Source organism: Marinilactibacillus kalidii (assembly GCF_017599325.1).
GTDB classification, from domain to species: Bacteria; Bacillota; Bacilli; order Lactobacillales; family Carnobacteriaceae_A; genus Marinilactibacillus; species Marinilactibacillus kalidii.
Genome location: NZ_JAGFVM010000030.1, coordinates 1 through 57,671, shown reverse-complemented (window position 1 = coordinate 57,671; position 57,671 = coordinate 1). Strand labels below are relative to the sequence as shown.

Below are 57,671 nucleotides of genomic sequence, written 5' to 3'. Positions count from 1 at the left end.
AGCCAATATTATTCAAGATATATTTAATGTCATTAAATTTCATTATTCAATTGAAATAGAAGAAAATTCAATTAATTATAATCGCTTTGTAACCCACCTAAGATATTTTTTACAAAGAATCACAAAAAAAGAACGGTACGATTCTGGTGAAACCCAGCTTTTTGATCAAGTAAGAACAAAGTATGAGGTAGCTTATGCTTGTGTACTGAAGATTAATGCTTACCTAATCAAAAAATTGGACACCGAAATGACAAGCGAAGAGCAATTATATTTCATTTTGCATATTAATCGTTTAACAGATAGAGAAAATCAAATTCGATCAAACTAAAGGATTGTAACTGTATTGGCAGGCAACACCTGAATTGATCTACACTAAAATTTTGTATTTTTGTGTAGTCTTTTAGGTGTTTTTTTGTACTTAAAATTTGGAGGAATGAAAATGGATAACAAACAACTAGCTAAACAAATTATTACGAAGGTGGGAGGACCTGATAATGTCACCAACCTAACGCACTGCATAACACGGTTGAGGTTTAACCTGAGAAATGTAGCGTTAGCAGATACGGAATCAATCAAAGAAATGGATGGCGTTGTGGGGGCTGTATATAAAGGTGGGCAATATCAGGTCATTATTGGACCGCATGTTCAAAAAGTTTATGAAGAAGCCATTGTGTTAGTCGGTGGAGAAAAAGAGTCTGATCAGCCTGACTCGGAAGAGAAAACCAAAGGTATTGCATTATTTTTTGATACCATAGCCGGCATCTTCACGCCTATTGTAGGGGCACTAGCAGGTTCAGGTATGGTTAAAGCGATCTTGGCCTTAACGACTGCATTGGGATGGTTATCAACTGAATCTCAAACATATAATATATTAAATATTATGGGAGATTCCGTATTTTACTTTTTACCATTTTTGATTGCTACTACCGCTGCTAAGAAATTCAAAACAAGCCAATTTTTAGCATTAGTTTTTGCAGGGATTCTCTTGCATCCCGAATTGACTGCAATGAGAACTGAAGGAGTAGAAGCAGCTTTCTTAGGAATTCCAATCAGGTTAGCGACTTATTCTTCTTCTGTTATTCCAATCATCTTGATTGTTTTGCTACAGTCTTATATCGAGAAGTTTGCTAAAAAATATACACCAGATGTTGTAAAAGTTTTTGTAGTACCGATGGTTACAATATTAATTGTAGCGCCAATTGGATTGATCGTCTTAGGACCTTTGGGTTCTATTGTTGGCGAATATCTAGCAGTCTTCTTCACATTTTTAGAAAATGAAGCGAGTTTTGTGGTTCCATTACTAGTAGGTGGGTTAGCGCCTTTCTTAGTTATGACAGGTATGCATTACAGTATCGGGGCTGCTCAAGCTGTTCAAAGATCTATAACAGGTTATGGTAGTATCTTGACTCCTGGACTATTATCTGCGAATATGGCTCAAGGTGGTGCTGTAATGGCAGTTGCATTTAGAACGAAGAATAAAAAATTGAAATCTTTAGCAACATCTACTGGTATTTCATGTTTTATGGGTGTAACCGAGCCGGCCCTTTATGGTGTAACGTTACAGAATAAACGCATTCTGATTTCCACTATTATTGGAGGAGCTAGTGCTGGTTTATACGCAGGAATCGTCGGACTAAAAGCTTGGTCTTCTGGAACTTCAAATATTTTCTCTACACCAATCTACATGGGTGGCGATTCAATGTGGAATTTCTATCATGCGATTATAACAGTTGTGATTGGTTCTGTTGTAGGGTTTTTGGCTTGCCTCATTTTATATAAAGAAAACACAAAACAAGATACAGTTAACTTAGATAAAAAAAAACAAGAAAGACCAATCAATTCGAACAGTGATTCAGTATCATTGGGATCTAGCTTGAATGAAAAAAATGAAATCTATAGTCCTATTGAAGGTCAATTACTTCCTTTAAACAAAGTAGAAGATGATGCTTTCGCAACTGAGGCGATGGGTAAAGGAATCGCGATCATTCCGGAAAATGGGAAAGTGTATGCACCATTTGATGGTGAGGTTGCAATGATATTCAAGACAAAACATGCACTTGGGTTGAGAAGTCATTCTGGTTTAGAATTACTAATTCATATCGGTATAGATACAGTAAAACTTGAAGGTAAGTATTTTGTTGCTAAAGTGAAAGATGGAGATTCATTTGTTAGAGGTGATTTGTTAATGGTATTTGATAAAGAAGCGATAGCGAATGCTGGATTTGATTTAACGACACCCGTCATCGTAACCAATACCACTGATTATCTAGATGTCATTGATTCAGATGAAAGTGACGTAACAAATAATAATACAATTTTGACTGTAGTTAAATAAGGAGGAATACTTCATGAGTAAATTTCCAGAGAACTTTTTATGGGGTGGCGCGACGGCTGCTAATCAATTAGAAGGTGCTTATAATGAGGATGGTAAGGGGCTTTCTGTTCAAGATGTTTTACCTAAAGGGCTATTAGGTCCGATTACAGATGAACCTACGCCAGAAAATTTGAAATTAAATGGTATCGATCACTATCATAGATATGAAGAGGATATAAAGTTATTTGCTGAGATGGGATTCAAGGTATATAGAATGTCGATTGCTTGGACGAGAATTTTTCCAACAGGTGAAGAAAAAGAACCAAATGAACTGGGACTTGCTTTTTATGATAAAGTCTTCGATACGTGTAAAAAGTATGGGATCGAACCACTTGTAACATTGTCTCATTACGAACCGCCACTAAATTTATCGAAAAAATACGGCTCATGGTTAGACAGAAAAATGATTGGTTTTTTTGCAAAGTATGCAGAAGTAGTGATGAATCGCTTTAAAAATAAAGTAACTTATTGGATTACTTTTAATGAAATCAATGTCACAGTATTTTCACCATTATTAGGAGCGGGCATTCTAGAGCCAAAAGAATCTCTAACAATGAGTCAACGCTATCAGGCTGCGCATCATCAACTTGTTGCCAGTGGTTTAGTGACTAAGATGGCTAAAGAAATTAATCCTGATTTCAAAGTAGGCTGCATGGTAGCTTCACAACCTAGATATGCAATGACTTGTCACCCTGATGATATTCTTTATGCAATGGAACAACAACAAGAAACGACTTTCTTTGTACATGTTCATGCTACTGGTGAATATCCGTATTATACTAAACGTTTATTCAAGGAAGAAAATGTGGAAATTGATATTACAGATGAAGATAGAGACTATTTAAGTCATACAGTAGACTATATTAGTTTTAGTTATTACAATAGTCGCACGATGGCGAAAGATCCTTCGCCTTATGAAACAGCTGCTGGAAATGTCTATCGAGGATTGAAAAATCCATATTTGAGTTATAGTGACTGGAACTATCCAATAGATCCACAAGGGTTACGCTATATGCTGAATTTCTATTATGAACGTTATCAATTACCACTCTTTGTTGCAGAAAACGGCATGGGTTGTTACGATGAGCCTATAAAGAATACAGATGGAACACTTACGATTGAGGATGACTACAGAATCAAGTTCTATAATGATCATATCTTAGAGATCGAAAAAGCGATTGAAGATGGTGTTGATGTATTTGGATATACCGCTTGGGGTTGTATTGATTTAATCAGTGCAGCTTCAGCACAAGTAGAAAAAAGATATGGCATGATTTATGTCGATTTAAATCCGGATGGAAGTGGTAGTTTGGAAAGAACGCCAAAAAAATCTTTCTACTGGTATAAAAAGTTAATTGAAACGAATGGAGATTCTTTACAAAGTAATGAAACATAAAAACACAGAAAAAGCCGACAATACTGTCGGCTTTTTCTGTATCTAATTAACTGAATTGGATATAAAGACTAATATCGTAAGTTTCTGTTTTCTCAATTAAAGACTGTGTCTTTGAGTCGAACACTTTGTAAGGTCCACCAGTAATATAAGCAAAATTAGCTACGATAGTAGATTGCAGATAATTCAAAGTGTTCTTTGTATATTGATCTGGTAGTTTTCCTAAAAAGATATCCGTTACATATATATCTAAACGATCAGCTTTTCCAGGTACAAGTTTGACGTTTTGAGTGCAGTAACTTTCGTATTTATATACCCGTTTTTTATAAATCTCAAGTTGCTGATTACTTTTACCCGCATAATTCCGTTTTGTAGAATCATTTTCAATGATTTTAGAGACAATCGTGTCGATGATCTTTTGACTTGAAGTAATTTCCTTAGCAGTCAAATGAACTTTATATTCGATTGACAGAGGATTACTGTTTTTGTCTTTTAAAAGTGGAAAATCTTTTATTAGTTGCTGAGATTGGTTGGATTGGTTTTTCCAGAATTTTTTTATATTATTCACGAATCTCAAGTTTTATCCTCCTCTCAATCTAAATAAATGAAATTCATGACATTTAAGGAAATTTCCCCTTTAAATAACGTTCCATATTTAAATAATACCGAAAATGAGTGGTATCTTCAAGATTTAACCCTTGTGAGTAGTCGATTTATCGCATATTAAACATTGTCAAATGATTTTACAAAAAATCATACTTGCTGAATTTACTGATCATCATCTATACTAAAATAAACTGAAACCAAAAAAGGAGGCAAGAACGTGCTACGTTACTGGACTTACTTTGTGTTGCTTTTAACTTCTTGGGTGAGTGCTTCCACTTACGTCACAGATAATAAAATCGCGCTCTTCTACACGATATTATTCTTCACAGGCTACCATATCATTGCTATAGTCCCTATGAAAATAAAACAATTTTTATTCGTAGTGATGCTAAGTTTAGTTACCCTTATGTTTCACAGTTCGACGATCAACCCTTTTGTATGGCTCATCTACTTATTGCTAACAGTACAATTTCGAGAAATCTTCAAGCAACCAATAATCCTTTATGCATTAATACTGATTCACTATAGCCTGTATTTAAATCTGAACCATTCGGAAGTCTCACTAACATCTTGGGTCTATCAATGTCTATTAGTGGGCGTATCGTTGATTCTCATAGAACAATTCAGAAAAGACAGAGAACGGTTAAATCAAACAGAGACAACCTTATCAGCGATGAAACAAGACTACAACTTATTAAAACGAACTGTCCAGCAACAAGAAAGTACAATTCGACAAGAAGAACGAAACCAAATCGCAAGAGAACTACACGATGCTGTAGGCCATCGCTTAACAGCCTTACTAATGCAGCTAGAAGTGGCTAGAATACAGTCACAAGATGACGAAAATAAAGAAAGATTAGAAGGGTTTAAAAAACTTGCTCAATTAAGTCTGCAAGATACTAGAAAAGCAGTAAGTACGCTTCAATCGGATGAACAATCTGGCCTCCAAGCGGTCATTTACTTAATCAGAAAACTAGAATCCGAAAGTCATTTAAGATTATCGATTACCTTGAATGCAGGAGTACTAAATCAGCACTTAACGAATACACAATCGGTGGTCCTTTATAGAGCCCTACAAGAAGCATTGACTAATATGATGAAACATAGTCATACAAGACAAGCTAAGATCATCTTTGAAATAGTCGCTCAAAGGGAATTGAGATTTAAAATTTGTCATAAAATCAATAATGCCATTACGATAAAAGAAGGCTTTGGATTAAAGAACATGAGGGAAAGAATAGAAACAATCAATGGAAAGCTAGAATACGAAGTAAACAATGATTTATTTGAATTAACAGGTCAGTTCCCAGTGGAGGTCATTCATTATGATTGATATTTTGATAGCAGAAGACCAGACATTAGTCAGGCAAGGATTGAAATTCATGTTAGAAACAGCACCAGATTTTCGCGTTACTGGAGAGGCAGAGAACGGAAAGCAAGCCGTTGAACTTTGCGAGCGTAATCGATATGATTTAATTCTTTTAGATATTCGTATGCCGATAATGAACGGATTAGAAGCTGGAAAAATCATTAGAGAAAATAATCCAACTGTTGTAATTCTTATGTTGACGACATTCAACGATACGGAATACGCATTAGAAGCACTAAAAAATAAAGCCAATGGCTATCTCCTTAAAGATGGAGATGCAACGGAGTTGATCAAGTCAGTGAAAAGTGCGCTAAAAGGTGGACTGGCGCTTGAAGATCAAGTTGCGGCTAAAGTAGTCCCTTCCTTACTAGAACGTCAAGTCGCTGTCAAAGAAATAGATAGCCAGCTTACACCTCGAGAGATCGAAATTATGACCTTTATCGGAAAAGGGATGAACAATCATGAAATAGCGGAGAACTTGTTTTTGTCAGTGGGGACGATCAAAAATCATATTTCAACGATTTTGATGAAACTATCCTTGAGAGATCGAACGCAGATTGCTATCTATGCAATCAAACATCATTTAGTAGATGAATCAATGTGACTTAAGTCATGATGATTTGTGACTAGAGACAGTTATCCTACTGTCTCTTTTTTAATATACTATTGTCAAAGATAAAGGAGCGGATAAAAATGCTGGAAATGAGCCAATTGTCAAAAACGTTTAAAAAGCACAAAGCAGTAGATGAATTAAGTATGTATATTGAAAAAGGAGAGGCGGTCGGTTTACTCGGACCTAATGGTGCAGGAAAGTCGACGACGATTTCTATGATTTCGACTTTATTAAAGCCAAATAACGGTACGATCAGTTATAACGGAAAGGATATCTTAAAGGACGCTAGTGTTATTCGACCATTTCTAGGTATCGTACCCCAAGAAATTGCCTTATACTCAGAACTCTCTGCGTTCGATAATCTTCGCTTTTTTGGAAAAATTTATGGTCTTCACGGAAAAGAATTGGATCAAAAAATTGATAAAGTTCTTAAGCTAGTAGGATTGACCGAACGAAAAAACGATCCAATCAAAGATTATTCTGGTGGGATGAAAAGACGAATCAATATTGCAGTTGCACTTTTACACGATCCAGAGGTTTTGATAATGGATGAACCAACTGTTGGTATCGATCCTCAGTCTAGAAATTATATTTTAGATATGATCAATCAATTGAATGTTGAACATCAGATGACACTACTTTACACGAGCCACTATATGGATGAAGTTGAAAAATTGTGTGACCGCATCTATATCATGGATATGGGCAAAATCGTTGCTTCTGGTACAAATGAAGAACTGAAGAGTTTGTTGTCAAACGAAGAAACGATTGAAATAACTGTGAAGTCTATGGATCCATTATTTGAGAACAAACTGATCAAGCACCCGTCCATAAAACAATTGACGAAGGTAGAAAATGGATACAAACTGATTGCCTCTAAAAGTGATGCTTTATTGGTTGATATTTTTCATTTAGCCAGTGAGTTGGGTGTTGCTGTAACGGGCATGCAAATAAAAAAACCAACACTCGAAGATGTTTTCCTTCATCTAACAGGTAAAAGTTTAAGAGATTAGGAGGTATACAATGTTCAACTTGATTGGAAAAGATTTTTTGACTTTGAGCAAGAACAGAAGTGAATTGATCGAATTATTATTGACACCTTTTTTGTTGATCGCCATACTCGGCTTCGCTTTAGGGAATGTCACTGGACAAACAGCAACTACTCCAGAACAAACAACGGTCGGGTTAGTTGATCAATCTACTATTGCTAAAGATGAAGCAACAGTCATAAAAGAATTGATGGATGCTGGTCATACTCAAGTAGATGCCGAAAAAATCGTGGCTGAATTTGAGCAGATGGATCCTGTAAGACAAATGAAAGGTCTGTTCCAAGAAGCAGACATTGAACAACATTTCGCACTCCAAACTTTTGAATCAAAAGAAGACGCCGAACAGGCTCTGGAGGCAAATGATATTAGTGGCGTGATCGTCGTTTCGGAAATATTTAAATCAGATATCATAAGAGCGAATGTTTTACAAAACGCTACTAATGCAGAGATTGAAGTGATTACTCAAGATCCTAATCAAATAAAAGCGATAATCTTGACCAATATAATGGAAGGGTTTATTCAAGAGTACAATTTTCAAGCAACGATTGCGCCTATCGTTGGAGAAACGGTGATAGAGGATCAACGTCACTATGGAGAAGTCGTTCCACTGACGACTCAAGATCCAATCAATTCTTTTGAATATTATACATTAAGTATGGCTGTCTTTTTTGCATTAGGAATTAGCACGATTATTGCAAGTCGCAGTTTTAAAGAAAAAGAAAGCCATGTATTGGCTCGAATCATGTTATCGAAACGATCACCGATGCAATATCTTTTCAGCAAGCTAGTCTCAGGCATATTGATTACCATGATACAGCTAGGAATTTTATTTACGCTTTCTACTCTGATTTTTGGGACTTTTTCTGAGCGACCACTATCGTTTTGGGTCGGAATCGTTCTTGTTAGTTGTCTCTTTTCCATTTTGATTGGAAGTATGGGTAGCCTATTAACAGCTATTTCATTGAACACAAATGATGTAATGGTCGTTAGTTCATTTGGTTCTTCAACTGTCGTGCTCGCATTTTTAGGAGGAAGCTTTGTACCGTTGGAGCAGTATGCTAATTTCTTAAAAACACTAGGGGACTGGACACCAAACGGTGCGGCTTTGACTTCGTACCTACAATTTTTAATGGGCTTTGATATCGTGGATGTATTGCCTTTACTATTGAGAATGCTTGGATTGAGCGTGATTTTTATGATCATTGCCGTAATCGTATTTCCAAAATGGAGGTTAGATTAAATGTGGACCGTATTTTTAATGCAATGGAAAAGAGTAATAAACAAGCCAACATTAATTCTTTTATTATTAGGTATGACGATTTTGATGGTGAATGTAGTAGCTGGAACACAAGGAAATAGTGGCGTAACCGTTAATGTATACAGCGACGTATTAAATCAAGAAGACTTAGCGGAAAAAGTAACACAGCTGAACCAAAATGATACTATTCATTTTGTCGCAAAAGACGCTGAAAAAATCAGTGACGATATAAGATTAGATAAATATAGTTACGCGCTTTCCTTTGAAGAAGACAACTACCAATTGCTTGTTGGAAGAGAAACTGCAAATTTATCCCTGATCACTCAATATGTAAGCCGATTTTATAGTGAGAACAATCGCCTAAATGCTATTGGAGAAACAGGTCAGGCCATACCTTCGCAAATAAATGAACCAATTAAATTAACGACAAAGTCATTGGAAAACATAGGATCTGAGATTGTTGATCTATCTGTTGTTTTAGGACTAACCTTTTACTTTACGATATTCAGTATTCTATATCTTATGACAAATTTAGTTGAAGAAAAGAAAAACGGAATCTGGAATCGATTGATATTCTCACCGGTTTCTAAAACGAAAATTTATGTAGGACATTTACTTTTTTACTTCTCTATAGGTGTATTGCAAGTTTTGATCTCAATGGTCATTTTAATGAACATGTTGTCTCTAAACCTTGATATCAACTATGCGGTAGTCATAATGATTATTTTAGCCTTCCTTTTATCGATAGTGTCACTGGGCATCTTGTTGACAGCTCTGGTAAAAACGATTTCTAGTTTACAGGTTATCATTCCTATCGTCACAACTTCAATGGCAATGCTAGGAGGTGCCTTTTGGCCGCTTCAAGTTGTCGATAATCAGTTCTTAAGAAGTGTAGCGGAGTTCATGCCCATCAAACAAGCAATTTACGGAATCGTTGAATCATTTATCCAAAACAAATCATTCTTAGATTCCATGCAACCAGTTGGTATTCTTTTAATAATGAGTTTACTTTTCATGGGAATAGGCATCAATTTGATGGAAAGAGTAACAGAATCACCGATATAAAATAAAAAAACAAACGTTGACCACCCTGGTCATAAGTGCTATGATTCACTTATGACCAGGGTGGTCAATTTTTTCTATCGTTAATATGGGGTGTGCTTAATTGAAAGAAGTATTTGAGAAATTACCTGAAAAAAAGAAACTTAAAATTACCAATGCAGCTTTTAAAGAGTTTGATGAACAAGGTTATGAAAAAGCCTCGACCAATAAAATCGCTTCTGAGGCTGGCATTGGAAAAGGAACTTTATTTTATTACTTTGGCAACAAAAAGAGACTTTATGAATATCTATTGGATACGGCTTTTGATATTGCGGAAGAGCATTATCTTTCAAAGATAGATTACAATATCAGAGACTTTTTCGACCGGCTCGACTATGTGGGCAAATTGAAACAGAAAAGCCAATTAGAATTTCCCTATGCGTTGAACTTCTTAGCTAAAGTGATGCTGTTGACGGATACTGGTGAGTGGCAGGAAAATATTTTAGAAAAGCGCAATCGCGTAGAAGAAGCTTGGTCTCAAGTCTTGACGAAAAATATTGATTTGTCTAAATTTCGAGAAGATCTACCGCCTGACAAAGTACTCAATTTAATTCGGTGGGGACTTGAAGGCTATCGCTCAGAATTAGAAGCAACCTTTAAAAAGAATCCAGAATTATACCAATTAAGTGAAGAAGAGCTAAAACCTTATTACGAAGACTATGAAACTTATATTTCCTTATTAAAGAAGACTTATTATAAATAAAAATATGGAATGGAGCAGATCATCATGACTATTGTTAAGATTGAAGGTGTATCTAAATCATTTGGCAAAGCAGAAGCATTAAAAGCGGTTACCTTTAAAATGGAAAAAGGGGAGGTTTTAGGATTTATCGGCCCTAACGGAGCTGGTAAATCTACAACGATTCGTATATTGCTTGGGATGATCAAAGCGGATAGCGGTAGTGTAAGCATTTTTGGTAAAGACGTCTGGAGCGATGCTGTTGAAATTCATAAACAAGTGGCCTACGTACCAGGGGATGTTTCTCTCTGGCCGAATTTAACAGGTGGTGAAGTGATCGATTTATTTCTCAGTTTACGCGATCAAGCCGTTGACCATGAGAAAAAAGCAACCTTGATCGAAGCATTTGATTTTGATCCGACGAAGAAATGTAGAAGTTATTCAAAGGGGAATCGACAAAAGGTTGCATTGATCGCGGCATTCGCTGCAGAAGCGGATCTTTATATTTTTGATGAACCAACTTCTGGCTTAGATCCTTTGCAGGAAAAAGTATTTCAAAAACAAGTTGAACGCGTAAAAAAAGAAGGGGCTAGTGTCTTGCTTTCTAGTCATATACTGTCTGAAGTTGAGAAACTTTGTGATACGATTGCCATCATTCGAAATGGAGAGATTGTAGAAGCAGGACAACTACATCAGCTTAGATATTTAAAAAGATCTGAGATAAGTATCGAATCAACTGATCATTTAGCTTTCCTTGAAAAAAACGACTGGATTCATGGGTTCATTCATATGTCTGGCTCCAATCAATATAAATTTCAAATAAGTTCAAATAAGATGACGACTTTGATCGCTACTTTACAAGGGTTGAATATTCAGTCATTAGACAGCCAACCACAAAAACTAGAGGATTTATTCATGCGTCACTACGAGAAAGGGGTAGGTGAATCTTGAATGCCTTCAAACAAGTAGGTTTACTCTATCGATTTGGATTTAAAAAAGAATGGTTAAAGTTGAGTTTTTGGTTATTGGGTTGCTTAGGATTTGTATTTGTCGGTGTTTTTGCTTACACCACGATTTATGCTGCACCATCTGATCGTGAGGCGATGGCTGTTGCAATGTCCAATCCAGCAATGGAAGCCTTGTTCGGTAATATGATTGGTGCCAATGATTATACAGTGGGGGCAATGTATTCTCATACAATGACGATCATGACTTTATCCTTGGTTGCCATTAGTTCAATACTATTGATTATTAGAAACACGAGAGTAGAAGAAGAAAATGGTAGGATAGAACTGCTGCAAGCACTACCGGTTGGACGTTTAGCACACACAGCTTCTGCGGTAAGTCACTTACTCTCCTATACACTAGTCTTAGGCTGCTTATCTACTTTATTATTGATCGTATTTGGAGATGCCAGCATGAGCCTAGAGGGTGCCGTACTTTCGGGTTCACTTTATAGCATGAGTAGTTTGTTTTTTGGAAGTCTAGCTTTGTTGCTTGCTCAATTAACGAGCAGTAGTAGAAGCGCCACTGCAACAAGTTTTTCATTATTAGGTGTTTTCTATGTTTTGAGAATAATTGGTGACGCCAGTGCATCCTTTCTCACTTTTCTATCACCACTTGGTTTGTTGTATCATGCAGAAGCCTTTGTTACAAATCGCTGGTGGCCGGTAGTGATACTGCTGTTGATCTCGCTAGTATTGCTATATATCGCTTTTTATTTACAAACAAAGAGAGATCTCGGGTCGGGTCTATTACCAGCAAGAAGTGGAAACAATCATGCATCGTCGATTTTGCTTAACCCTTACGGTTTTGTCTTACGCTTGATGAAAACCCCTTTAATCATTTGGACTGTCAGCATGATGATCTTAGCTTTAACATATGGTTCGGTAATGGGAGATGTTGAATCGTTAATTGCAGGAAATGAAGTGATTGAACAAATCATCGTTGGAGAATCTACCAATAAAATTATTGCGGAATTCTTAACGATCATTATCGCTGTTCTTTCCATTGCAACAGTCATTCCAGCGGTTCAAGTTATGATTAAATTAGTTAGTGAAGAAAAGCAAGATAGGCTTCAGTATCAAATATCAGGAACTAGAAGTCGCGCGCATATATTAACTGTTTTTATGGCAGTTAGCATAGGCAGTCTGCTTGTGATACAAGTTGTTCAACTGGCAACATTCGCAATTGTAGCGGGTTCTGTTCAGGACTTTATTACGATCAAAGAGATTTTCTTGAGTGGAATCGTTTATTTACCTGCCATGAGTATATTTGTTGGTATAGCTGCTCTACTTTATGGGTGGAAACCAAAACTCATCTCAGTCATTTGGATGATATTATCTTATAACTTCTTCATACTTTATTTTGGTAATTTATTTGATATGCCTGAGTGGCTAAAATTTCTCTCGCCTTTTTATCTTACACCAGATTATTTAGGAGGAGAATCAGTTTTTCTGCCACTCATAATCATGGCCATTAGTGCTATCAGCTTTATAGTTATTGGTATAATCGGTTTCAAAAAAAGAGATCTCATGCAAGGATAAGTTAGTTTTATAATATTTTGAAGTGTCTTTCTTAAAGAAAAATACTACTTTTAAGTTGCATTCTTTTTTTAAGAGGGTCTAAATGGATGAGCTTCATGATTATGTAACTAAGCTGTTTAGTCAGATTCCTGAAACAATTGAATCTGAAAAGTATAAACAAAAAATTACTAAAGACATGGAAGAAAGATATGTTTCATTGATAGACATTGGTATACCAGAAAAAGAGACGATCAAGATCGTTAAGGGAGATTTTGGAAACTTCAAAAAGGATTTAAAAAAAGGAATCAGTGATTTTACTATGAAAGATGAGAAATATATGGAAAGGTTACCAAAGATTGTAGTATAAGCCACAAAATGTTTATCGTAATAAATAAACGTAAAGGGATCTAGGGGACACAACTTATAACATTTAAATCAAAAATCAGACAAGTAGTTCTAGGACTATAGTCTGATTTTTTTGTTTTTACTACATCTGATGTAGTAATTCAATTTAAACTTTGCTATACTAATTACAACGTCAGATGTAGTAATCGTTTGATTGAAGCGATACATAAAGGAGTTGGGTAAATGATCAGTAGTGATGTTAGTAGAGGATACAATGATTCATTTATCTTATCTATTTTAAGTGAAGGAGATTCTTATGGTTATGAAATCTCTAAACAAATAAGAGAACGAACAAATGGCGAGTATATAATGAAAGAAACGACCCTTTACTCAGCTTTTACTCGGCTAAAAACGAAAGGCTATATCACTTCTTATCCTGGTAGCGAAACGCAAGGAAGGAAGCGTACCTATTATAAAATAACGGCAGAAGGCAAAGGGTTGCTATTAGAAAAAGATCGTGAATGGCAATTGACGAAATCTGTGGTAGATAAATTTTTCGGAGGTGGGAAATAATGAATACAATTGAAGAGTACGTGAATAAGATGTTTAAAAATGTAGTAAAAACAGAAGAAACAGAGCAACTCAAAGTAGATATACTGGCCAATATGGAAGATCGATATACAGCCCTCATAGAAGAAGGTGCCTCAGATAATGAAGCCATTGGTACGGTAATCGTCGAGTTTGGAAATATTGATGAAGTACTAAACGAAATGGGATTAAATCATGAAGGGGCTCCTGAAGAAGAATTGGGAGATGTAATGGTCGTTGAAGTAGATGATGCGCACGAATATATTGAAGCAAGACGAAGAGCAGGTTTAGGCATTGGAATGGGTGTTCTATCTTGTTGTTTTGCATTATGTGGATTATTAGTAATGATGGCTATATTCTCTTTTGAAACTGCTGGTATATTTATGGGATTGATATGGATGTTTTCATTTGCTGTGATCGGTGTAGCATTCTTTGTTATTCAAGGGTATAAACTGGATCGTTATAAAAAGTATAATGAGCCTTTCGTATTGGTTCCAGAAGCGCGAAGATCCATTGAAGAACAAATGGAAAATTACAAAAAATCATTTATAATAAGTATTGTATTAGGAATTGCTTTCTGTGTATTTGCATTAATGCCTGTTTTATATGGTGCATTTCTCTACGACGATAAGTTAACTGTCTTTGGCAGCGGACTAATGTTTCTTATTGCAGGCATTGGCGTATTGCTTTTTATCTATTCTGGTATGATCTGGACTGGTTATCAAAACCTTTGTGATCACGGTAAAACGGTCGAACAAGTTCGTGTTGCTCAAGAAAAAAATCGCAAGAAGACAAAGATAAACCATATTATCGATAATATTTATTGGCCAATCATTCTAGTCATTTATTTCTTGTGGAGCTTCAACTACGGAACATGGGCTTATTCATGGATTATCTTTATTATCGGCTCAGTATTTGAAAGCATGATTAAATCCATTTTTGGAATTGAAGAAGATTAACTAATCAAATGAAAAAGTCTCCTGTCCATAGGAGACTTTTTTTATTTTTGTATGATGTGTCATTTACCGCTTTCAATTTTAAGTTGATTTAGAAACTAAAAAATGAAGAAAGGTATTTAAAAAATCGAAACGTATGTTAATAAAGTTATAGATTTGTTTCTTTAAAAATTGAAAATATTATCAATTCAATAACGATAGTTATATTACTTTTAATATATTAGCATAAGAAAGGCATTATAGTTGCTTCTTCTAAACGCTTCATTTATTGTTTAAGGTAGAAAAGGTTTGTGGATCAGTGTATTACATAAAATCTTTCAGCATAACCATTAAAGGGAGTAGTTCAAATGAATTCTAAACGATCGATTAAGTTACTAAAGCAAAGCTTAATTCTCGGAAGCACGGTCATTTTGTTGGCTGCTTGTGGAAACAGCAATGACACTTCTGATCAAGAATCTGCAGACGGCAGAACAACATTAGAATTTTGGTCATTCTGGGGATCAGGCGCTAGAAGAGAAACGATTGAAGAAATTATCGAAGAATACAATGCTTCTCAAGACGACGTAACTGTTGAACATGTTTATCAACCTTGGGGCGATATCTGGACTAAGTCATTAGCGGCTATTGCAGGGGGAAATGCACCCGATGTGATCGTACAAGATATCAATAGTGTAAAACAACGTGCTGAAGCGCAACAAGCAACAAACTTACAAGATTATTTAGATGAAGATGATATCTCCGGGGATTTTTATCCACAATTGTGGGATACGGTTCTTTATGAAGAAGAAGCTTACGCACTTCCGTTCAATACAGATACGCAAGTCCTTTTTTATAACAAAACGGCCTTCGAAGAAGCTGGTCTTGATCCTGAAATGCCACCTGAAACATGGGATGAGCTAGAAGAAATGGCAAGACAATTGGATCAAGGTAGTGAAGGGAACTGGGAACAAATCGGCTTTTATCCTAGATGGAATATCGGCGTTGATGTTTGGGCATTGAATGCTGACGGCGGAGAAGCGTGGTTTGATAGTAATGGAGAAGTAGCGATCAATACGCCTGAAAAAGTAGAGGCCCTAGAATGGATGCTAGATTGGCAAGATTACTATGGAAGAGACACGATCAACCAATACGAAGCGGAATTTGGTTCAGGTGTTTCTGATCCATTTATTTCAGGACTTGTATCCATGCGCGGACAGAACATCAACTATTATACGAACCTAGTCGAGAACGCACCTGATGATTTTGAATTTGGTGTTGCGCCTCTTCCTGAAAAAGAAGAAGGTAGTGGTCACTGGTCTTGGGGAGGCGGTTTTGTACTGGAAGTGCCAGAAAATACTGATCATCCAGAAGAATCATATGACTTTATGAAATACCTCTCTTCTACTGAAGTACAAGAAAAATTTGGTATGAATAGTTTCGATATCATGGCGAATACAGAAGCGAATGAAAACCTTAAAACGCATGAAGAGTTGGATGAAATGGGACAAATGATTTATGAATTAGCCGATCAAAACTTAGCGGTTACAACAATCACGCCAGTTCCATTAAATGCACCAGATTTTAATTCTTTAGTCAATACAGAAATCGATGCAGCCTTTTTAGGTCAAAAAACGGCTAAAGAAGCATTGGATGATGCGCAAGAATCGGTTGAGAATTTAGCGGAATAATTAATCATCAATAAAAATGATTTAATATATTATGGTGAGGAGGGAGAGGGTCATGTCCCTTCTCCCTATTATTTTGAAGGTGGTGCATTCATGGCAGCAGAACAAAGAATTGAACCGAAGAAAAAACCGAAACGACAAAAAATGAACAAGCGTCAAAAGAAAGAGGCACTTTGGGGACTACTATTCGTTTCACCCTTCATTATTGGATTTCTCGCTTTTATGCTTTTGCCGATGGCTTTTTCATTTATAGGAAGCTTCACAAATTATAACATTACCTCAAGAATGGATTTTATCGGGTTTGAAAATTTTACAAGAATGTTTACGAATGATCAGTTATTTCTGACTTCTTTATATAACACTGTCTTTTATGTGGTATTAAATGTGCCACTAACGACGGCTGGTGGTGTCTTTTTAGCGGTATTATTGAACCGTAAAATTAGAGGGATCTCGATATTTAGAACCATTTTTTACTTACCAGCTATTCTTTCAGGAGTGGCCGTTTACGTCTTATGGATGCAATTGCTTTCTCCTAGTAGTGGACTGATCAATACGGTCTTATCTTGGGTCGGTATCGCTGGTCCTTCATGGCTCTTTGATCCAAACTGGACAAAACCAGCATTGATTCTCATGCGGTTATGGAGTGTAGGTGGAGCGATGCTTCTTTACTTAGCCACACTTCAAAACGTACCCATCCAATTATATGAGTCGGCAGAAGTAGATGGTGCAGGTCCATTTAAAAAATTGAGACACATTACATTGCCCTTGATCACACCCATTATTTTTTATGATGTGATTACATCAACGATTGGCGCCTTCCAGATCTTCCAAGAAGCGTACGTCATGACGGAAAACGGGACGGGTGGTCCCGCAAATTCTTTGCTATTTTACAACTTACACATGTGGAACAAGGCTTTTGTAGCTTTTGATATGGGCTATGCGATGGCAATGTCTTTAGTGCTTTTTGCAATCGTGATCGTATTGACCTTTATCAACCTTAAACTCGCACCGAGATGGGTACATTACTGATGATAAGTATGATATTGAGAGAGAGGAGAGGCTGATGATAGAATCTTCTAAAACAGATTATAGTCAAAAGAACATGTCGAGTGAATCGAACGCACAGTCTAAGTATTTTAAAAGCAAAAAAAGACAGGAACAACTAGGCAAAATAGCGATTTATGTCATCCTTATTCTCGTGAGTCTTATCTTATTAGCACCCTTAGTTTGGATGCTAAGCACTTCGTTAAAACCCATGTCTGAAATCGTTCGCTTTCCGCCAACAATATTGCCAGAAACCTTTGTATGGCAAAATTATTTGGACACCATTCAAGCCTTTCCATTTTTTAAATATATGGGAAATACATTGTTCATTACTGGTTTCGTTGTGCTCGGAAATGTATTTTCAAATTCTTTTATTGCCTATGGTTTTGCAAAAATTGAATTTCCAGGCAAAAAAATCTTATTCGCGCTTGTTCTTGCGACCATGATGGTTCCAGGATTCGTGACAATGATTCCCCAGTACATTCTATTCACGAGAATCAATTGGGTCGGTACTTATTTGCCATTAATTGTTCCAGCGTTTTTTGGGAGTGCATTTAATATATTTTTATTGAGACAATTTTATCTGTCCATTAATAATGAACTCATTGAAGCAGCACAGATCGATGGGGCGAATCACCTGTATATTTGGAGTCATTTAATGGTGCCGCTGACTAAGCCAGCATTGATTACGGTAGGAATCATGTCTTTCAACGGCGCATGGAATGACTTTTTAGGACCATTACTTTATATTTCTAAAGAAGATATGTATACACTGCAAATTGGTCTCCAATCCTTTTCAAATCAGTCTACGACACAGTGGAATTATTTGATGGCTGGGGCTACCTTAGTATTGATACCGAGCATACTACTCTTTTTCTTCGCTCAAAAATACTTTATTGAAGGAATGGATCTGACAGGTGGAACGAAAGGATAAACGTTATGGAAAAAGAAAAGAATTTATCGAAACAAACGTCTATGATCGTTCAAGCAACTGAGTGGTTCGCAGATTTGGCCTTATTAAATTTATTGTGGTTACTGTTCTCCATACCGATTCTTACTTTGATTCCTGCTACTGAAAGTTTATTTTATGTCATTTTTAGGTTATATAAAAAAGAGGAAAAGCATCCTCTAAAATTGTTTGTTCGACACTTTAAAGAAAATATGTGGACGAGTATAAAAAGAAATAGTTATATTCTGATTGTTTATATTGTATTTGGATTGAACTACTTATTGATTAGCAGTTCGATTGAAATCCCCGTATGGATGCACGTATTCGCTACATCATTGGCTATTCTTTTTGTATTATTCACGATCTCATGTTTTTATTATTTCACCATCATGCAACAAATAACAATTGATATGAAAAAAAGATGGCTTTTAGCATTCTTTTTGATGGTCAAACTCTTTCCAAAAACACTCTTATTTGTATTTTTGACTAGTATAGTCTGGCTCCTAGTTTTCTTATGGCCAAGTACGGGACTGTTTTTTTCAATGAGTTTACCAGTCCTTTTCAGTACCATCATCATTGAAAAAATCTTGTCTTACTAAACAAGTATTTTAATAAAATCCTATCAAGATACAGTAGTGACTAATTATGCTGTATCTTTTTTTGTTGAAAAAATTCTAGCAATCAAAAGCATACTTCGGTAGACTATATTCAATAGTAAATACCTAGAGAAAGAGAGATCAGAATGAAGAAAATATTAGTTGTTGAAGATGACGATACAATAAATGGACTATTATACGAGCTCCTTAGTCAAGAGTACCAAGTCATGCAAGCATATGCAGGCTCAGAAGCTATGCGCATTGTAGAACAGGAATCAGTCGATCTTATTTTATTGGATCTTATGTTACCGGGTCTTACTGGTGAAGCATTTATCGAATCTTTTCGAAAAAAATCGGATATACCGATTATTGTCATTACAGCAAAAACAGAAATGTCTGTTTTAGCAAATGTGCTTTCCATTGGTGCAAATGACTTTATTGCCAAACCATTTAATACCATTGAAGTGATTGCTAGAGTACAAGCACAGTTAAGAGATCATATAGTAAAGGAAAGCGAAGGTTCCTTACATAAAATAGGTACTGTTGAAATGAATGAAGTAACTAGAGAAGTTTTTATTTGTGGGAAACCTGTATCATTGACACAAAAAGAATATGAGTTACTTAAATGTTTTATTGAACATCCAAAAAAGGTATTCACTAAAGCTAATTTATTTGAGACGGTCTGGCAAGAACCGTATTTTGGTGATGACAATACGATTTCTGTTCATATATCTAGGTTGAGAAGAAAGTTATCAGAATATAGCGGAGAAGAAGTGATCGAAACCGTTTGGGGTGTTGGCTTCAAATTTAACCTGAATAACGAATAGATCATGGCGATTTAAGATTTTTGTAAGATTTCCTTCAGGGTTATGAAAGAAACAGCCTTTAAGATAAGAGTTATCAAGAGAATAACCAATAACAATGAAGGAGTGAATAGGATGAATCATTTAATCGAAACAGTTGGATTGACAAAGCATTATGGAAAACACGTTGCGCTAAAAGATGTATCGATCCATGTTAGACAAGGAGAAATTTATGGACTAATTGGAAAAAACGGTGCTGGAAAGTCTACATTATTTAAAACGATGATGGGATTAGCGCCATCATATAACGGTGAAATCAAATTATATGGTAAGAGTTCAGTATCTGAACTAGATGATGCTCGTCAGCGAATCGGATTTATGATGGGTGCACACTTTTTTCCTTACTTAACGGCTAAAGAAAACTTGGAATATTTTAGAAAGATGAAAGGAATCACTGATACAAAAGAAGTCGATCGTGTATTGAAACTTGTAGATATGGAAAAAATCAAAAAACCCTTCAAATCTTTTTCAATGGGAATGAAACAAAGAGTCAGCATTGCTAATGCATTACTAGGTAGTCCAGATGTCATTATCTTAGATGAGCCAATCAATGGATTAGATCCTCAAGGAATCGCTGATTTTAGACGATTAGTTCAAAAACTAAATAAAGAACAGAAAATCACTTTTATTGTTTCTTCACATATCCTTGGTGAGTTAGAACTAATGGCTACACGATTTGGATTTATCCATGATGGCGTTTTGATCGAAGAATTGGATAGAGAAACCATCCGCAATAAAACAGAAGAAAAAGTAGTTGTTAAAGTAGATGACCTTAAAAAAGCCATTTATTTACTGGAACAAGCGTATGAACAGATCGAATATACAGTAAATGGTGACCAAGAATTAGTTATTTCAGGAATGACAAATAAAGTGGATGAATTTGCCCAATTATTTGTTTCAAACGAATTAAAACTCTTTAAACTGATTTCTCAAGAAATATCGATTCAAGATTACTATTTGAATTTAATTTCTAAAGGAGGTCAAAAAAATGTTTAATTATATTAAAGCAGATCTATATCGTTTGATGCATAAAAAATCTAACTATATCTACTATGGTGTATTGTTTGCTGCATTCGTACTGTTCACTATTTTTACGATGACTAATTTTTCTGAAGGATCTGGTTATTCTGATGGGTTCTTACAAGCAGGCATCATTTTACTTTCGCAAGCTTTCCCATTACTATTTGGTATTCAAGCTTATTCAGTTGTCTATTTAAATGATGTTTCTTCATCTTCTTATCAAAATATTTTTAGTAGTGGTCTTTCCAAAGTGGAATTTGTGATAGGTAAACTGATTGTATTTATCACTTATATGTTCACCACATTTTTAGCCGGTGCAATCGTTTATCTTGCATTATATCTGTTTGTGATGTCATCAGAAAATGCTGACTTTAATATCGAAGCATTTAAAACATTAGCAACAGTCGGTGGCTCTGTATTTTTGGGAATGATTGGTTATGCAGGATTAGCTAATCTAGTAGCTTATGTTACACAGAATACAACAATGTCTCTGATTACATTTGGTGTACTCATTTCAAACATTAGTTTAACTGCTTTAGATTTAATCTCTTTAGTAACAGACAAATTAGAATTCTTAAGAAAATGGACAATGTCTTATTACTTAAGTGACTCAAATAACACGTTATTATTTGGTTCTGTAAATGAAGTAGGTATGCCGTTTAAAACATGGGGGATAATCGGTATTTACATTTTAGTTACTGCGATTGCAGGGATTGTTTTACTCAGAAAAATTGAAATCAAAGAAGGAAAATAAGTTTTAATCATGAATAAAAAGGAGGTGCTTTATGTTTTTCTTGCTCATCATTAGTATCATCGTAAATATGATGTTTCTGTTAAAGTTCTATCAAGACCGAAAGTTCAACAAACGATTGATGAATCAACTAGAGTGGGTCATTTCTGGTAAGGCAATGTCCGATTTGAAAAAGAATGCTTCCTCGAAATCCCAAGACGAGTTGGTCAATAAAATCAATGAATTAATCAGCCGATTAAGAACCATGAAAATTGACTATACTGAGATTGATGAGCAGAATAAACAAATGATCGCCTCCATTTCTCATGACTTTAGAACGCCGCTAACTTCTATGCTGGGTTATGTTCAAATATTGCAAGGTACAGCACAGCAAGAGAATGAAGTGAAATTCTTAAAAATCATTGAAGATCGAACGACTGTCCTTAGTGAACTCGTAGAAGAATTCTATCGTTTGAGTTTATTGGATTCAAAAGAACATCATTTGCAATTCGTAGCTGCTTCTCCGGTACTTATGATGCAAGAGCAAATAGCGATGTACCACCAAGAATTAAGTGAAACCTTTGACCACGTGAATATTCAGTTGATCAATGAAGCGACGACGGTTTCAACAAGTAAACTGGAGTTTAGCCGGCTTATCGGTAATTTAATAAAAAATGCTTTTACACACGGGTATAAGCGTTTCTCTATCTACAATGAAATGTCAGAAGATACGATGATGATTTATATCGAAAACGAAGTCGCTCATCCTGAATCGATAGATATCAGTCGATTGTTTGATCGAACCTATAAAGGAGATCAAGCAAGACAAGCCGTTTCAACCGGTCTTGGCTTATCGATTGCCAAAAAAATCGCTGAAGTCTTGGCATATAAATTAGAGGCAAATTTGTATGATCAGGTTTTGCAGTTTAAATTAACCATTCCAATTGATGATAAAAAGAAAGAACTTGAAGAATCATCATGATTCCTCAAGTTCTTTTTTTAGTTTTTGTGTTCAAGAACGATTTTTCCGGTCGTATGTCCAGTCATAAGTTGTTTGTAGGCTTCAGATAACGTTTTTCCATTCATTTCTTCGTAGCGATGATTGATTGTCGTTTTGACATTTCCAGCTTCTACTTGCTGGCGCAAATCATCTAGATACTCATGTTGACGAATCCAATCTGCAGTCTGATAGACAGATCTGGTGTACATCAGTTCATAGCTAAATGAAATGCTTTTACCGAAAAACGTTTTCGGCAGCGGTTGACTAAGTGGTAAAATAGAACATACATGGCCTCTAGGACTTACTATCTTACTAACCTCTTTAATATTATCATCTGCATTGGCCGCTAAAAACACATACGGTACAGCGTCATAACCAAGTTCATTTAGTTGTTCTCCATAAGGTTTAGAGTGGTCGATGATCTTCTTAACACCTAATGATTTCAACTGTTGTCTTGATTCATCTCGTGAAGCAGTACCAATCACTTCTATGCCATTATTGAGAGCGATTTGCGTTGCAATCGATCCAACACCACCGGCAGCTCCCACAATTAATAATGTAGCAGGCTTCTCAGCATTTTTTGGTATCTGTAACTGATCAAAAAATGTTTCGTATGCGGTCAATGCTGTCAATGGTAAGGCAGCTGCTTCCGCAAAGTCTAAGTTAGTTGGTTTTTTTGCGACCATTCTTTCATCGATTAAATGAAAATCAGCTTGGGCACCTTGGACATTGCTCGTTCCAGGATAAAATACTTCATCTCCAATCTCAAAGAGTTCTGTTGCTTCACCAATCTCCACTACTACACCAGAAACGTCTCTACCTAATACAGTGAATGACTCATCATCTGTTTTTTTCATTTTCCACGTCATTACGTCTGTAGGATTCAATCCAACTGCTTTAACTTCTACCAATAATTGTCGCCCATTCGGTTCAGGCTTGCTTATTTCTCTTTTTTCGAATGGAATCATTTCTTTTTGTTCACCAGGGTCTCCAAAACCGTATGCGTTCATATTTTTACTCATATCAATCATCCTTTAACGTATTTTTTACCATTTTACACCTTGAAAAAAGCAAGAACAACCAATATGTGATAGAATGACAAAATACTGTTGTAAAGGATGAGACAATGAATCGCTATATAGAAAATGCTCTGAAAGTATTTGAAAATAACTTTGATCTAAAAAAAGACGAAACGGTTTTAATCGTAACGGATGACAAGATGAAAGATGTAGCGCAGTATTTCTATGAAGCTGCCATAAATAATGGTAATGAGACCGTGATGTCGCAGTTTCCTGCTACGTATAAGAGTGGAGAGGAGCCACCATCAATCATTGCGCATGCATTGGAACAGGCGGATGTCGCACTCTGCATTACTTCTGCTAGTCTGACGCATACACATGCTAAAAAAGATGCTGCAGCTCATGGTACTAGGATCGGGACGATGCCTGGGATTACATTAGAGATGCTAGCTTCGGGCGCTATTGAAGCTGATCCCCACACTGTCCAAGAATTGACAGCTCGTTTCACGACAATGCTTGAAAACAGCTCCACTGTGAAAATCGAAAAAGATGATGAGATACTAACGTTTTCGATTGCTGATAGAAAAGGTATTCCAAGTACAGGTATTTTTAGAAATAAAGGAGAAGCCGGAAATATTCCTTCAGGTGAAGCCTATATTGCGCCTATTGAAGACTCGGCCAATGGTACATTGATTGTAGATGGTTCAATTGCACAATTAGGAAAAGTTAATGAGGCCATCAAGTTAGAGCTCGAAAATGGACGGCTTATCGCTGCAAGTGGATCTCAAGGAGAAGACTTATTAGCGCTTCTAGGAGAGGATAAAGGTCGGATCATTGCGGAATTTGGTGTTGGAACCAACCCTACTGCTAAAATAACCGGTGTCGTTTTAGAAGATGAAAAAGTTTTTGGTACTATACACATCGCTTTTGGTAGTAATAAACCCTTCGGCGGTGTAACAGAAGCGGGTGTCCATATTGATTGTGTCGTTCAAAAGCCTACTGTCTGGTTAGACAATAATAAAATCATGGAGAATGGTAAAGTCGTTTAAGAAAAATTAAGGACTTGTGTATAATATAAATGATAGTAAAAGATAACTGTTTTTAGAAAGAAGGAAAGCCGATGAAAAGAGAATCTCAGTCAAGATACCCTGGAATTTTTGCATGGCTTACGGTATTGGTCTGGATGGCAATCATTTTCTGGTTTTCTTCCCAACCTGCTAATGAGTCAGCTCAACTAAGTTTTGGTGCAATGGAGGTAGGTAGTCAAGTATTCAATCATTGGAGAATCGTAGGAGCAGTTTTGTTTTTATTGGTTTTCAATTTATTTCTTATTTGGCTCAAGAGAAGAACTGCACCGTTGTGGGGGAAATGGCTTATACTCATATTGTTTATACTCTTTTGTAGTATAACGATTTATGTTCTTTTAACGATAGTTCGTCCCAAATTAGGGATTGGTGAATTGAGAGACATGAACTATTATGTCTTGCATATTTTTTTAAGAAAGTATGCGCATTTTTTTATCTATCTCTTTTTTGGTATATTAGTGAAAAATGCGTTATCTACCACAGGGATAAAAGGGATAAAAGCCATTGTGATTGCATTAGCTTTTTGTGCTATTTATGCAGCTACTGACGAATATCATCAAAGTTTTGTTCCGGGTCGAACAGCTTTGATCACAGATGTCTTTATTGATTCGACGGGTTCTTTTGTCGGCATATTACTCTATTCTATATTAGACTGGATTTCTGGCAGGAGAAGTATCTGGCAAGCTTTTTGGAACATTAAAGCATATTAAAAAAAGCATGATCAGTTGAGTTTCTCAACTCGATCATGCTTTTTTTAAAATAGATCAAGCTGTTGGGGAGAGAGATTTTCAAAATCCACTCCTAACTGTTTTTGAAGTGTTTTGGCATTACTAGCTGCATGTCCGCCTGAATTGTTATTAAAGATAACGCAAAATTCTCGAGTGTCTTTTTCTAACGATTTGACTGTTTCTGCAAATTCACTTAGTTCTTTTAGACTGTAATCATATAATGTACGCTCGGCACGCCAATCTTGGATATTTTCACCTAACCAGCCTTCATAATTTCGTCCATGTAATCTGAATATCGTTAGTTGTTCATTGGTAGCAGCTATGATTTTTGGGATACTATTATTTGGTGTCTGAGGTTGATCGACGATAACATTGATGAACTGCATATCTTTCAAAAATTGGAGCGTTTTATCACGATTCTTCTCAATGAACCAACTTTGATTTCGAAATTCAACTGCGACAGGCCAGTCGTCCATTAATTCTCGTATCGTTCTTAAATAAGCTACATTTTGTTTAGTACAGTCAAAATAAGGTGGAAATTGAAAAAGAAAAGCTTTCACCTTGTTGTCAGCTACCATCTTCTCAAAGGTATTTTTAAAAATAGAAAACATAGATGTTACACTCGTGAATTCCTCTATCCATTCTTTGTGAAGTGTCATTGCTTTATACGCTTTTGGAATAAACATGAATGAAGCAGGTGTTTTTTCAATCCAGCTATCAATATTTTTTTCGGGTGGAATCGCATAAAAACTTGTATCTAATTCAACTACCGGGAAATGACTTGAATAGTTTTCTAATTTTTTTGAGTTCTCTAACGTAATCAAGGGATGATCACTCCAACCAGTCAATCCGATTGTAATCATTAAACAGACCCCATTTCATTTTTTATCTACTTATTCTAACATGATATAATAAGTAGATAAATCAAAGCACGTATTCTTTACTCAACCAATCTGAACAGTATGAGTGATTATCTTAGTATGACAAAAGGAGTGTGATCAATTGTTTTACCAAAATCTTGAAAAGCAACGTGAAAGACTAAATGCAACAGAAAATAAAATTTTATCTTTTTTGATTGATGAAAAGCAAAATATTCGAGAGCTGACAATCAGACAAATAGCCACAAAGTTTTATACCGTTCCCAATACGGTTGTCAGATTATGCCATAAGCTAGGCTTTAAAGGATATACGCAGTTTAAAGAAGAACTTTTAAAAACGGTTGAAGAAGAGAAATCTATGAATGAACTGTCATCGATAGATAAACAACTCTTCATTACAAATCAGCTCATAAATGATACATTGTTGTTTGATGTTATGAATAAAATCAAACAGGCTGATCAGATTCAGTTATATGCCATAGGATTATCTCGTTTCCCAACAGAAGAATTGGCTGAACGCTTAAACTATATGGGTAAACAAGCTCAGACCTTTAGAGATATAGACTTCATGTTGCATAGTGCTAAGCAGCTTTCGGCCAAAGATTTAGTTATCGCCGTGAGTTTATCAGGATCAAGTGAATCTGCTATTTTCAAAGCAACTGAATTCGCGCGAAATACGGGAGCAAGAACCATCAGCATAACAAGATCAACGAATAATGCGCTTTCTAAAATAACTGACATTCAATTACAAGTGCATAGTAATGAAACAGCAGTGAATGAGCTAGATATTTCAGACAGATTAAGCATTCATTATCTTTTTAGTCAGCTAATGAATACTTATATGGAACAGGTTACGCGTCATTAGCTAATAATAATGCGTATTCTATTTGATTTTTCGAATTAACTTTGAGAGAATAAGGAAAGAATGAATATGGAGGCGGTATCATGGAGTACAGACAACTAGGCAATAGTGGTTTAAAAGTCTCGGAAATTGCGTTAGGAAGTTGGCTTACATATGGTAAAACAGTGGAAGACACGACTGCAGAAGATTGTATTCGCTTAGCATATGAAAAAGGCATTAACTTTTTTGACACGGCTAATGTCTATGAGCAAGGTCAAGCTGAAAGAGTCTTAGGAAAAGCACTGAAGGATTATCAGAGAGATCAGGTAGTCGTTGCAACGAAAGTTTACTTCCCGATGGGGGATGGACCAAATGACCGAGGTCTTTCTAGAAAACATATTATTGAGCAATGTGATAAGAGTTTACAAAGACTAGATATGGATTATATCGATCTCTATCAATGCCATCGTTTTGATTCAACGGTACCCTTAGAAGAAACGCTCATGGCATTAGATGATCTCGTAAAACAAGGGAAAGTACTTTATACCGGTGTCAGCGAATGGTCAGGAGCTCAAATCGAAAAAGCGCAAGCGATCACTGATCGACGCGGTCTGCACAAAATGATTTCAAATCAGCCAGTCTACAATTTACTACAGCGTTACATTGAAGCAGAAATCTTACCCGTATCTGAATCTCATGGAATGGGACAAATTGTATTCTCTCCATTAGCGCAAGGTGTTCTCACTGGTAAGTACAAACCCAATGGTGAAATACCAGAAGGTTCTAGAGCGGCTAACAAAGATATTAGTGGATTTTTAAACCGTTATATGGACAACGAGACATTAGAAGCTGTACAAAAACTTGATGCAATTGCCGACCAATTAGATTTAAGTTTAGTGCAATTGTCTCTTGCATGGATTCTAAGGAACCCTGGTATTTCCGCTGCCATTATCGGGGCAAGCAAACCTTCACAAATTGAGGAAAATGTAAAAGCCTCCGGTATTAAATTAAGCGATGACGTACTGGATGAAATCGACAATGTACTTGAAACGATTGAACACGTTAGAAAAAGATAAATGGACAGTATCAAAAGACGTTGGTGAAAAAAACGCCAACGTCTTTTTTATAAGAATACGGTTAGTTTACGTTTTTGGTTTGTATTTCATTTCCAATCTACCCATCCAAAGTCCTAAGGCCAAGCCCATAAAGAATAATATTACGGAAATGAGGATACTTAATCGTGACAATTGACTAAAGGCTTCTTGAGATGGAAAGATGATAACAGTTGAAGCGATGACCACCCCTAAGATCAGATGAAAAATAGTCGTATAAAAGCGTCTCATTAAATAATTTACCAGTTTTGACAACGCAATAATACAAAGCAAAGCACCGAAGCCCACTGGTAAAAGAATAGATAGATCAAGGCGACTGATTCCTCTGGTTAAAGGTGCATACAGATGCATGTATATCAGAAAATTAGAGGGACTAAGACCGGGAATAATAAATCCCGAAGCGAATAGTACGCCAACCATAACCCAGGTAAAAGGTGTCTGCGCGACTGTGATCGTTAAAAACAGATTGGCGCTGACCAATAATATAAAAGAGACAATAGCTGTAATGACCGTGAGCCAAATATGTTTGCGACTACGACCATAGAGGCCGGCTTTTCGGTAGAGTAAAGGAACTGTACCAAAAATGCAGCCCATAAAGAATAGCAGTATAAATACTGGTTGGGTTCTAAGCAGTGATTCTATCGGATAGGCGAGGACAATTATTCCAAAGCCACCACCGAAACCCACTGGCAAAAAGAAAAGCACTTTTTCTTTGAAGTGATCGTTCATATGCGCTATAAAGTAAATCAGTTCTTCATAAATGCCAAATACGGCTGCCAATGCGCCGCCACTAACACCCGGTAAAATAGCACCTGAGCCAATAAAAATCCCTTTAATGAAACGGATGATCCACTGCATTAATCTATTTTCCAACTGTCTTAACCTCCATTATTTCAATATAATATAGCAGATAACACTTGCTGGCAATCCATTTTCAGCCCTTATGATTAATTTAATCTTTATACATGTTAAATGGACATCAGTGGTCTCTGTTGACTTGTCTATAAACATTGTTATACTAATAATATTAGTAGTAAATAAGATTTTGAATAGAAATTAATGAAAAAAACAATTGAGTTGGAGGGTTAAAATTTTGTCAGATATTTCTCTATTATGGCTATTTGTTCTACAATTTGTTTTCATCTTTTTGAATGCAATCTTTGCGAGTGCTGAAATCGCCGTGATCACCATTAATGATAATAAGCTAGAAAGATTAGCACAAAGTGGGGATGTACGCGCTAAGCGATTAAAAAAATTAACAGAAAATTCTTCTGATTTTCTTGCGACCATTCAAATTGGAATTACACTAGTAAATCTACTTAGTAGTGCTGTTGCAACTGAAAACTTCTCAAGTCGGCTAGTTGGTTTGCTAGCTGGTATTGGTATTGAGATTCCTATTACGCTTCTAAATTTAATTTCACTGGTGTTAATTACGCTACTGTTAACCTTCTTTACCGTGGTTTTAGGGGAGCTTGTTCCAAAGCAGTTAGCGCTAAAAAATCCACAAAAAGTTGCACTAGCTTTGTCGGGATTAGTTACGGTCATCTCAATGATTTTCACGCCAATTGTGAGGCTATTTTCACTGTCAACACGTGGGATACTAAAAATATTTGGTATAAATACGGATGATGATGAGAGTGAAGATACTGAAGAGGAAATTCGATTAATGTTAGATATTGGCGCTCAAAAAGGGCAAATCCAACCTGATGAAGAGCATATGATTCAAAATGTTTTTGAATTCGATGATACCCAAGTTGAAACGATCATGACCCACAGAATTGATGTTGTATTCCTTTGGATGGAAGAGACACAAGAAGATTGGGAGCGGACGATAAGAACGGGAAGACACTCTGTGTATCCGGTATGTAGTAAATCTAGTGATCATATTATCGGGATTCTTTACACAAAAGATTACTTTAGAGTAGATGATAAGCGATTAGTTTCTCTTAGAAAAGAAGTTATTCGTCCAGTCAATTATGTGTTAGAAACCGTGAGAGCAGATGTTTTATTCAGAAATATGAAACAATCGAAAGAGCGCTTCGCTGTCGTTATTGATGAATATGGTGGGACTAGTGGGATTATCACAATGAATGATCTACTTGAAGAAATTGTGGGGGAATTCAGTGATGATATCTTAATGTCAAAAGAATCTCTACACATCAAACCACTAAATCAGCATTCTTGGTTAGTTAGTGGCCAAACGACTATCAAAGAAATAAATGAGAAACTGAAGTTAACCATACCGTTTAAGGATGAGGAAACTTTGAATGATTTCTATCATTTGCGACATGCAAAGCAAGAAAAGAGCACTGAAGGATATTCAGAATTTGGTTTTATCATGAAAAACATTCAGATAGAGAAAAACGAATTAAAAAATGCGATTATTGTTTTATCTAAGTAAGACAAAGAGGTAATCTTTTATGATTACCTCTTGTTTTATTTTTAACTTGTAAAAAGCACACAAAATTCAAGCAAATTGATAGATAAACTGGTATGATAGACAATATGAAATCGATAAATTAGTTTATAGCAATTTGTAAGGCTTGTTTGGCAAGTTGATCAGCACCTTTATTTTGTTTTTCAGGAATCCATCGAATCTCGTAGTATGCCAGTTGATCTAGCAAGCTAAGACACCGCTTGAGATAAGGCTTAAATAAATCATTTTTTACATATTTCTTTTCTAAAGACTTAGCAACGACCTGACTATCCGTGAAAAAGAGTGTCAACGAATCGGTTAATCCCTGTTCGACAACCCAGGTAATAGCTTGGCTCATTGCTTCGAATTCAGCAGTATGGTTATCCCATTGTCCTTTTAACGGTTCTTTTAATTGTTTGTAGACATCTGAGCCGGATACGACGATACCAATTCCAGCGAATCCAGGATTGCCATTGACGGCAGCATCGGAATATATTTTTAACATAAAAATTATCCTTTCGATAATGAAAAGTAGGAGATCAAGATTATGAAGACAAAAACACAAGAACTTAGTCAATCAAGTAACAAAATCAAACTATCATTGGAGCCAGCATTTCAGACGATCTTTATATCGAGTATATTTATTTCTTTTTGTATTACCATCGTGATTACAACCACGCTAGCACGATTTAATTGGGGAACTGTGGCATTCGCTATCATCACGTTGCTTTTATTTTACTTAAAAAAAGAAACGTATATAAAAATCGAGGAGGAACAACTCTATTTTTGCTATTTTGCGGGATTGAAGAAAGCTTTCATTCCAATTTCTGACATTCAGGGTTTGATCGTAACAGAACATAAAAGACTGACTATTTTGGAATTGAAAACTGATAAAACTTACGAATTCTATCTGAATAAGTCAAATCAAGCAAGGTTGAATCATTGGGCACAAAGCAAAGGTCTCCCAATGAACGCACTACATTTAAACTATAGTAAAAAGGATTAGACAAATGTCTAATCCTTTTTTTAAGTTAGTTTGATTCTGTAGATGTTTCAATTTCGCGTACTTGTGTTGCTTGAGGACCACGGTTGCCTTCAACGATTGAAAATTCAACTAACTGACCTTCTTGAAGTGTTTTAAATCCTTCTTTTTCAATTCCAGTAAAATGAACAAAAACGTCATCATGATCGTTGTATTCAATAAACCCATACCCTTTTTGGTTACTAAACCATTTTACTTTACCTGAAGTCATGATAATCCTCCTATGAAAATAATGGTATCAATAAGCCTAATACGCTTACCACCAGTATATAGAAATCTACTGTTATAAGCAATCTTAGAATAAACGATCAAAGAAATTCCGATTGAATATTTTTTCTAACTGAGAAAATGTTCATGTTATAAGTGAGTGCGGATATGATAGAATAGAATTACTATAAAAAGAGTGGTGGGTCTAGATGAAAGAATTAAAAATAGAAAATTTGACTCATTCGTATGGAATGAAAACATTATTCGATTCGATTGATTTTTCAATTACCGATGGTCAGAGAATTGGATTGATTGGGGTTAATGGGACCGGGAAAACGAGTCTCTTGAATATACTGACAAAAAAATTATCTCCTGATAAAGGTACGATTTCTCAACCAAACGATTACACCATTGGTTATCTCGAGCAAAAAAATACATTAGATGATTCTAAAACCGTTTTGGATACTGTTTTTGATGGAACGACTGCAATCATGGAGGCCGTCCGAACTTATGAATCTGCCTTACAGCGATTAACGATCGATCCGACAGATACACGTGCACAAAATCATTTTTCTACTGCTGAACAGAAAATGAATAGCGCTGATGCATGGAACGCAAATGCAAGTGCCAAGTCCATTCTTACGCGGCTAGGTATTCACGATATGCAGCAAAAAATCGGACAAATGTCTGGTGGTCAGCAAAAAAGAGCTGCCCTAGCGCAAGTGTTGATTCAAGAGCCCGATTTGCTTATTCTCGATGAACCGACAAACCATTTGGATTTCGAAATGATCAAGTGGCTTGAAAATTTCTTGATGAATTATAAAGGTGCATTATTACTCGTAACCCATGACCGTTACTTCTTAGATAATGTCGTTAATCACATGGTAGAGTTGACATACGGACGCTTAGAACGCTATGTTGGGAACTACCAAGACTTTGTTCGTTTAAAAGCGGAAAGAGAAGAAACGCAGACTCAAAAGACACACAAGCAGAAGCAATTGTACAAACAAGAACTCGCTTGGATGAGAGCAGGTGTTAAGGCTCGAGGCACGAAGCAACAAGCAAGGATTGACCGATTCACAGATTTGAAAAAGGAAGTTTCGAACACCGACCCGAATGCTTCTTTAGATTTAAACCTATCTGGAAGCCGTTTAGGTAAAAAAGTACTAGAATTGGATAAAGCAAATTTCAAACGAGACCAGCAAGTGATCTTGGATCAATTCAGTTTACTCATTCAACAAACTGACCGTATTGGTATTACAGGCGAAAATGGATCAGGTAAAACGACTTTTTTAAATATATTAGCTGATCAGATTCCTTTAGATAGCGGTATTCTTGAAATTGGTGAAACTGTTAAAGTGGCTTACTATACCCAAACTAATGAATCGATGGATGAAAATAAACGTGTTATCTCTTATTTACAAGAAATCGCAGAAGAGGTTCGGTTAGCAGATGGTACAAGTGTAAGCGTGACCCAGTTGCTAGAACAATTTCTTTTCGATCGCTCCACACATGGTACATTGATTGGTAAACTTTCTGGTGGAGAGAAAAGACGACTTTATTTATTGAAATTGCTCATGCAACAACCGAATGTGCTATTGCTTGATGAGCCTACAAATGATTTAGATATTCAGACTTTAACAGTTCTTGAATCTTATATTGAAACATTCAGTGGTGCGGTTATCGCCGTTTCACATGACCGTTACTTTTTAGATAAAATGGCTTCTAAATTACTAATCTTCAAAGGTAATGGCGCTATTGATTCCTACTACGGTAAGATGACAGAATTTCTTGAAGAGCAAGACAGAGAAAAAAATGAAATGGTTAATACAGTTGTGGCTGAAGAAAAAAATGCAAAAGAAACGAATGCTCAAAAAAAAGAAAAAACAAAATTGACTTACATGGAAAAGAAAGAATGGGACACCATAGAAGATGAGATTGCAGCGCTGGAATCTGAATTAGAAGAGATTCAAATTGAAATGAGCAAAGCAGGTAGCGATTATACGATTATTGGTGAACTAAATCATAAACAAGCAACGTTAGAACAAGCACTCGAAGCTAAAATGGAACGATGGGATTATTTAAGTGAATTTATTTAAAAAGGAGAAATTTTAATGGAACAGGAATACCTTAACCTCGCAAAAAGAATACTTGAAGAAGGTAGTATCAGAGATGATCGTACAGGTACAGGTACAAAATCCGTATTTGGTCATCAAATGCGATTTGATCTGCAAAAAGGATTTCCACTATTGACGACTAAACGTGTTTATTTCAAATTAATTAAAAGTGAGCTACTTTGGTTTTTAAAAGGTGATACGAACATCAAATATCTTCTTGAACACAATAATCATATCTGGGATGAATGGGCATTTGAACGATATGTTCAGTCTGAAGATTATAAAGGACCAGACATGACTGATTTTGGTTTGAGATCTCAAGAAGATGAAGCATTCAATGAACTTTATCAGCAAGAAAAAGAAGCATTTAATCAAAAAATCCTATCTGACGAAGCTTTTTCTGAAAAGCATGGTACTCTCGGAAATGTATATGGCGCACAATGGAGAACGTGGCCTACAACTGATGGCGGCACTATCGATCAAATTCAGAATGTGATTGATTCCATAAAAAACAATCCTGATTCAAGAAGACACATTGTTTCAGCGTGGAATCCTGAAGAAGTACCAGATATGGCATTACCACCTTGTCACACATTATTTCAATTTTACGTTCAAGATGGTAAGTTAAGTTGTCAATTATATCAAAGAAGTGCAGATGTATTTTTAGGGGTACCATTTAATATTGCTAGCTATGCATTATTAACACACTTGGTTGCACACGAGACTGGCTTAGAAGTAGGAGATTTTGTGCATACACTAGGAGATGCACATCTTTATTTGAATCATATGGATCAAATCAATGAACAACTTTCTAGAGAGCCAATGCCGTTTCCGACTTTAGAATTAAATAAAGAAAAAGTGAGTATTTTTGATTTTGATATCGATGATATTAAAGTAACAGGCTATAAACCTCACAAAGGGATTAAAGCGCCTATAGCTGTTTAAGAAAAGAGGTAAGACAATGTTTAGACGATTAGATCAAGAAGATATTAATTTATGTGTATCTTCTTTTATAGATGTATTCAATGGACCGCCTTGGAATGATGACTGGAAGCAAGAGCAAGCGAGATTGTATTTGGAAGATATTTTTCAAACGCCTGGATTCATCGGTGTTGGTTTTCAACATCAAGAGACGCTAGAGGGCGTTATACTAGGTAATGTAAAAAGATGGTACAGTGGGAAAGAATTTTTTATACAAGAGATGTTTGTACTAAATGCTTCACAAGGCAAAGGGATAGGGAAAAAACTAATGGCTCATCTCGAAGACGTACTTGAAGAAGAAGATGTGCAAGATTTAGCCTTGCTCACTGATAAAGGCATAGATGCTGAATTTTTTTATAAAGCCAACGGGTTTAATGAAATTGAACGATTGATTTTTATGGCAAAAACTACAGAATGATAGATACTTGCAATATACAACGAATAGGTAAAGGATTAGTTGCGCGTTGCAAACAAATGAGGAGAATGCTGCTATGATAACATTTGTATGGGCTGAAGATGAAAATGGTGTAATTGGATTGAATGGAGAGTTACCCTGGTCACTTCCCAACGATATGAAATTCTTTAAAGAAGTAACACTAACGGGAAACGTATTGATGGGGAGGAAAACGCTTGAATCGATCCCCAATCCACCTTTGAAAAATAGAATCAATGTTGTGATGACTAGAGATGATACGTATGAAGCCGATGAAGTTATCGTAATGAATGACAGAGAGTCTGTTTTGATATTAGCTGAATCAATGGATAAACCGCTTCATATCATTGGTGGCGCTGATATCTTTAATTTGTTTATTGATGACGTTGATAAACTTTACCGCACGCTTATACATGAGAAATTTCAAGGAGATACTTATATGCCTGAAATTAATTACAATAACTTTAAGATGATCGAATCAAGAGAAGGCCTATTAGATGAAAAAAATCGTCATGCTCATACGTTTCAAATATTTGAACGTATAGCTAAGTAATTTTGTGTTTATCATAAAAAGGATCTCATCATTTTGTCTAAAATGATGAGATCCTTTTTATTGTGTTTTTAAGTGTATAAATAAATTGAGAAGAACATACAGATTGTTCCACCTAGTACAAATAGATGCCAGACAACATGCATAAATTTAACATATTTCAATCGGTAAAATAGGGCGCCTATTGTGAAAGATAGTCCTCCTGCAACTAGCCAGATAAAGCCTGTGGTTCCAAGACCTTGGTATAGATAGTTTAAGAAGAATAAAGAGATCCAACCCATCATGATGTATAACCATACGGATAGTCCTTGGAATTTCTTAAACCAAACTGTTTTATAGATGACACCTAGTAAAGCAATTGACCAGATCATCACAGTTAATAGGATACCTAATCTTCCCCCGACCGTTATGAGGGTATAGGGTGTATACGTACCTGCTATCAATAAGAAGATACTACAATGGTCAAGAATTCGAAAAAAGTGTTTAGCTTTTGTAAACGTTAAACTGTGGTATAACGTAGAACATAGATATAGTAGTATCAATGATGTTCCGTAGACGATATAAGAAGTGACTTCCACGATACCGCCCATTTCAAGACCTTTTTTTACTAGAAAAATCAGTCCTGTAATACTCAATATAACACCTAGGCCATGCGTAATTGCATTTAAAACCTCGTTCCATATTAAGTACCCTCTGGAAAAAACTGTTTCGGGTGTTTTTTCTGACATAATATACCTCCTTTACAACCTTCGCTTCTGTACGTCAATACGATAATTTGGTATACTATTTTTTGAGCACTTTATAATAGTACCGTATCATTTTGACAGATTTAGTATAGCATAATATCGTCATTAGATGCACCTCAAAAAGTGTAAATGATTAGGAAGAAAATAATTTAAAATTTAGAGTAAGGAAGAAAATAGATGGTAGCGATCAAGAAGATAATTATAAGTGTATTGAGTATTTGCGTATTCGCAATAGTAGGTTATTTCTTGCTAGAATTATTCATTCCTGGAACTGAACAAACAAATCAAAATAATCAATTAGCTTCTCAGGAACAAATGAAGATAGATGTTGATTTAGTTGCTATAGGGGACTCATTAACAGAAGGAGTAGGTGACAGCACTCATCGAGGCGGATATGTCCCAATGGTCGCTGACCTACTTAAAGAAAATACGCATGTCAAGAGCGTTGAAACAGCGAATTATGGACATGCGGGAGATACATCTAAGCAGTTGCTGACATTGTTAAAAGAAAATGAAGATGCACAAACTGATTTAAAAGAAGCAACAATCATCACGATAACAATAGGTGGAAATGATATTGTTAAAAATTTTGGTAAAGTTGGTTTGAACGGTTCAGTTGAAGATTTTGAACCAACGATTCAAGCATATGAGAAAAATTTAAACCAAATTTTTGAATTGTTAAATCAATATAATGATCAGGCAACCATGTACATTTATGGATTATATAACCCCTATCATTATTACTTCTCAGAGTTTCAGGAACTACAAGCAGTATTCGATTTATGGAACCAGCGTACGCTTCAGTTTGCAGAAGATCGACCAAACGTGAGATTTGTAGAAATCGATTCACGTTTTAATCCATCAGAGGCCCCTCAAGAGATAGAATCTCCGGAGGAATCTGCTGATAGTCTAGATGAAATACAAGATAAAAATCATCCTTATTTATATAAAGAAGATCTTTTCCACCCTAATGACAGTGGTTACCAGATAATGGCTCAGGCGCTTAGAGATGCAATTAATAAAGATTTAGAAAATACAAAAGCTAGTCTTAGTATGAATAAGTAGAGAGGAAGAGCGATTTGGCGGAACAGCGTACAGTGAATACGAAAAAAAAGAGAAGCATCAATTTATGGAAATGGGCATGTTTGGTTTTGATTGGTTTAATATTCGGAGCATTGATATGGCTTTTTGTGCAGTTACAGCCGGTAAATGTTGGTGAAGAAAATACGGAATCCTTAGTGACTAATGAAGATGATCTAGTATTTCAAGTCAGTACAACAAAAGCAGATGTTACCAGATTAACCAATGAATATTTGAGAAATGAGTTAGACGATCAGTATGCAGGGTTTAATTTCTCGCTAGAAGATTCAGCCGAATTGAGTGGGGAAATAGAAGTATTTGGATTTCCGATCGAATTTTCATTATTTATGACACCTTACGTGCTTGAAAATGGTAACTTGCAACTCAGAGGAGACTCGATCAATATCGGTTCTCTAAATTTACCAATTAGTTTTGCAATGTCTCAGCTAGCGAGACAAGTAGATTTTCCAGAGTGGATCGTGATTGATAGTGAGAATCAATTTATTATTGTTAATTTAAATGAGTTTGAACTCGATAATGGCGCAAGGTTCTCTGCAGATCGTATTAATTTAGAAGAAGACGATATTCAATTTAATATTCATTTGCCTCTTGATGCAGTGAAATGATAAACTTACGCAGACGAAATAGAGAATATGATTAGATAAACAAAGGAGTGCTAAAGATGGAAAAAGCTTTATTTGCAGGAGGGTGCTTCTGGTGTATGGTTGAGCCTTTTGAAGAACAGCCTGGGATATTAACGGTTTTATCTGGGTATACAGGGGGACATGTTGAGAATCCAACTTATGAACAAGTGAAAAGTCAAACTTCGGGTCATACTGAAGCGGTTCTTATTGAATTTGATCCAAAAATGATTTCTTATGAAGCGCTTATTGAAATATATTGGAATCAGACAGACCCAACAGATGCTATGGGACAATTTATGGATAGAGGCGACAGTTACAGACCGGTTATCTATTACTACTCAGAAGAACAAAAAGCAATAGCTGAAGCATCTAAAACCGCTTTAGAAAATAGTGGACGTTACACAGAAGAAATCGTAACGAAAATAGAAGAAGCCAGTACCTTTTATGAAGCTGAAGAAGAACATCAGGAATTTTATAAGAAGAATCCACGACGTTATAAACAAGAAAAAGCTGAAAGAGCTGAATGGGAATCTGCTAACGCTAAAGGTGAACAGTAATGAAAAGACCTTTTTATCATTATTTGATGACAGAAAGAGATCCTAACAAAAAAGATGCTGTAACAATTTTTGCTAATTCAGCTGAAAACGATGGTAGTTTTCCGAAGCAATCTGAAGATTACGATGAAATAAGTGCCTATCTCGAGTTAAATGGATCTTACTTACCGAGTATGGATGTTTTTGACGAAGCTTGGACAAGATATATCGATAGAAATGCAGATTAATCATTTTTTAAACTCAAAAAATCAACAATAGAGGAGATGCAAAATGAGTACACATATCGAAGCAAAAAAAGGTGAAATAGCAGAAGTCGTTTTACTACCAGGTGATCCCTTACGAGCTAAGTATATAGCAGAAACATTTCTTGAAGATGTTGTTCAATACAATACGGTGAGAAATGCTTTTGGTTATACAGGGACGTATAAGGGACAAAGAATTTCCGTACAAGGTACAGGTATGGGAATCCCATCTATCATGATCTATGTAGAAGAATTGATACAAGAGTATGGCGTGCAAACACTGATGCGTGTAGGTTCTGCCGGTGGGATGAAGAAAGAAGTAGAAATTCGAGATGTCGTTCTCGCTCAAGCAGCAACAACGGATTCAAGTGCAGTGAGAAATACTTTTAGCAATCAAGTAGATTTCGCACCGATCGCTGATTTTCATTTGTTGAAACATGCTTATGAAATTGGAACTGAAAAAGGAATGAACGTTAAAGTCGGTAACGTATTGAGTGCAGACCGATTCTATAATCAAGAATTAGATAAAATGAAGCTAGCAGATTACGGTGTGCTTGCGGTAGAAATGGAAGCCGCTGGTCTTTACCTTCTCGCTGCGAAATACAATAAAAAAGCTTTGGCGCTTTTAACGATTAGTGATCACCTGCTTACCGGAGAAGAGACAACTTCTGAAGAACGTGAGAAGACATTTGATGACATGATGATCATTGCACTTGAAACAGCATTAAAAGCCCATAACGATTAAACGAAGCACAGATAAACAAGAAAAGAGGAAGTCCATGGAACAAGATCCGGATAATAGACAGACCAAAAAAGTTAGTTTAACAGTATACATGCTTTCATTGATTGTGGTACTCATTGTCGGTATTGCAGGAACAATATTATTTGTTAAGAGTACTGACTCGAATCAAGAAGCCAAAAAGTTGGAGAACCCTTCTACAGAAGGCGTTGTTGCTTCAGACAGTAACTTAAAGCAAGTGGAAGAACTTTATACTGTGTTATCAGAAAATTATTTTGAAGAAGTGGATTCCGACGATTTAGTTGAAGGCGCCTTAGAAGGTATGGCTGGTGCTTTAGACGATCCTTATACACAATATTTAGATGTATCAGAATCAACCTCCCTTCAAGAAAATACAAATGGTGAGTTCGAAGGTATTGGTGCCGAGGTAATGAAAGAAGGCGAATATGTTAGAATTGTATCGCCAATTGGTGGCTCGCCCGCTGAAACTGCTGGACTACAGGCCAATGATTTAATTGTAGAGATCGATGGCGAGTCTGTTGCAGAATTATCTTTAACAGATGCTGTTGCACTGATTAGAGGACCAAAAGACTCAGAGGTCACACTCTTACTTCAACGGAATGGAGAAGAATTCAATGTGACGCTAACGAGAGATGCGATTCCAGTTGAATCCGTTATATATGAATTAGATGAGGATCAACTAGAAATCGGTTATGTTCGAATCACCAACTTTAACCGACCAACTTATCAAGAACTAGTGGATGCGATTGAGGATTTGAAATCTCAAGGTGCTGAGAAATTTGTATTTGATGTTCGAAGTAATCCAGGTGGACTATTGGATAGTGCGCTTCAGATATCCAATATCTTTGTCGAAGATGGTTTACCGTTGATGCAATCTCAAGGTCGCGGAGAAGAGCCTTACGTTTACCAAGCTGATTCTGAAAATTTAGGTGACTATAAATATGACGGAAAAGCTGTTTTACTCACAAATGAAGGTAGCGCAAGTGCTTCAGAAATTCTAGCTGGTGCACTAAGTGAGTCAGCTGACATCCCATTAATAGGACAGACAACTTTCGGTAAAGGAACCATCCAGAATGTTGTACCTCTTGAAGATGGCGATGGAGAAGTCAAATTTACAACGGGTAAATGGTTGACAGCTGACGGTGAATGGATTCATGAAAAAGGGATAGCCCCTGATGCCGAAGTAGCAATGCCAGATTACCAAAATCTATTAATTGTAAATAGTGAAGAAACGTATCAATTAGGTGATAGCTCAGACGAAGTCAAAAACTTAAATGCTGTTTTAGATGCTTTGGGATATGGTACCAGTGAATCCGAAAGTGACTTTACTGAAGACACCAAATCCGCAGTAGAATCTTATCAATCAGATAAGGATTTAGAAGTTAACGGGATAGTAACAGGTTCAACAGCAACAAATCTCGTTGAAGATTTAAGAACATTGATAGAAGAGAACGATACTCAATACAAAGAAGCTATTAAAGTATTAAATGAACAATAAGAAAGAAGGGCGATTTATGTCAAACATAAATCGCTTTTTTCTTGCACCTAACGAGATAAATCTATTTAATTAACTTGCTTTAAAAAAATTGCCTTGATAAAAAAGCAAAATGTAAGCTATAATGAGTTATTCAATTATTTCATTTACTCCATTGAGAAAGAGGATGCATATGCAAAAAAGTCTTAAAGAATTAAGACGAAGACGCATCGGAAGAGTCTTGTTCGGTATTGTATTAGTTAGTGCCTTTTTGAGACTATATATACTCATACCTACTGATGTTACGGGCATATCAATGTATCCGACCTTTCATTCTAACGATAGGGTCGTCATGTCGACTGTTTCATCGATAGACCGATTTGATATTATCGTATTTACCGATCCCATGAACAAAACGGTAGTCAAAAGAGTGATTGGCATGCCAGGTGATTCAGTCCGCTATGATCAGGATCAACTCTATATTAATAATAAAATAATAGAAGAACCTTTTTTTGATCGAGAAGAAATTGAACAAGAACCGGGTCTTTGGACATCTAACTTTGATATTAGCCAAACAGGGGACCAGCGTGTTCCAGAAGGACACTATTTTCTAATGGGCGATAATCGTCGATATAGTTATGATAGTCGGTTCTATGGCAGTATTTCTAGTGAATCTGTCCTTGGGAAAGTCGTTCTACTTTATTACCCAATAGATAGAATCGAATGGCATTGAGTGACAAAAAAATTATGGATCTTTTAATTAAGCTAGAAAGAAGGATAATGTATGAGTGATCAACAAGTAGACGAGACAGGTTTCGTACCTAGAAAAGTCAAACATCAGGATAAAAAAAATCAAACAAAGAAAAAATCGTTCTTTCAAGAAGTCGTTAGCACACTGATTTACATAGCAGTGGTTTCTGTGGCTATATTGCTCTTCCAGAAATATGTCTACGCGAGTGTCACTGTTGATGGTGAGTCAATGGCTCCGACACTTGAGAACGGCGACAAGTTGATACTGAACAAGTTTAATGATGTCAATCGATTTGATATCATTGTTTTCCCAGCCCCAGACGAACCAGAGAAACAATATATCAAACGGGTCATTGGTATACCAGGAGACGAAATCCGTTATAGTAACGAAACACTCTATTTAAATGGTAAAGAAGTAGAAGAGCCTTACCTTGATAGACTCGATGAGTTGGACCAACCTGAGTTCAGTGGAACCATTGATGAATTTTCTTTAGAATCTCTACAAGGCGTCCAAGAAGTTCCAGAAGATGAGTATTTTGTTATGGGAGATAACAGAGGGAATTCTAGAGATAGTCGTTACTTCGGTTTTGTTTCTGAAGAATCAGTAACGGGTGTAACAACTTATAGGGTATGGCCTTTTAATGATTTTGGGCGTATCGATGAAGCTGATTAATCAACAAAGATAGTTGGTAAAAGAAGGATTTCCTTCTCTACCAACTTTTTTCATGTAAGTACAAGCAGATCTATTAAGGAAAAAGAGTTAGGAGAATAATTCATGACAATTCAATGGTACCCCGGTCACATGGCCAAAGCCAAAAGACAATTTCAAGAAAAACTAAAATTAGTAGACGTTGTATTTGAACTCGTAGATGCAAGAATTCCTTATTCGAGTAGAAACCCAGACTTGAACGAAATGATTGGTGATAAACCGCGGATCACGATTTTAATGAAAAGCGATTTATCGGATATGAAGAAGGTGAATGAATGGATCAAATACTATGAATCCAAGGGCATTTATGCTATTTCAATCAACGCTAAACAAGGTCAAGGTATGAAAGAAGTGATTAAATTGGCTAAGGTGGCTTTAACTTCTTTCTTTGAGAAAAGAGAAAAAAAGGGCATGAAACCAAGAGCAATCAGAGCCGTCTGTGTAGGCATACCAAACGTTGGTAAATCAACATTGATCAATCGCTTTGCGCGTAAAAACATCGCACAAACCGGAAATAGACCGGGTGTTACTAAATCTCAACAATGGATTAAATATGGTAAAGAATTAGAGCTTTTAGATACACCAGGTATTTTATGGCCGAAGTTTGAAGATCAAGAAGTTGGGAAAAGATTGGCAGTGACTGGAGCCATTAAAGATACGCTCTTACACCTAGATGATATTGCCTTATTTGGCATGGATTATTTAACGCAACATTATCCAGGTGCGCTTGCGAAACGTTATCACTTCGATCAAAAACTAGAAACAGAAATGCCACTTCCAGAATTACTAATGGAAATTACTCGTCTTAAAGGCTATAAAGAAGATTACGAAAGAACAGCTCAGGTGCTGATTTACGAATTAAGAGATGGTAAATTAGGTAGATTCACTTTTGAAACACCAAATGAAATTTTTATGGAAAGTGATGTAGATGAAGAAGCAGACAATTAAAGAAATCAAAGCCCTATTAAATAACCTAACGGACGTAAATGACCCTCAACTAGTGCTTTTGAAAGAAGATGAGCGAAAAGGGGTACAAGACGCCTTGCTAAAGTGGCAACGAGCTTATGATAAAAAACAAGCGCTCGTTGCTGAGTATGATCGGATGTCAGTATTTGAGCAAAAAGCGCTCAGCACGGGTGCGTCTCTAGTTGCTGGTATTGATGAAGTAGGTCGTGGTCCCTTAGCTGGCCCGGTGGTGGCCGCTGCTGTTATCCTCGATCCAGCTAATCCAATCATTGGACTGAACGATTCTAAGAAGCTACCCATGGCTACTAGAGAACGCTTATATCAGGAAATTAAAGAAAAAGCATTAGCCTATAGTGTAGGGCAAGTTGATGCACAAGGGATTGATCAAATCAATATTTATCAAGCTAGTAAGCGGGCAATGCAATTAGCGGTAGAGGGTTTAGCTTTAAGTCCAGATCATTTGCTTATCGATGCGATGAAGTTAGACTTGCGGGTTGAACAAGAGAGTCTGATCAAAGGAGATGCCCGAAGTGTTTCGATTGCGGCAGCTAGTATAATCGCAAAAGTAACCAGAGATAAAATGATGGAAGACTATCATCAAATCTATCCTGGATACGGCTTTGATCAAAATGCTGGATATGGGACTAAACAACACTTAGAGGGATTAGATGCTTTAGGGATTACACCAATCCATCGACTATCCTTTGCGCCAGTACGTGCTAGAAGTGACTATCGTTAGATTTGAAAATCATGGCTAGTTTATATAATAAGAAGTTCGGTGACGAGTTTCTACTATTATATAAGGAGTAGATTTATGATGACTAAAATAGCTACTTTTGAAAGTGTTAGTTTTGTGCTGGCTCACTATCCAAGTCTAACCATTGAAGAAAAATGGTGTTTGTTAAAGGAGCGGTTCGCGGGACATGCTCTTTTCACTGACACATTTAGAGAATACAAGAAGCTTTCTGAAAAAAAGAAAGCTTCTTTTTTTCGATTTGAATCTACTTTTAATGAAGCGGTGCAGCTTCAATGCTTAAGTGAAAAGAAAATTTCTATTCTACCAATCACGCATCCTCATTATCCACAACGTTTAAAGGAAATTTACTTTCCACCTATTTTATTATTTTATAAAGGGAATAGCCAATTGCTTTCTAAAAAAATAATTGGCATTGTGGGAGCGAGAGACTGTACAAGATATGGTATACAATGCATCGAACAGTTGCTACCAGCATTGGTTAGAAATGAAATCGTGATCTGTAGTGGTCTTGCACGAGGAATCGATACAGTAGCGCATTGTGAGACCTTAAAAGCCTCTGGAAAAACGATTGCGGTAATTGGTACTGGGATCAATCGATATTATCCGGCTGAAAATCAGCAATTACAAAAATACATCGAAGAAAGTAATCTTGTTCTTTCAGAGTTTCCACCAGATACTAGACCACTCAAACATCACTTCCCTTTAAGAAACAGAATCATAGCAGGTTTAAGTGATGGCGTAACCGTTATCGAAGCAAAGAGTCGTAGTGGTAGCCTGATTACCGCTTATCAGGCACTCGAACAAAATAGGGAAGTTTATGCTGTGCCTGGCCCTATCTTTGGTGAACTCTCTGAAGGGACAAATGCACTCATTAAGTCGGGGGCGAAAATTGTAACATCTGCTTCAGATATTACAGAAGATTTTTATGATCAAATGAGATGATTATACTGAATAATGTATAAAATGATTTATTTTTTTAAACTTGCAAGTTGACAAACCCCTTTCGTATAGCATATGATGAGTAACGATTCTTGCATAGCAAAAAGAATAGAGCATTTCATTAATCCAATGAGTGATTTTTATTCAATTACTTTATCGTTCCTAAATGGAAAATTGTGCTAAAACATTACAAATCAGAGTAAACGAAAGGGGCCGTTCATTTGGCTTATAAATACTTGGTCATCGTGGAATCACCGGCTAAAGCTAAAACAATCGAGAAATACCTAGGCCGAAATTACAAAGTTGTTGCTAGTTTAGGACACATTAGAGATCTCCCTAAAAGTAGAATGGGCGTAGACTTCGAGAATAACTATGAACCCGATTATATTACCATTAGAGGTAAGGGTCCCGTTATTAAAGACTTGAAGAAATATGCAAAAAAAGCTGAAAAAGTTTTCCTCGCAGCCGATCCGGATCGCGAAGGTGAAGCAATCGCTTGGCATTTAAGCTATTTGTTAGATTTACGAGATGACGAAAAGAATCGTGTCGTTTTTAACGAAATTACAAAAGATGCTGTAAAAAATGCATTGAAAAACCCAAGAGATCTAGATGAAAATCTTATTGACTCTCAACAAGCAAGACGTGTATTGGATCGTATCGTTGGATACCAGATTAGTCCACTTCTATGGAAGAAAGTGAAAAGAGGTTTGAGTGCTGGACGTGTTCAGTCGGTCGCACTAAAAATCATCTGTGATAGAGAAGAAGAAATAAAACAGTTCAAGCCAGAAGAATACTGGACCATTGATGGGAACTTCGTTAAGTCTCGTAAAAAATTTAAAGCAAGTTTTTATGGCGTAGATGGAAAGAAAACACCACTTGCTGACCAGACTGAGACACAAGCTATCTTAGAACGTATCAATAAAGAGGAAGACTGGAACGTAAAAAAAGTTACTCGAAAAGAACGTAAACGTAATCCGCAAAACCCGTTCACAACAAGTAGCCTTCAACAAGAAGCTGCTGGTAAATTAAACTTTAGAACACGTAAAACAATGATGGTCGCTCAGCAATTATATGAAGGGATCTCACTGGGTAAAGGTGGCGCTGTAGGTCTGATCACTTATATGCGTACAGATTCAACTCGTCTATCTGATACAGCCAAAGCAGAAGCTACACAACTGATTCATGATGACTACGGTGATGAGTATGCTGCAGTAAAGGCGCGCGCAGTAAAAAATAAAGAAGGCGCTCAAGATGCACATGAGGCTATCAGAGCTACTAGTGCAATGAGAAGACCGGAAGATATCAAGCAATATCTAAGTAAGGATCAATACAAATTGTACAACTTAATTTGGTCTAGATTTGTAGCTAGCCTGATGAAACCAGCTATTTATGATACGATGCGTGTCGATTTGGAGCAAAATGGCGTACTCTTCAGAGCAAACGGATCTAAAATCAAATTCGATGGGTATCAAATTGTCTATAAAGATTCTTCTAGAGAAAAAGACAACATTTTACCAGAGATGGAAGAAAATGACGCTGTAAAAGTGGATAGTATAGAGCCTGAGCAACATTTCACACAGCCACCCGCACGATTTAGTGAGGCAACTTTGATCAAGACGCTTGAAGAGAACGGTGTTGGTAGACCTTCAACTTATGCACCAACGCTTGAGACCATTCAGAGACGTTATTATGTAGCATTAAAAAATAAACGCTTTGAACCAACGGAATTAGGTGGCATCGTTAACGAGATGATCAAAGAGTTTTTCCCGAATATCGTAGATGTCAACTTTACTGCTAAAATGGAACAAGATCTTGATGCTGTTGAAGAAGGTAAAATTGAATGGGTAGAAATTATTGATCAATTCTATACACCTTTCAAAGAAGAAGTCGAGAAGGCAGAAAAAGAGATAGAAGAAGTTGAAATCGAAGATGAACCTGCAGGATTTGATTGCGAAAAATGTGGTCACCCAATGGTGATCAAGATTGGTCGCTACGGTAAATTTTACGCATGTTCGAACTTCCCTGACTGTCGCAATACAAAACCAATCGTTAAAAAGTTAGAAATCACTTGTCCTTTATGTAAAAAAGGAGAGGTCGTAGAAAGAAAATCTAAGAAAAATAGAATTTTCTATGGTTGTGATCGTTATCCTGATTGTGAATTCACTTCATGGGATAAACCAATCGGCAGAAATTGTCCTAAGTGTGATCACTACCTTGTAGAGAAGAAAACGAAAAAACAAAGCCAAGTCAAATGTTCGAACTGTGACTATACAGAAGACGTTCAAAATTAATGACGAAGACGTTTTGACAGTAATTAAGCAATGGACTGCAGCTATAGCGGTCTATTGCTTATCACGGTCAGCGTCTTTTTGTGTCTGCTCTTCTTATACGAAATTTTATAGAAATGTGTTAAACTAGATAAGGAACAAATTCGGGAGGTTCGTTTGATGGAAAGAAACTTAGTAGAACTGTTTATGAATCACTTGATTCATGAACGACATTATTCGGCACTTACTAAAAAAGCTTATCTAGAAGATATCGAAGCGTTCGTTGGATTTTTAAAAGAGACGGGTGACGAGGATCTACTAACTGTAACCTTACCAGATGCTAGGGTCTACTTGGGCTATCTGAACGATCGTGAATACTCTAGAACGTCTATTTCTAGAAAAATATCAAGTCTACGGGCATTTTATCAATTCTTATTAAACAATGAATTAGCTTCCGACAATCCTTTTTCCTACTTGAATATGAAGAAAAAAGGCTTACGCTTGCCAACTTTCTTTTATAATCAGGAAATGGAAAAATTATTTGAAGCGGCCATCGGTGAGAAGCCGCTGGATTACCGAAATGTGGCTCTACTGGAAGTGTTATACGGTACTGGCATTCGAGTAAGTGAATGTGTAGGCTTAAAGATTGAAGATGTCGATTTTGATATGGGTGTTATGTTGGTTTTAGGAAAAGGAAATAAGGAACGATATGTTCCTTTTGGACATTATGCATCTGTAGCACTTCAAGAATATATAGAAGTTACGCGTCAGAACTTGATGTCTAAATATGGTAAAGACCATCCTTATCTTTTTATCAATCATCATGGAGAACAGATCACACAAGCGGGTGTTCAGTACACATTGAATCAAATATTAAAAAAGAGTACACTAACATCGAATATCTCTCCTCATATGTTAAGGCACACATTTGCAACGCATTTATTAGATAATGGTGCTGACATGAGGACTGTCCAAGAATTACTCGGGCATAAAAGTCTATCATCAACACAAATTTATGCACATGTAACTAAAGAACACTTGCAGGCTGATTACCGTAAGTATCATCCTAGAGCATAATTTGAATCAAACTTAGCTAAATGGAGGAAAATCATGGTTGAATTTCACGCGACAACAATACTAGCAATACAACACAACGGAGAATCTGCAATGGCTGGAGACGGTCAAGTAACAATGGGTGAACAAGTTGTGATGAAAGGGACGGCGCGTAAAGTACGTAAGATTTATAATGATCAAGTGCTTGTCGGTTTTGCCGGTAGTGTAGCAGATGCTTTTACCCTAGAAGAGAAATTTGAAGGTTATTTAAATCAGTATAATGGTCATTTAATGAGAGCTGCTGTTGAATTAGCGCAAGAGTGGCGCACAGATAAAATGATGAAAAACCTAGAAGCTCTACTGATCGTCATGAATAAAGATGAAATGCTACTAGTATCTGGTAATGGAGAAGTTATTCAACCAGATGACGGTATCTTAGGCATCGGATCAGGTGGCAATTTTGCTTTATCCGCTGCAAGAGCCCTAAAACAATTTGGTGGAGAACCTTTATCAGCACAGGAAATTGCTAAAAATAGCTTAACCATCGCGGCGGATATCTGCGTATTCACAAACCATAATATTATTTCTGAAAAACTGTGAGGAGACTATCATGCATTCAAAAACTGACTTAAAACCTAGAGAAATCGTCGAAAAATTAGATAGATATATTGTAGGCCAATCAGATGCAAAAAAATCTGTGGCTGTTGCACTTCGTAATCGTTACCGTAGATTAAAGCTAGATGAAGATATGCAAAAAGAAATTACGCCAAAAAATATTTTGATGATTGGTGCAACGGGTATCGGTAAAACTGAAATTGCCCGTCGCCTTGCAGACATTGTCGATGCGCCATTCATTAAAGTGGAAGCAACGAAATTTACTGAAGTTGGTTATATCGGGCGTGATGTCGAGTCTATGATTAGAGACCTTGCCGAAGCGGCTGTTCAGATCGTAAAAGAAGAACAACGTAAAAATGTTCGAGGTAGAGCTGAAAGTAAAGCGATTGCGAGAGTAGCTAAAGCACTTGCTCCTGGTATCAAACAAGAAAAGAAAAAACAAGAGCCTAACCCTTTTTCTAGTATTTTCCAAAATGCTGGTATTGATCCTAATCAATTTTATCCAGACCAAACGGAAGAAACAGAAACCGTTACACCCGAAATTTCTTCTAAACGAGAAGAATTGAAAGATCAGATCCGAAAAGGAATGTTGGATGCTAGAGAAATAGAAGTTAAAGTAGAAGAAAAGAAACAAGCAACAAATCCGATGGGTGCACCGCTTGAGCAAATGGGTATTGATCTCTCAGAGACATTAGGTCAACTTAAACCATCAAAAAAAGTGAAAAGAAATGTTACTGTTAAAGAAGCGGTAGAAATTTTCACGGAAGAAGAAGCGGATAAACTGATCAACCAAGAAGATATCAATGCAGAAGCTGTTCATTTAACTGAAAATGCTGGTATTGTCTTTATAGATGAGATCGATAAAATCACTTCAAAAGGTCAGAATAATAGTGGACAAGTTTCTAGAGAAGGTGTTCAAAGAGATATCTTACCGATTGTTGAAGGTTCTACAGTGAAAACAAAAATTGGTATGGTCAATACTGATCATATCTTGTTTATTGGATCAGGTGCATTCCACTTATCAAAACCGAGTGACTTAATCCCAGAATTACAAGGACGTTTCCCAATTCGTGTAGAACTAAATGACTTAACAAAAGATGACTTTGTGAAGATACTGACGGAACCACATAATGCATTGATCAAACAATACCAAGCGCTTCTTGATACTGAAAATATTGAAGTGATCTTTACGATGGAATCGATTGAGCGTATTGCTGAGATTGCTTATGAAGTAAATGAGTCAACAGATAATATTGGTGCAAGAAGATTGCATACCATCTTAGAACGTTTGCTAGAAGAACTATTATTTGAAGCTCCAGATATGCAAATGGGTGAAGTGAAAATCACGCAGAAATATGTAGATGATAAGATCGGACACATCGTTGAAAATAAAGATTTGAGTCGTTATATTCTATGATCGCATCCATTGATACCCATATTGAAAGGAAAATGATACCAAAATGAGTAATGAAGCCTTTTTAAAGAAAGTAAAGGAATTAAATAAACAGGCTAATGTTAAAGAATGGGCGAAGTATATCCTTTCAAATGATTCAGCGGAGATAGACTTCCCCTTAAAAAGTATCTCTTATGCCTTAGGGAAGCTATTAGATGCGAATATTTTTATTGTTAATGCAGAGGGAAATTTGCTCGGTTATCATGAAAGATACCGCGTAAATACGCAGAGAGTCAGAAATCTAATCAAGAATAAAACGTTTCCTTATAACTATATCCAACGTTTGTCGGGTGTAGAAGAAACGATTATGAATGTGCAAATTGATGATAATCTAACGATTTTCCCAGTAGAAAAACGCGCAAATTATCCTGATGCCTTAACAAGTGTAGTACCGATCGTCTTATCTGATGATCGACTAGGGACACTGTTAGTCGGAAGAATCCAAGAAAGCATCAGCGATGTAGATGGTATGTTAATTGAACACGCTGCTTCAATGATTGGTTTGGAAATTGCTCTAGAGTATGGAAAAACTGAAGTAGAAATCGAAAAGCAACTCTCAGGTGCCAAATTAGCGATTTCTACACTATCTGTGACAGAAGTAAAAGCCTTAAAAGGGGTATTTACTCAAATTAATCAAGATAGCCAAGAGACGATTTTAACAACCTCTGAGATCGCTGATAAAATAGGGGTTACCCGGTCTATCGTTGTTAATGCATTACGCAAATTGGTTTCAGCTTCCGTGATTGAGCAACGCTCAATGGGTATGAAGGGGACATATATTAAAGTACTCAATCCCATTTTTGCTAAAACACTATTTTCCAATCAAGAATCCTAAAAAGCAAAAGAAACCTTAACCATGATCGACACTGGTTAAGGTTTCTTTTGCGCGTTAGTTATTTTTTTAGTCCAAAGGGTACTTTGCTTTCAGTACCGTCTTTAATACGACCGATATTGGCTTTGTGTCGGACGATGACGATAACCATGGCTATCCAGGCGATAACAGCAAAAAGTGGATCCCCTAAGAAAAGAGAAGCTATTGCGGCAATGATGACAGCAATAATGCTTGCGAGACTAACCATGCTTGATACGTAAAGCGTAGCGCCCCAAATAGCCGCTAGGCATAGAAGAAAGATTGGTTGGGCACCCAATGCGATACCTGCGCTTGTCGCGACCGCTTTTCCACCTTTGAATTTGGCGAAAATAGGAAAGACATGTCCGATGACAGCGAATAATCCAACAACCATAGGATGAATATCTATACCAAACCACATTGGTAATAAAGCTGCAATGGTCCCTTTTAAAATATCCATTACTAATACAATCGTACCAGCTGTGGGGCCGAGCACCCTATAAGTATTCGTTGTTCCAGAATTACCGCTTCCGTGTTCACGGATATCTGTTTTAAAGAATATTTTTCCAATCCATACGCCGGAAGGTATGGATCCTAGTAAATATGCCAAGAGAAACATGAGTGTTTCGATCAAGGTTTTCACTCCTTAACTATCCTAATAAGATCTTTTACTATCATACCACGTATCAGAATAAAGGAAAAAGAAATTTTAAATGTGTATTGTATATTGATTATCTGAGCAAAAAAATATAAAGTTAGAAAATAGGTCAATCAAATTGAGGAACATGTCTGTCTCAAATCAGACTCATTTTAACGAGTTCACTTTATTCGGCACATATGTTCTTCACAAAAATACTGACTTTATGGTAAGATAACTATGCTTGCTTAAAAAGCGAAAAGAAAGATCTCTATCTTTTTATAACGAAATCAGTAGCTTCTTCAAACCTGTTTGAAGAATAGAACAATAAGGAGTGGCTCGAATTGGCTAAAAAACCACAATATGATGATGCATCGATTCAAGTTCTAGAAGGACTAGATGCAGTTAGAAAAAGACCCGGAATGTACATTGGGTCGACAGACTCCCGAGGATTGCACCATTTAGTTTATGAAATCGTAGATAACTCAGTTGATGAGGTCTTAGCAGGATTTGGTTCAGAAATCGACGTTAAGATCAATAAAGATGGCAGTATCTCCGTCTCAGATGACGGTAGAGGGATGCCGGTCGGGATGCATGCTTCAGGAATCCCAACGATCCAAGTTATCTTTACCGTACTCCACGCAGGTGGTAAATTCGGTCAAGAAGGTGGTTATAAAACTTCTGGTGGCTTACACGGTGTTGGTGCTTCTGTTGTGAACGCACTATCTGAATGGCTAACTGTAGAAGTTGTCAGAGACGGAAAGTTATATACACAACGGTTCGAAAATGGCGGACGACCTGTCGGAAACTTAAAACAAGAAAAAATTTCAAAAAGAAAAAATGGCACAACGATTCACTTTAAACCAGATACCAAGATTTTCTCTACAGTAGACTATTCGTATAGTTTACTATCAGAGCGATTGAGAGAATCGGCTTTCTTACTAAAAGGCTTGAAAATCACGTTAACAGATGACCGTGATGGACATGAAGAAGCTTTTCATTACGAAGAAGGGATCAAAGAATTCGTTCATTACATCAACGAGGAAAAAGATACCTTAACACCGATTGCCTATTTTGAAGGCGAGAATAATACAATCGAAGTAGAGTGTGCTTTTCAATACAATGATGGTTATTCTGAAAGTGTATTGAGTTTTGTTAACAATGTTCGCACAAGAGATGGCGGTACACACGAAATTGGTACTAAAGCTGCTATAACCAAAACATTTAATGAATATGCTCGCAGAACAGGTTTGCTGAAAGAAAAAGATAAGAACCTTGAAGGAACCGATGTCAGAGAAGGAATCGCGATTATTATCTCTGTAAGGATTCCTGAAAGTCTTCTTCAATTCGAAGGACAAACAAAAAGCAAGTTAGGAACGACAGAAGCTAGAGCAGCATGCGACACTGTTGTGTCAGAGCAATTGAATTTCTATCTATCTGAAAATGGCGAAATGAGCCAGCAGATCGTTCGAAAAGCTATTAAGGCTAGAGAAGCCCGTGAAGCTGCTAGAAAAGCAAAAGAAGAGTCTAGAAATGGCAAAAAACGTAAGCGTCAAGAAACACTCCTCTCTGGTAAGCTGACACCCGCTCAAGGGCGTAATGCGAAAAAAAATGAATTATATTTGGTGGAGGGTGACTCAGCTGGTGGTTCGGCCAAACAAGGACGAGACCGTAAATTCCAAGCAATTCTTCCGCTGAGAGGGAAAGTTATTAATACAGAAAAAGCCAATATGCAAGATATCTTAAAAAATGAAGAAATCAGTACAATGATCTATTCGATCGGTGCAGGTGTTGGTCCAGAGTTTGATATCAAAGACTGCAACTACGATAAGGTCATTATTATGACAGATGCGGATACAGATGGCGCCCACATTCAAGTATTGTTATTAACTTTCTTCTATCGCTATATGAAACCCTTGATTGAAAATGGTAAAGTATATCTAGCTTTACCACCACTTTATAAGGTTTCACAAGGTAAAGGAAAGAACGAGAAGACAGACTATGCTTGGACAGATGAAGAGTTAGATAAAGTACTAAAAAATTACGGTAAAACGTACCTAATCCAACGTTATAAAGGTCTTGGTGAGATGAACGCTGACCAATTATGGGAAACAACCATGGATCCAGATACCAGAACGCTGATACGTGTAACACTAGATGATCTTGCACAAGCTGAGCGTCGTGTATCTGTTTTAATGGGGAATAAAGTAGACCCGAGAAGAAAATGGATTGAAGAAAATGTTGAATTTTCTCTAGAAGAAGATGGTAGTATTCTAGAATCAAATACAGTACTGGAAGAGAATGAATTGAACTCTTAACAGCAAGAAAGGTTTGAATAACTGAATGTCAGAAGAGAGAATTGAAATTCAAGAATTGACATTAGAAGATGTCATGGGAGATCGTTTTGGGCGTTATAGTAAATACATCATCCAAGAGCGTGCACTACCTGACATTAGAGATGGACTAAAGCCGGTACAACGGAGAATCCTGTACGCAATGTTTTCAGAAGGCAATACCAACGATAAAGGCTTTAGAAAATCTGCTAAAACGGTCGGTAATGTTATTGGTAACTTCCATCCCCACGGAGATAGTAGTGTTTACGACGCAATGGTCCGTTTAAGCCAATACTGGAAAATGCGCGCACCCTTGATTGAAATGCATGGGAATAACGGAAGTATGGACGGCGATCCACCGGCAGCCATGCGTTATACGGAAGCAAGACTATCTAAAATAGCGAATGAGTTGTTGACGGACATTGATAAAGAGACTGTCGAGTTTGTATTGAACTTTGATGATACAACGCACGAACCAACTGTGCTTCCAGCTAGTTTCCCTAACCTTTTGGTAAATGGTGCAACAGGTATTTCGGCTGGTTATGCAACAGATATTCCACCTCATAATGTCGGAGAAGTGATTGATGCAGCTGTACATTTGATCTCAAAACCAAACGCAACGACAAAAGATCTGATGACATATATCAAAGGACCTGATTTTCCAACTGGTGGGATCATTCAAGGTGTAGCTGGATTAAGGGCTGCTTATGAAACTGGAAAAGGCAAAATTGTTGTCCGATCTAAAACGGAGATCGAAACACTTCGTGGTGGAAAACAGCAAATCGTTATTTCTGAAATTCCTTATGAAATCAACAAAGCAAACCTTGTTAGAAAAATGGACGAAATCAGAATCAATCGTAAGATTGAAGGGATTGCTGATGTTCGAGACGAGTCAGATCGTACAGGTTTAAGAATCGTTGTTGAATTGAAAAAAGAAACAAATGCAGAAGGTATCTTAACGTACTTCTTTAAAAATACAGACCTTCAAATTTCATATAATTTGAATATGGTTGCGATAGATGAGAGAAGACCGCAACAAGTTGGATTAAAACAGATATTAAACGCTTATTTAGCCCACAAACGTACAGTTATACTTAAACGTACACAGTTTTTATTACGCAAGGATCAAAAACGTGAGCATATTGTTGTAGGACTAATCAAAGCTATTTCTATTCTGGATGAAGTGATTCAAGAAATTCGAAGTAGTTTAAATAAATCCGATGCAAAAAATAACCTAATTTCAAAATTTGATTTTAGTGAAGCGCAAGCTGAAGCAATCGTTAGTTTGCAATTATACCGCTTAACCAACACGGATATTACACAACTACAAAAAGAAGAAGCTGAACTTCAAAGTAGAATCAAGCAATACCAAGAAATCCTAAATAGTGAAACAAAATTGCATGCAGTAATGAAAAAAGAATTAAAAGATACACAAAAGGCATACAAGACTGAACGCATGACAAGTATTGAAGAGAAAATAGAAGAGTTAACAGTAGATACAGAAGTACTCATTGCTGAAGAGGATGTTATCGTATCGGTAACAAAAGAAGGGTACTTGAAACGCACGAGCTTGCGTTCTTACGGCGCTTCAGAACCTTCTGAAATTGGGTTAAGAGAAGGGGATTATCCTGTTTTTGCTGAGAAAATGACTACACTACAGCAAATTGTTATGTTTACGACAAAAGGAAATGTCATCAATCGACCAATACACGAATTGCCTGATGTCCGATGGAAAGATCTTGGCCACCATATCTCTCAATCGATTGCATTGAGTCAAGATGAAAAGATTCTGGCTGTTTATAACATGACGGAGTTCAATGAAGCACATAAATTTGTATTGATTACACGAGAAGGCTATATCAAGCAAACAACAGCCAACGAATTCGAAGCGAAGCGAACCTACCGATCAAGAGCAGCAAACGCCATCAAGTTAAAATCCGACTCTGATCGACTATTAGCTGTCTATTATATTGCTGATCCAGAACCTAGAGATGTATTTTTAGTAACAAACTTAGGTTTCGGATTAAGATATGCGCTGGATGAAGTTTCAGTTGTCGGTGCCAATGCTGTCGGTGTTAAATCAATGGATCTGAAAAAAGAAGATTATATTGTTTCCGGTACTGTCTTCAAAAAAGAGCAGAAACACAATGTATTATTGCTTACACAGCGTGGTGCAGTGAAGAAAATGAATTTATTGGATTTTGATCCTATTTCAAGAGCAAAACGTGGATTACATGTACTTAAAGAGTTAAAGAAAAATCCACATCGCGTGAACTTAATGATTGATGCTAATGACGCTAGCGAGTCGATCACAGTCATTACAGATAAACAAAAAACATTTGAGATAATTCCCAAAGCTTACAAAGTAAGTGACCGTTATAATAATGGTTCTTTCTTATTAGATGAGACAAGCGATGGTGAACCCGTAGATTATAGAATAAACGATATCGTAACACTAGATACAACCGTAGAAGAAACTGACAAGAAAGAATAGTAAGATGAAAAGGTTCTACGTCAAGCAACGTTGGTAAAGAATAATAGTCTATATTTTTAGGAGAGAACATTTCGCTGGTTAGGCAGCTTTATGTTCTCTTTCTTTTTGTTTATGATTCCTTTGTGCTGTTTTTAGATTGAAGTGAAGAATGATCCTGTTTTTGTAATGAATAAAGTTCTTATAGCCGTAGGCTACGCGATTCAACACTTTGATTTTA

General features: G+C 36.5%; 58 protein-coding genes (1 of these 58 running past the window's edge). 50 read left to right on the top strand and 8 right to left on the bottom strand.

The window, feature by feature from the left end:
- From licT to J5J05_RS07125, 3 genes are all read left to right on the top strand, one after another.
- A protein-coding gene (gene licT / locus J5J05_RS07135) for a BglG family transcription antiterminator LicT (protein WP_208559995.1) crosses the window boundary here: on the top strand, positions 1–328 show its final stretch. 530 nt of this gene lie to the left of the window's left edge; 328 of the gene's 858 nt are visible here — the last part of the coding sequence; the start codon falls outside the window, past its left edge; its stop codon occupies positions 326–328.
- Positions 329–439: 111 nt separating this feature from the next.
- On the top strand, positions 440–2,335 hold the full coding sequence (locus tag J5J05_RS07130) for a beta-glucoside-specific PTS transporter subunit IIABC (protein ID WP_208559994.1): 1,896 nt from the start codon (positions 440–442) through the stop codon (positions 2,333–2,335).
- 13 nt (positions 2,336–2,348) lie between these two features.
- Positions 2,349–3,770: a glycoside hydrolase family 1 protein gene (locus tag J5J05_RS07125; protein WP_208559993.1), complete on the top strand. Its 1,422-nt coding sequence runs from the start codon at positions 2,349–2,351 to the stop codon at positions 3,768–3,770.
- 46 nt (positions 3,771–3,816) lie between these two features.
- Here the strand turns inward: J5J05_RS07125 and J5J05_RS07120 are convergent, their stop codons facing one another.
- A complete protein-coding gene (locus J5J05_RS07120; RefSeq protein WP_208559992.1) occupies positions 3,817–4,344 on the bottom strand; it encodes a hypothetical protein in 528 nt (175 codons plus the stop codon).
- 246 nt (positions 4,345–4,590) lie between these two features.
- On the opposite strand from J5J05_RS07120, the gene J5J05_RS12950 reads away from it, so the two are divergent.
- The 19 genes from J5J05_RS12950 (at position 4,591) to J5J05_RS07025 (ending at position 22,704) form a co-directional block, all read left to right on the top strand.
- Positions 4,591–5,706, top strand: coding sequence for a sensor histidine kinase (locus J5J05_RS12950; RefSeq protein ID WP_208559991.1), 1,116 nt, complete (start codon positions 4,591–4,593; stop codon positions 5,704–5,706).
- Complete coding sequence (locus J5J05_RS07110; RefSeq protein ID WP_208559990.1) at positions 5,699–6,346, top strand: response regulator; 648 nt, start codon at positions 5,699–5,701, stop codon at positions 6,344–6,346. The genes J5J05_RS12950 and J5J05_RS07110 overlap by 8 nt, the downstream gene beginning before the upstream one ends.
- A gap of 89 nt (positions 6,347–6,435) precedes the next feature.
- Positions 6,436–7,368 (top strand): ABC transporter ATP-binding protein, encoded by a 933-nt coding sequence (locus J5J05_RS07105; RefSeq protein ID WP_208559989.1) that lies wholly within the window; start codon positions 6,436–6,438, stop codon positions 7,366–7,368.
- 10 nt (positions 7,369–7,378) lie between these two features.
- Entirely contained in the window at positions 7,379–8,644 is a 1,266-nt protein-coding gene (locus J5J05_RS07100; protein ID WP_208559988.1) for an ABC transporter permease, read from the top strand.
- Positions 8,645–9,727 carry an ABC transporter permease gene (locus J5J05_RS07095; protein ID WP_208559987.1) on the top strand — a complete coding sequence of 361 codons (1,083 nt, stop codon included), beginning with the start codon at positions 8,645–8,647 and terminating at the stop codon, positions 9,725–9,727. It begins immediately after the preceding gene.
- Positions 9,728–9,827: 100 nt separating this feature from the next.
- Positions 9,828–10,466 carry a TetR/AcrR family transcriptional regulator gene (locus tag J5J05_RS07090; RefSeq protein ID WP_208559986.1) on the top strand — a complete coding sequence of 213 codons (639 nt, stop codon included), beginning with the start codon at positions 9,828–9,830 and terminating at the stop codon, positions 10,464–10,466.
- A 21-nt stretch (positions 10,467–10,487) separates the two neighbouring features.
- Positions 10,488–11,393, top strand: a complete 906-nt coding sequence (locus J5J05_RS07085) for an ABC transporter ATP-binding protein (RefSeq protein ID WP_341868511.1) — start codon at positions 10,488–10,490, stop codon at positions 11,391–11,393.
- Positions 11,390–12,988 carry an ABC transporter permease gene (locus J5J05_RS07080; protein ID WP_208559984.1) on the top strand — a complete coding sequence of 533 codons (1,599 nt, stop codon included), beginning with the start codon at positions 11,390–11,392 and terminating at the stop codon, positions 12,986–12,988. Before J5J05_RS07085 ends, J5J05_RS07080 begins: the two co-directional genes overlap by 4 nt.
- A gap of 82 nt (positions 12,989–13,070) precedes the next feature.
- On the top strand, positions 13,071–13,334 hold the full coding sequence (locus J5J05_RS07075) for a hypothetical protein (protein ID WP_208559983.1): 264 nt from the start codon (positions 13,071–13,073) through the stop codon (positions 13,332–13,334).
- A 221-nt stretch (positions 13,335–13,555) separates the two neighbouring features.
- Positions 13,556–13,885: a PadR family transcriptional regulator gene (locus tag J5J05_RS07070; protein WP_208559982.1), complete on the top strand. Its 330-nt coding sequence runs from the start codon at positions 13,556–13,558 to the stop codon at positions 13,883–13,885.
- A complete protein-coding gene (locus tag J5J05_RS07065; RefSeq protein WP_208559981.1) occupies positions 13,885–14,859 on the top strand; it encodes a permease prefix domain 1-containing protein in 975 nt (324 codons plus the stop codon). Before J5J05_RS07070 ends, J5J05_RS07065 begins: the two co-directional genes overlap by 1 nt.
- 344 nt (positions 14,860–15,203) lie before the next feature.
- Complete coding sequence (locus J5J05_RS07060; protein ID WP_208559980.1) at positions 15,204–16,523, top strand: ABC transporter substrate-binding protein; 1,320 nt, start codon at positions 15,204–15,206, stop codon at positions 16,521–16,523.
- Positions 16,524–16,664: 141 nt separating this feature from the next.
- Positions 16,665–17,549, top strand: coding sequence for a carbohydrate ABC transporter permease (locus J5J05_RS07055; RefSeq protein WP_425270352.1), 885 nt, complete (start codon positions 16,665–16,667; stop codon positions 17,547–17,549).
- A 202-nt stretch (positions 17,550–17,751) separates the two neighbouring features.
- Positions 17,752–18,498: a carbohydrate ABC transporter permease gene (locus J5J05_RS07050; RefSeq protein WP_425270351.1), complete on the top strand. Its 747-nt coding sequence runs from the start codon at positions 17,752–17,754 to the stop codon at positions 18,496–18,498.
- A 5-nt stretch (positions 18,499–18,503) separates the two neighbouring features.
- Positions 18,504–19,112 carry a DUF624 domain-containing protein gene (locus tag J5J05_RS07045; RefSeq protein ID WP_208559978.1) on the top strand — a complete coding sequence of 203 codons (609 nt, stop codon included), beginning with the start codon at positions 18,504–18,506 and terminating at the stop codon, positions 19,110–19,112.
- A gap of 143 nt (positions 19,113–19,255) precedes the next feature.
- On the top strand, positions 19,256–19,936 hold the full coding sequence (locus J5J05_RS07040) for a response regulator transcription factor (RefSeq protein WP_208559977.1): 681 nt from the start codon (positions 19,256–19,258) through the stop codon (positions 19,934–19,936).
- Positions 19,937–20,047: 111 nt separating this feature from the next.
- Positions 20,048–20,968, top strand: coding sequence for an ABC transporter ATP-binding protein (locus J5J05_RS07035; protein ID WP_208559976.1), 921 nt, complete (start codon positions 20,048–20,050; stop codon positions 20,966–20,968).
- A complete protein-coding gene (locus J5J05_RS07030) occupies positions 20,961–21,746 on the top strand; it encodes a hypothetical protein (protein WP_208559975.1) in 786 nt (261 codons plus the stop codon). Before J5J05_RS07035 ends, J5J05_RS07030 begins: the two co-directional genes overlap by 8 nt.
- 31 nt (positions 21,747–21,777) lie before the next feature.
- The gene (locus tag J5J05_RS07025) at positions 21,778–22,704 is read left to right on the top strand and encodes a sensor histidine kinase (protein WP_208559974.1); all 927 of its coding nucleotides are present in this window, start codon (positions 21,778–21,780) and stop codon (positions 22,702–22,704) included.
- Between the two features lie 17 nt (positions 22,705–22,721).
- Here the strand turns inward: J5J05_RS07025 and J5J05_RS07020 are convergent, their stop codons facing one another.
- Positions 22,722–23,744 (bottom strand): zinc-binding alcohol dehydrogenase family protein, encoded by a 1,023-nt coding sequence (locus tag J5J05_RS07020; RefSeq protein ID WP_208559973.1) that lies wholly within the window; start codon positions 23,742–23,744, stop codon positions 22,722–22,724.
- Between the two features lie 104 nt (positions 23,745–23,848).
- Between J5J05_RS07020 and J5J05_RS07015 the strand changes: the two genes are divergently transcribed.
- Together J5J05_RS07015 and J5J05_RS07010 are read left to right on the top strand one after the other, a co-directional pair.
- The gene (locus tag J5J05_RS07015; protein ID WP_208559972.1) at positions 23,849–24,790 is read left to right on the top strand and encodes an aminopeptidase; all 942 of its coding nucleotides are present in this window, start codon (positions 23,849–23,851) and stop codon (positions 24,788–24,790) included.
- A gap of 71 nt (positions 24,791–24,861) precedes the next feature.
- On the top strand, positions 24,862–25,536 hold the full coding sequence (locus J5J05_RS07010) for a VanZ family protein (protein ID WP_208559971.1): 675 nt from the start codon (positions 24,862–24,864) through the stop codon (positions 25,534–25,536).
- A 44-nt stretch (positions 25,537–25,580) separates the two neighbouring features.
- On the opposite strand, the gene J5J05_RS07005 is transcribed toward J5J05_RS07010, so the two are convergent.
- Positions 25,581–26,417 (bottom strand): DUF72 domain-containing protein, encoded by an 837-nt coding sequence (locus J5J05_RS07005; protein ID WP_208559970.1) that lies wholly within the window; start codon positions 26,415–26,417, stop codon positions 25,581–25,583.
- A gap of 139 nt (positions 26,418–26,556) precedes the next feature.
- Here J5J05_RS07005 and J5J05_RS07000 point away from each other — a divergent pair, with 139 nt between their 5' ends.
- Positions 26,557–27,297: a MurR/RpiR family transcriptional regulator gene (locus tag J5J05_RS07000; RefSeq protein WP_208559969.1), complete on the top strand. Its 741-nt coding sequence runs from the start codon at positions 26,557–26,559 to the stop codon at positions 27,295–27,297.
- A gap of 80 nt (positions 27,298–27,377) precedes the next feature.
- Positions 27,378–28,349, top strand: coding sequence for an aldo/keto reductase family protein (locus tag J5J05_RS06995; RefSeq protein WP_208559968.1), 972 nt, complete (start codon positions 27,378–27,380; stop codon positions 28,347–28,349).
- A 66-nt stretch (positions 28,350–28,415) separates the two neighbouring features.
- On the opposite strand, the gene J5J05_RS06990 is transcribed toward J5J05_RS06995, so the two are convergent.
- Entirely contained in the window at positions 28,416–29,258 is an 843-nt protein-coding gene (locus J5J05_RS06990; protein WP_244244654.1) for a DUF368 domain-containing protein, read from the bottom strand.
- A gap of 220 nt (positions 29,259–29,478) precedes the next feature.
- Here J5J05_RS06990 and J5J05_RS06985 point away from each other — a divergent pair, with 220 nt between their 5' ends.
- Positions 29,479–30,786, top strand: coding sequence for a hemolysin family protein (locus J5J05_RS06985; RefSeq protein WP_208559967.1), 1,308 nt, complete (start codon positions 29,479–29,481; stop codon positions 30,784–30,786).
- Positions 30,787–30,904: 118 nt separating this feature from the next.
- On the opposite strand, the gene J5J05_RS06980 is transcribed toward J5J05_RS06985, so the two are convergent.
- Positions 30,905–31,306 (bottom strand): ribonuclease HI family protein, encoded by a 402-nt coding sequence (locus J5J05_RS06980; RefSeq protein ID WP_208559966.1) that lies wholly within the window; start codon positions 31,304–31,306, stop codon positions 30,905–30,907.
- A 42-nt stretch (positions 31,307–31,348) separates the two neighbouring features.
- Here J5J05_RS06980 and J5J05_RS06975 point away from each other — a divergent pair, with 42 nt between their 5' ends.
- Positions 31,349–31,807: an EbsA family protein gene (locus J5J05_RS06975; RefSeq protein WP_208559965.1), complete on the top strand. Its 459-nt coding sequence runs from the start codon at positions 31,349–31,351 to the stop codon at positions 31,805–31,807.
- Positions 31,808–31,832: 25 nt separating this feature from the next.
- On the opposite strand, the gene J5J05_RS06970 is transcribed toward J5J05_RS06975, so the two are convergent.
- Positions 31,833–32,054 carry a cold-shock protein gene (locus J5J05_RS06970; RefSeq protein ID WP_208559964.1) on the bottom strand — a complete coding sequence of 74 codons (222 nt, stop codon included), beginning with the start codon at positions 32,052–32,054 and terminating at the stop codon, positions 31,833–31,835.
- Between the two features lie 247 nt (positions 32,055–32,301).
- Between J5J05_RS06970 and J5J05_RS06965 the strand changes: the two genes are divergently transcribed.
- From J5J05_RS06965 to J5J05_RS06950, 4 genes are all read left to right on the top strand, one after another.
- A complete protein-coding gene (locus J5J05_RS06965) occupies positions 32,302–34,149 on the top strand; it encodes an ABC-F family ATP-binding cassette domain-containing protein (RefSeq protein WP_425270350.1) in 1,848 nt (615 codons plus the stop codon).
- A gap of 15 nt (positions 34,150–34,164) precedes the next feature.
- Positions 34,165–35,112 carry a thymidylate synthase gene (locus J5J05_RS06960; protein ID WP_208559962.1) on the top strand — a complete coding sequence of 316 codons (948 nt, stop codon included), beginning with the start codon at positions 34,165–34,167 and terminating at the stop codon, positions 35,110–35,112.
- Positions 35,113–35,128: 16 nt separating this feature from the next.
- On the top strand, positions 35,129–35,566 hold the full coding sequence (locus J5J05_RS06955) for a GNAT family N-acetyltransferase (protein ID WP_208559961.1): 438 nt from the start codon (positions 35,129–35,131) through the stop codon (positions 35,564–35,566).
- A gap of 73 nt (positions 35,567–35,639) precedes the next feature.
- A complete protein-coding gene (locus J5J05_RS06950) occupies positions 35,640–36,134 on the top strand; it encodes a dihydrofolate reductase (protein ID WP_208559960.1) in 495 nt (164 codons plus the stop codon).
- A 68-nt stretch (positions 36,135–36,202) separates the two neighbouring features.
- Here J5J05_RS06950 and trhA read toward each other — a convergent pair whose 3' ends face one another.
- Positions 36,203–36,859 (bottom strand): PAQR family membrane homeostasis protein TrhA, encoded by a 657-nt coding sequence (trhA, locus tag J5J05_RS06945; protein ID WP_208559959.1) that lies wholly within the window; start codon positions 36,857–36,859, stop codon positions 36,203–36,205.
- Positions 36,860–37,054: 195 nt separating this feature from the next.
- On the opposite strand from trhA, the gene J5J05_RS06940 reads away from it, so the two are divergent.
- The 16 genes from J5J05_RS06940 to J5J05_RS06865 all read left to right on the top strand — a co-directional run bounded on the left by J5J05_RS06940 (position 37,055) and on the right by J5J05_RS06865 (position 51,975).
- Entirely contained in the window at positions 37,055–37,942 is an 888-nt protein-coding gene (locus J5J05_RS06940; RefSeq protein WP_208559958.1) for an SGNH/GDSL hydrolase family protein, read from the top strand.
- Positions 37,943–37,956: 14 nt separating this feature from the next.
- Positions 37,957–38,583 (top strand): YpmS family protein, encoded by a 627-nt coding sequence (locus J5J05_RS06935; protein ID WP_208559957.1) that lies wholly within the window; start codon positions 37,957–37,959, stop codon positions 38,581–38,583.
- A 56-nt stretch (positions 38,584–38,639) separates the two neighbouring features.
- A complete protein-coding gene (msrA, locus tag J5J05_RS06930; RefSeq protein WP_208559956.1) occupies positions 38,640–39,158 on the top strand; it encodes a peptide-methionine (S)-S-oxide reductase MsrA in 519 nt (172 codons plus the stop codon).
- Positions 39,158–39,382, top strand: a complete 225-nt coding sequence (locus tag J5J05_RS06925; RefSeq protein WP_208559955.1) for a YozE family protein — start codon at positions 39,158–39,160, stop codon at positions 39,380–39,382. The genes msrA and J5J05_RS06925 overlap by 1 nt, the downstream gene beginning before the upstream one ends.
- A 43-nt stretch (positions 39,383–39,425) precedes the next feature.
- Positions 39,426–40,142, top strand: a complete 717-nt coding sequence (gene deoD / locus J5J05_RS06920; protein ID WP_208559954.1) for a purine-nucleoside phosphorylase — start codon at positions 39,426–39,428, stop codon at positions 40,140–40,142.
- A 34-nt stretch (positions 40,143–40,176) separates the two neighbouring features.
- A complete protein-coding gene (locus tag J5J05_RS06915; protein WP_208559953.1) occupies positions 40,177–41,655 on the top strand; it encodes a S41 family peptidase in 1,479 nt (492 codons plus the stop codon).
- A 169-nt stretch (positions 41,656–41,824) separates the two neighbouring features.
- The gene (gene lepB / locus J5J05_RS06910; protein ID WP_208559952.1) at positions 41,825–42,364 is read left to right on the top strand and encodes a signal peptidase I; all 540 of its coding nucleotides are present in this window, start codon (positions 41,825–41,827) and stop codon (positions 42,362–42,364) included.
- A gap of 51 nt (positions 42,365–42,415) precedes the next feature.
- Complete coding sequence (lepB, locus tag J5J05_RS06905; RefSeq protein WP_208559951.1) at positions 42,416–43,054, top strand: signal peptidase I; 639 nt, start codon at positions 42,416–42,418, stop codon at positions 43,052–43,054.
- A 102-nt stretch (positions 43,055–43,156) separates the two neighbouring features.
- Complete coding sequence (ylqF, locus tag J5J05_RS06900) at positions 43,157–44,038, top strand: ribosome biogenesis GTPase YlqF (RefSeq protein ID WP_208559950.1); 882 nt, start codon at positions 43,157–43,159, stop codon at positions 44,036–44,038.
- Positions 44,019–44,795 (top strand): ribonuclease HII, encoded by a 777-nt coding sequence (locus tag J5J05_RS06895; protein ID WP_208559949.1) that lies wholly within the window; start codon positions 44,019–44,021, stop codon positions 44,793–44,795. The genes ylqF and J5J05_RS06895 overlap by 20 nt, the downstream gene beginning before the upstream one ends.
- 75 nt (positions 44,796–44,870) lie before the next feature.
- Positions 44,871–45,755 carry a DNA-processing protein DprA gene (gene dprA, locus J5J05_RS06890; RefSeq protein WP_208559948.1) on the top strand — a complete coding sequence of 295 codons (885 nt, stop codon included), beginning with the start codon at positions 44,871–44,873 and terminating at the stop codon, positions 45,753–45,755.
- Between the two features lie 218 nt (positions 45,756–45,973).
- Positions 45,974–48,043, top strand: a complete 2,070-nt coding sequence (topA, locus tag J5J05_RS06885; RefSeq protein WP_208559947.1) for a type I DNA topoisomerase — start codon at positions 45,974–45,976, stop codon at positions 48,041–48,043.
- A 153-nt stretch (positions 48,044–48,196) separates the two neighbouring features.
- Entirely contained in the window at positions 48,197–49,096 is a 900-nt protein-coding gene (xerC, locus tag J5J05_RS06880; RefSeq protein ID WP_208559946.1) for a tyrosine recombinase XerC, read from the top strand.
- 33 nt (positions 49,097–49,129) lie between these two features.
- A complete protein-coding gene (hslV, locus tag J5J05_RS06875) occupies positions 49,130–49,672 on the top strand; it encodes an ATP-dependent protease subunit HslV (protein ID WP_208559945.1) in 543 nt (180 codons plus the stop codon).
- Between the two features lie 10 nt (positions 49,673–49,682).
- Positions 49,683–51,104 (top strand): ATP-dependent protease ATPase subunit HslU, encoded by a 1,422-nt coding sequence (gene hslU / locus J5J05_RS06870; RefSeq protein WP_208559944.1) that lies wholly within the window; start codon positions 49,683–49,685, stop codon positions 51,102–51,104.
- A 43-nt stretch (positions 51,105–51,147) separates the two neighbouring features.
- Positions 51,148–51,975 carry a GTP-sensing pleiotropic transcriptional regulator CodY gene (locus J5J05_RS06865; RefSeq protein WP_208559943.1) on the top strand — a complete coding sequence of 276 codons (828 nt, stop codon included), beginning with the start codon at positions 51,148–51,150 and terminating at the stop codon, positions 51,973–51,975.
- Between the two features lie 58 nt (positions 51,976–52,033).
- On the opposite strand, the gene plsY is transcribed toward J5J05_RS06865, so the two are convergent.
- Positions 52,034–52,624 (bottom strand): glycerol-3-phosphate 1-O-acyltransferase PlsY, encoded by a 591-nt coding sequence (plsY, locus tag J5J05_RS06860; RefSeq protein WP_244244653.1) that lies wholly within the window; start codon positions 52,622–52,624, stop codon positions 52,034–52,036.
- Between the two features lie 347 nt (positions 52,625–52,971).
- On the opposite strand from plsY, the gene parE reads away from it, so the two are divergent.
- Together parE and parC are read left to right on the top strand one after the other, a co-directional pair.
- Positions 52,972–54,945 (top strand): DNA topoisomerase IV subunit B, encoded by a 1,974-nt coding sequence (gene parE / locus J5J05_RS06855; RefSeq protein WP_208559942.1) that lies wholly within the window; start codon positions 52,972–52,974, stop codon positions 54,943–54,945.
- Between the two features lie 25 nt (positions 54,946–54,970).
- Entirely contained in the window at positions 54,971–57,454 is a 2,484-nt protein-coding gene (gene parC / locus J5J05_RS06850; protein ID WP_208559941.1) for a DNA topoisomerase IV subunit A, read from the top strand.
- The last annotated feature ends 217 nt before the right edge of the window (positions 57,455–57,671 follow it).

What these genes read in the sequence shown, in the direction of transcription:
- hslU (WP_208559944.1), top strand. Translation starts at nt 49,683, where the DNA reads ATGCATTCAAAAACTGACTTAAAACCTAGAGAAATCGTCGAAAAATTA.
- J5J05_RS07035 (WP_208559976.1), top strand. Translation starts at nt 20,048, where the DNA reads ATGAATCATTTAATCGAAACAGTTGGATTGACAAAGCATTATGGAAAA.
- J5J05_RS07005 (WP_208559970.1), bottom strand. Translation starts at nt 26,417, where the DNA reads ATGATTACAATCGGATTGACTGGTTGGAGTGATCATCCCTTGATTACG.
- J5J05_RS07125 (WP_208559993.1), top strand. Translation starts at nt 2,349, where the DNA reads ATGAGTAAATTTCCAGAGAACTTTTTATGGGGTGGCGCGACGGCTGCT.
- J5J05_RS07100 (WP_208559988.1), top strand. Translation starts at nt 7,379, where the DNA reads ATGTTCAACTTGATTGGAAAAGATTTTTTGACTTTGAGCAAGAACAGA.
- J5J05_RS06975 (WP_208559965.1), top strand. Translation starts at nt 31,349, where the DNA reads ATGAAGACAAAAACACAAGAACTTAGTCAATCAAGTAACAAAATCAAA.
- J5J05_RS07020 (WP_208559973.1), bottom strand. Translation starts at nt 23,744, where the DNA reads ATGAGTAAAAATATGAACGCATACGGTTTTGGAGACCCTGGTGAACAA.
- J5J05_RS07050 (WP_425270351.1), top strand. Translation starts at nt 17,752, where the DNA reads ATGCTAAGCACTTCGTTAAAACCCATGTCTGAAATCGTTCGCTTTCCG.
- J5J05_RS06925 (WP_208559955.1), top strand. Translation starts at nt 39,158, where the DNA reads ATGAAAAGACCTTTTTATCATTATTTGATGACAGAAAGAGATCCTAAC.
- J5J05_RS07130 (WP_208559994.1), top strand. Translation starts at nt 440, where the DNA reads ATGGATAACAAACAACTAGCTAAACAAATTATTACGAAGGTGGGAGGA.
- J5J05_RS06915 (WP_208559953.1), top strand. Translation starts at nt 40,177, where the DNA reads ATGGAACAAGATCCGGATAATAGACAGACCAAAAAAGTTAGTTTAACA.
- ylqF (WP_208559950.1), top strand. Translation starts at nt 43,157, where the DNA reads ATGACAATTCAATGGTACCCCGGTCACATGGCCAAAGCCAAAAGACAA.
- J5J05_RS06960 (WP_208559962.1), top strand. Translation starts at nt 34,165, where the DNA reads ATGGAACAGGAATACCTTAACCTCGCAAAAAGAATACTTGAAGAAGGT.
- J5J05_RS07075 (WP_208559983.1), top strand. Translation starts at nt 13,071, where the DNA reads ATGGATGAGCTTCATGATTATGTAACTAAGCTGTTTAGTCAGATTCCT.
- J5J05_RS06970 (WP_208559964.1), bottom strand. Translation starts at nt 32,054, where the DNA reads ATGACTTCAGGTAAAGTAAAATGGTTTAGTAACCAAAAAGGGTATGGG.
- parC (WP_208559941.1), top strand. Translation starts at nt 54,971, where the DNA reads ATGTCAGAAGAGAGAATTGAAATTCAAGAATTGACATTAGAAGATGTC.
- lepB (WP_208559952.1), top strand. Translation starts at nt 41,825, where the DNA reads ATGCAAAAAAGTCTTAAAGAATTAAGACGAAGACGCATCGGAAGAGTC.
- J5J05_RS06995 (WP_208559968.1), top strand. Translation starts at nt 27,378, where the DNA reads ATGGAGTACAGACAACTAGGCAATAGTGGTTTAAAAGTCTCGGAAATT.
- J5J05_RS07060 (WP_208559980.1), top strand. Translation starts at nt 15,204, where the DNA reads ATGAATTCTAAACGATCGATTAAGTTACTAAAGCAAAGCTTAATTCTC.
- J5J05_RS07040 (WP_208559977.1), top strand. Translation starts at nt 19,256, where the DNA reads ATGAAGAAAATATTAGTTGTTGAAGATGACGATACAATAAATGGACTA.
- J5J05_RS07095 (WP_208559987.1), top strand. Translation starts at nt 8,645, where the DNA reads ATGTGGACCGTATTTTTAATGCAATGGAAAAGAGTAATAAACAAGCCA.
- J5J05_RS06940 (WP_208559958.1), top strand. Translation starts at nt 37,055, where the DNA reads ATGGTAGCGATCAAGAAGATAATTATAAGTGTATTGAGTATTTGCGTA.
- J5J05_RS07015 (WP_208559972.1), top strand. Translation starts at nt 23,849, where the DNA reads ATGAATCGCTATATAGAAAATGCTCTGAAAGTATTTGAAAATAACTTT.
- J5J05_RS07110 (WP_208559990.1), top strand. Translation starts at nt 5,699, where the DNA reads ATGATTGATATTTTGATAGCAGAAGACCAGACATTAGTCAGGCAAGGA.
- J5J05_RS07105 (WP_208559989.1), top strand. Translation starts at nt 6,436, where the DNA reads ATGCTGGAAATGAGCCAATTGTCAAAAACGTTTAAAAAGCACAAAGCA.
- J5J05_RS06980 (WP_208559966.1), bottom strand. Translation starts at nt 31,306, where the DNA reads ATGTTAAAAATATATTCCGATGCTGCCGTCAATGGCAATCCTGGATTC.
- J5J05_RS07070 (WP_208559982.1), top strand. Translation starts at nt 13,556, where the DNA reads ATGATCAGTAGTGATGTTAGTAGAGGATACAATGATTCATTTATCTTA.
- J5J05_RS06950 (WP_208559960.1), top strand. Translation starts at nt 35,640, where the DNA reads ATGATAACATTTGTATGGGCTGAAGATGAAAATGGTGTAATTGGATTG.
- J5J05_RS07065 (WP_208559981.1), top strand. Translation starts at nt 13,885, where the DNA reads ATGAATACAATTGAAGAGTACGTGAATAAGATGTTTAAAAATGTAGTA.
- J5J05_RS06965 (WP_425270350.1), top strand. Translation starts at nt 32,302, where the DNA reads ATGAAAACATTATTCGATTCGATTGATTTTTCAATTACCGATGGTCAG.
- J5J05_RS07025 (WP_208559974.1), top strand. Translation starts at nt 21,778, where the DNA reads ATGTTTTTCTTGCTCATCATTAGTATCATCGTAAATATGATGTTTCTG.
- dprA (WP_208559948.1), top strand. Translation starts at nt 44,871, where the DNA reads ATGATGACTAAAATAGCTACTTTTGAAAGTGTTAGTTTTGTGCTGGCT.
- J5J05_RS07030 (WP_208559975.1), top strand. Translation starts at nt 20,961, where the DNA reads ATGTTTAATTATATTAAAGCAGATCTATATCGTTTGATGCATAAAAAA.
- J5J05_RS07055 (WP_425270352.1), top strand. Translation starts at nt 16,665, where the DNA reads ATGAACAAGCGTCAAAAGAAAGAGGCACTTTGGGGACTACTATTCGTT.
- deoD (WP_208559954.1), top strand. Translation starts at nt 39,426, where the DNA reads ATGAGTACACATATCGAAGCAAAAAAAGGTGAAATAGCAGAAGTCGTT.
- J5J05_RS07045 (WP_208559978.1), top strand. Translation starts at nt 18,504, where the DNA reads ATGGAAAAAGAAAAGAATTTATCGAAACAAACGTCTATGATCGTTCAA.
- J5J05_RS06895 (WP_208559949.1), top strand. Translation starts at nt 44,019, where the DNA reads ATGAAGAAGCAGACAATTAAAGAAATCAAAGCCCTATTAAATAACCTA.
- J5J05_RS07010 (WP_208559971.1), top strand. Translation starts at nt 24,862, where the DNA reads ATGAAAAGAGAATCTCAGTCAAGATACCCTGGAATTTTTGCATGGCTT.
- hslV (WP_208559945.1), top strand. Translation starts at nt 49,130, where the DNA reads ATGGTTGAATTTCACGCGACAACAATACTAGCAATACAACACAACGGA.
- J5J05_RS06865 (WP_208559943.1), top strand. Translation starts at nt 51,148, where the DNA reads ATGAGTAATGAAGCCTTTTTAAAGAAAGTAAAGGAATTAAATAAACAG.
- J5J05_RS06955 (WP_208559961.1), top strand. Translation starts at nt 35,129, where the DNA reads ATGTTTAGACGATTAGATCAAGAAGATATTAATTTATGTGTATCTTCT.
- msrA (WP_208559956.1), top strand. Translation starts at nt 38,640, where the DNA reads ATGGAAAAAGCTTTATTTGCAGGAGGGTGCTTCTGGTGTATGGTTGAG.
- trhA (WP_208559959.1), bottom strand. Translation starts at nt 36,859, where the DNA reads ATGTCAGAAAAAACACCCGAAACAGTTTTTTCCAGAGGGTACTTAATA.
- lepB (WP_208559951.1), top strand. Translation starts at nt 42,416, where the DNA reads ATGAGTGATCAACAAGTAGACGAGACAGGTTTCGTACCTAGAAAAGTC.